Consider the following 57,671-nt stretch of genomic DNA (forward strand, 5'->3'; position numbering starts at 1 on the left):
TCTTTGTTCTTCCCGCATATCTTGGAGCTCCTTATGCAAGGCTTCACTTTTCCGCTTTTCTTCCTTAAGCAATTCCTCATAATGATTCTTCTGCTGTTCGGTCAATTTATCTATTTTTGTATGAGTTTTCTGAGAAAAATTCCCTACCCCTGAACTGATGACATGATGATCCTGTTGGAGACGAGCCACAGTGGTTTTCAACTGCTCCATATCCTGAGTCAATTGGACATTCATTTCCCTCGATGCGGCAAGCTCGTTGGCAATCACCTTTAAGAAATCGTGCAGTTGGGCAGGATCCTGGATTGAACCTGCATATGTATCAGGAATCGTCATATCCGTCGTGTCGGACTCTTCAAGCCTCTCCTTCTGCTGCCGGGCAAGATCTTCCGCCATCTCATCCTTTGGCCTTTCCGTATCTCGAAACGCTATAAGGGCTTCGATATCGGATCGTACAAAAATACGCCGCTCGCCATCTTTAAAGAACTCATAGCCATTCCGTTCTAAAATCTGGCCATACCTTCGGACAGTAGCTGAGGCAATGTTCATTTCTTCCGCTACTTCTTTCGAAGAGAAAGCTCGTTCATTTGGTTGTATATCGTGTCGCATATCGCGCCTCCTTTTCTAAAATAATGAAGGTTTTTGTCCTAATTTGCAAGATGAAGAAGCATCGAATTCAACCACAAAGCAAATGCTGATCTAAATGACACATAAGGAATTGGAATTATGGAAATGGAGAAGAATGTATAGTAAGGAGGAATGTTTATGTCTGACTTTGAAGAGATTTATAATGAGTATAAGCAAAAAGGCGCACAACAGTCTGCTCCGATTATGCATCAGGAAGGCAAAGAAGCCATTATTGCTGTTAGGAAAAATGATGATGGAGATATAATTGCCATTAAAACTGAAAGCGGCCGTGAGCTTGACTACGTCACAGCTCTGGAAGAAGCTAAACGGGGAAGTCTTGCCCATGTTGATGTGTTTCAGAAATATGGACGCGATATTTTACGAAGCGAGCCTGACGGTATTAAAAGCAATAACTTAGATAACCTTCCTACGTTCTAAATTTAAACCACCGAAGCTCGTTTCGGTGGTTTTTTTACTCTTAATTTTTTTATACGGCTATGAAGATTGTTGATTTCCTTGAAGAGGTTTCGAGACACTTAATTCAGCTCAGCATTATATAAAATTAAATAATTTGGGAACTTTTCCGAATTGACTCCGTATATAAATTAAGAGCTTTTTTAAATGTGGCTGTATACATTGCGTATATGTGCCATATGCTTAAATCACGGAATATGGGGGGATGAATTTGAAACGAACCGGGGAAAAAATCCTATCGATTATTGCGCTCTCACTTCAGTTTATAGTTCTCGTGCTTGGAGTCCTTTTGGCCATTTTTGTGGGAGCTCAATTCCCAGAACAATTACCACAGTACAGCGAGATGTGGTATGTATGGATTGTGTTTGCCGTGCACTTGCTTGGCTTTATTTTAGGGCTTGTGGCATTGATTATAATGCGAAGCCGTGCGAAAGCATCAGGGATTATTTTTATATGCACAGGTGTATTCATGGCATTTCTCACCCTGGGTGCAACCTTAATCCAATCTATTTTGTTTATCGTTGCCGGGATGATGTGTCTAGTTAGAAAACCATATGAAAGCTATAAGGAAATTGAGATAGTTGATTAATTGGATCAAACTAGAACATGATTATCGATAAGGTTCTTATTCAAGTGTTTCGAGAGACATGTATAGCGTGGGCCGAAAATGAGGAGAGACTCGTTAGCTGCTGAGCGCTATGGATTGAATACACGGTTGCAGGCAGGATGAGCTCTTGGGGATCATTCCATTCCAAAGTCAAGGGGACGTTCATTCCCTTTCGAAAAAAAAGGAAGGGAAACGATGAGACTCCCGCGGCAGAAGGGGCCAGGCGAGATCCCACCCAGGAAGCTTGCCAAATCCACCGCAAGAAAGCGAATTGTTTCCCAATCCCCCCCTACTTTACACGGTAGCGAACCCCATTATCTCGGAACCGAGTCTTGCATATAATTTTATTACTTTTTTTTACAATCATAATGCGTTTGGTTGAGAGTAGTTAAACCCCTTCTATTGATTAGTAATGATTCATCTACTTAGATACCACATATGAAAAGGAGTAATCGATGTGGAATATGATTTAAAGCAACTCATAAAAGAACGAGAGCAGACCCATTTGAACATGGACGTAAGAAAATCCAACGAAAAACTTGATGAAATTCTAGCTGACGAGTTTTGGGAAATCGGAAGCTCAGGAATTACGATCGATAAGAGAGAATGTCTTGAAAGCGGCGTTCACTTAATTGAAATGACCATGCATCATTTCGAGGCCGAGCAGTTAGCGGATGATGTGGTTTTAACTACATATCTTATAGAAACGAAACATCGAAATACACTTCGCAGTTCGATTTGGAAACGGATCGATGGGAGATGGCAATTATTCTTCCACCAAGGAACGATCACTTCACTCCAGCCCCACGAGGGCATATCCCGATCAGGGGATATCAGATGAAAATTCATCTAGTGAAGATCCTGATTTCCGTCCTGCTCTTTATCACGGGATGCCAGACTTTTTCAGGAAAAGAAGTGACTTTAGGGGACCAACTGGGAACACATCCCCCCATTAAAACCATCGACATGAGATGAAATAACCAGGACATCAATGTTCAGGAACAATCAAGACGATTATCGGTGACATAAAAATGCAGAAACTCAGTAAAAATGAAATTACTGAGTTAGATAAGGGTATGCTTCCCTATAGAATGGAGGGGGAATCTCTCATCATCCTTATAGATTATGAAGATTCAACGGACAGGTCGACGATAGAATTGACTAAAGATGATTCAGGTTTGTTTGCTGGATTTGAAGATCGTAAAGCTAATGATGTATACGAAGTAATCCACAGCGAAAGCTTTTCCTATTCAAGGCTTTATGCTTTTTATCAATCCATCTATGAAGAAGTTTCTTTCTAACGCACTTAAAAACGTTAAGAAGGCGAGCCCCTCAACTGGGACTCACCTTTTTTTCTAAGACACCCAAAGCTTCTTTGGCGACTTTTTCATATTCTTCTGAGCCTGCCAGCTTCTGCAAACTCCTCAACATCTATCGTAAACGTAGACGTGAGTTCGATGACATGCTCCTTCATGGCTTACAAGGCCAACCGGATTGTGTACGTAACTCATAATAAGGAAATGCTATGATATTGTTGTCACTCAGCTATCGCTTCACTTTCCTTAACTATGCACGCTGCTTTTTCTCTACCATTTCATTGTAAACACAACCTTGCAGGAAAATTCGTTCTAGTACAATTTCCACACAAAAAAAGAGCCCTAAAAAAAGGACTCTTCAACTTCATGCTTTATTAAGTTCTCCCATAGATTTCATTAATATCGTCCCATCACGGGAGATTCTATCAGCAGCAAGTGTGCCCTGATAAGAATTATCTTCAATATCGAATAATTGCAATCTGTGATTTTCCTGTGAATCCTCTGCTTCTGTAAATACTTCTGTATTTTTGACTTTAGATAGACTGACCGTCCAATTATCGGTCGGGCCTTTGTCATCGATAAGCAGTATCCCTTTAGAGAAATTAACTTCTTCGTTACTTTCGAGATGAAACACTTTTTTCAGTTTGACGGATTTCATGAGTGTCACTCTCCCTCCCTACTTACTATTCCATATGTGAAAAGAGTTTTCCTGAAAGGTCAGTCAGGTAATTCAGTTCTATTAAGGACTTCACCTTTCCGTACTGATTGACAAATTGTCTCTGCCACTTCAACGGTAACCACGATCTGTTCATCAGTCACCTCAGGCTCTCTAATCATTCAGTATACATTGAAACCGAAGCCTGGCTTTCCGGTCACTACCATTTTCATCTTTTCCGCTGCATTTACTATTCCCAGACAACCAATGATTTTGACGCTTAACATGGTCGATTGACTAACCTCCTGATTGATTTCACCTAAGTATAATTAATTTTTCAAAGGCTGTTTTCCTGTTCCTATATAGACCAGTATATCACTAGATGAATTGTAACAAATCCGTAATTTTAAAAAACCCTGCAGAAGATTTATCTGCAGGGTTCCATGATCATTGAAAAGATTATTCAGCTGGAGGACCAAACTTGCCGTTGCGGTAATCCTCATAGGCTTGTTTGATTTCTTCCATCGAATTCATTACGAAAGGGCCATGCTGAACGATGTCTTCGTTGATCGGCCGACCCGAATAGACGAGTACTTTCGTCTGGCGTTTATTCGACTTAATCGTAATCTGGCTTGCACCTTCGCCTTCCTCATTGAACGATAAGGTCGCGACGCCGTGCTTTTTTAAAATCACTTCGTTCTCACCAGCCTCGATTTCACCTGCAAGCACATATAAAAAAGCATTGTGATTTTCAGGCAGATCAAGCGTATATTCCGATCCCTCAGCCATCGTCCATTCACTGAGCGTAATCGGCACGATCGAATCGAGCGGCCCTTGAACACCTGCCAGGTCACCAGAGAAGACTTTGAGTGATCCACCTTCAAATGGCACGACAGGCGCTTGTTCTCCGTACACGTTTTGATAGATCGTCTCAGATTTCTTTTTGTCTTTTGGCAGGTTCAGCCACAACTGCAATGTATGAGCGACGTCATCTTCCACTCCGTCTTCGGCATGCCGGGCAGCCCATCCAGCATTCATATACTGAACATCACCCGGCTCGAGAATATCTCGTCCGCCGGCATTATCAATATGCTCCAAACGTCCATCAACGACATAGGTCACGGTCTGGAACCCGCGGTGAGGGTGGTCAGTAAAGGTCCCTTTTTTGAACCAGTCTTCTGCCATTAATATAAACGGATCAAACTCTTTCCAACGATCTGCTGGCAATACCCAGCCCTTCTGAATCGCCGGAAATCCCATTTCGTTATAATCCACATACCAGTGCTTCTTCACTTCTCGCTGAAATTTAGACATCTTCATCATCCTTTCGTCGTTTTAGTTGCTATATCAACTATTTCTCCATATTCTTCTGCATTTTTGTAAGAAGCCGATCAAACTGCTCCAGCTCTTCATCAGAAATACCCTCTGTCACTACATCATTGAACGCTTCAGCCACAGGAAGCACTTCTTCTTTTAAAGCCCTGCCACTAGCCGTAAGGTGCAATTCCAACGAACGTCGGTCATCTGAACAAAATCGACGGGTAATGAATCCCTTTTTCTCTAAACTCGAAGCCATTCGGGCAATATTCGTTTTGTCTTTATCCAATTGGTTCGCAAGCTGATTCTGCGTCCATCCATCTTTCTCCCAAAGCAGCATCATAATCAGATTCTGTTCTGGAGCGAGTCCGTAGGGAGCCAGCTGAGACTTAATATACCCTGTCAGCTTCAAGTCAGTCTGATGGAGTTTGATACTGATATAATCCTTAAACCGCAATTTCATAGTGTCCCTTCCTTTTGTCTTCTTAATAGTTGCTATAACAACTAAATTATTTGAACTTATTATAAAAAATATAAAACGGTTTGTCAATCTTACTGCAGTCTTGAAAGACAGTGGGGATAAAAATGACATACGGATATCTACTGAAGTCATTGAGCAGGGAAATGGGGGCTTTTTTTCTCCCGGGCGTTAGGGCTATCAAAAAAAGCTGCCGGAATATATGTTCTCGGCAGCTTGACTCTAACGACTATTTTTATTGCATTTCGGATCCTTCATTCTCAGTCAATATATCTTCAGGTACGAGACGCTTTGCCCCATGGTATTTCGGTCCCCAGAAGCCGCTCGTTTTAAAATTAGTCACGGTCACACCTTTCGATGGGGTAACATGAACTACTTGATCGTTTCCTGCGTAGATGGCTGGATTCAAGTAATTCGCCTGAAAGAATACGAGATCTCCTGGCTGCAGATCCTCTTTTGCTACTTCTTCCCCTACTTCCCACTGAGCCGCAGCGTTATTGGGAAGCTCTATTCCTTTCGCCTGCATGTAAATATATTGAATGAATCCTGTCGTATCAAAACCTTCTTCTGGTGTTGTTCCGCCGTTTTGATAAGGAACTTCACCGATAAATTGACTGGCTGCGGAAACAACAGCTTCTTCCTCTGGAAGGTGCAGATCATCAAACCGTTTCACCCCAGTGAATTTTTCTTCCCAGTAAGGGGAACTCAAGTAAGAAAGCGTCACTCCTTGTGTGCTGGAAGCGTGGATAAATCGTCCGTCCCCGATATAAATTCCGTTATGAGAAATACCTTCCCTATATGTATCACTGAAAAATACGACATCTCCAGGCTTTATATCCTCCATTTCCACATCTTGTCCGACTTGCCACTGCTGATCGGTAGTCCGGGGAAGATAGATTTCTTCAGCCTGATCAAATACAAGTCTGGTAAAGCCAGAGCAGTCTATTCCGTACGGGGTGTCGCCGCCAAACAAATAAGGAACACCGAGATAGTTGTAAGCCTCGTTAACCAGGCTATTATTTTTTGAAACTTCTGGAGGCTGAGGAATTTCGAATGTCACCGTCTCGCTGAATGTTTCTTGCTTATACTCAAACGTGCGTGTGTTTTCCCCGATGTCTAAAGGCTCCTCGAGATGAATAGATTCTGTGTCTCCATTTGAAAAATTGAGCTGTAATTGATAAGCGCTTGTCGCAATGGCCTCCTCAAGTTCAAGGAACATCCCTCCATGCTTATTCTCCGTATTATAAGATAATAAAGCGAAGTCTCCTCGTCTCATAAATGAATCCGGTTCAAACGTTGTAGTAGTAACACCAGAAATCAATTCATGAGAATATAATACCTCGAGATAGCTCATGTACCATTCGTCCTCATCGACATCCGTGAAGGGGAGTGAGTTTTCCTGCACCATTTGCAGCTCATATCCATTAACAATCATTTTCGATAGAGCGGCACGTGTAATGTTGCTGTATGTATCAAATTCATTTTCACTGACACCATTAATGATGCCTTTCTCATATAAGGCATTGATCGCTCCCGCATACCATTTTCCCTGGTCGACATCTTCAAAAGGAACGGCTGTAGCATTATCTGTATCAAGCTCAAGCAGTCTCGCCAGCATAACTGCCGCTTCCGCGCGGGTAATATAATCTCTAATTCCAAACGTTCCATCGGTATATCCATTAACAATATCTTTTCCAGACATAGCTTGGATGGGTTCATAATAGATTGTTCCTTTATTTACATCAGGGAATTTTTGCGTTGAGGCATCCACCGAGTGCAGCGGAATCATTAATGTGACGGGAATGACGAGGACAGCAGCGACTTTCTTAAAATACGTAGAGCTGAACATAGGGTTGTTTTTCCTCCTTGTTTTATACCAATATATGTTACATTTCTTTCTGTAAGGTATATCGACTCTGTTCAACAAGATTTTAGGAAATTTATCAATTTTCGCATATAAATCGTGAATTTAGTGAATGAGACCCATATAAAAAATCACACTAAAGGTCGAACTAAAATAGAGGTGAATGAAATGACAACTATCAAACTATCAATAGTAATAATCACGATTTCGGCTTCACTCATTGCGGCAGCCGGCTTATACAAAAAAACGAACGATGACAGCTGTTCAGACACGGACAGGTTTTGTACCTTCGAGGATTTAAGTCAGGAATATAGTGAAGGCGAGGATTGGAAGGTTGAAACACGACGTGCCTCAAGCGGATTGCTGGTGAGTGCCATCCATGGAGGAGGAATTGAGCCCGCCACTTCACAGATTGCTAGTGCTATCGCCGGTGAAAGCCATAATTTTTATACATTCAAAGGGATGCTTAGCTCCGGTAATTTTGAAAATCTACATATAGACTCCACCCATTTCGATGAACCTGAAGCTTTAGAGATGGTGGATGCCGTGAATGATCATATTACGATCCATGGAGCGGAAGGTGAAGAACCAAAGACACTTATCGGCGGGCTGAATCGTGAGTTAGCAGAAGAAATCTCCAATCAATTAAATTCCAGTGGGTTTTCAGTTAAAAAAGCCCCCGACCATTTAAACGGCGAGGACCCAGACAACTTCGTCAACCAACCGAAATCAGAACGAGGCGTTCAATTGGAAATCACCGAGGCTCAAAGAGAATCCTTTTACAAAAACGGTGATACCAGTTTCAGCTCAAGAAACGATGCTTCAAATCAAACGTCTGCTTTCGATGATTACGTGGGAGCTGTGAAGGCTGCGATTGAAGGTGAATCCTAGAATGCACGAGAAACTCTCTGAAACAATTTATCTACGAGCCGCATTTCTATCTTTGCTTCCAGACACTCACATACCACAGTAATCATTCGAAAAAGACGCGTTTTTTATCAACGCGTCCTGGCTTCAATATGTAATTCGATCTTCCGCTTTACTTCTAAGGTATGGAATTTCCTCGGATGATTTTAAGTGTTTATTAATTTTATACTATCATCAGTGGATAAGATTTTTTCAACTTACAGCAGACAATAATGTTAGAAAACCAACCCCCACCATGAAATATTGAGTCAAACCTTCATAATGATCAAGAAGGCCATATACAACGCCAAAAAATATAATAATGACGGCGAGCATCACAATTTCTTTCAAACAATCACCCACCACTTTTGTTTATAAGTAGCAATCAACTGTGGCATAGCGCTCTTCTCTTTCTACTACAATTTTTTTCATCCGCCCCTCCACCGCGTAACAGTTTGTAGGTGCTCTGAAAAACTCCCGTGCCCCATGGTAGGTCGTATACCATAGATTGTTAATGACGTGATAGTTTCTTTTTTCATCTTTCCAGACAACAGGGTGAAACGTAGAGCCAAAAACCTTCTCATCTAACTCTATAATCCCGATACGACCCTTATCGTCCTCCCACGCATTTTTGATCCCTCTCATAATTTCCCCTCCAATGGTTCATAAATATATGCAATATCCTGCTCTCCAGTTCGCTAACAATCTGTAACGGACAAGACAGCAATTCAACTAAGATTTCTGGTGTATATCAAGAGGCGAAATTACTGAATCATTTAATGTTATTGCGATAATGTATTTTAGATTGAATGATCTTTGAATAGTTGCTCTTTCATTGCATAGATGGCCGCTTGTGTACGATCATGGACCTGAAGCTTACTTAAAATATTGCTGACATGAGTCTTGACTGTTTTTTCAGATATGTAAAGGTCCGCTGCAATTTCTTTATTACTTTTTCCGAGTGTAACCTGATAGAGCACATCTTTTTCACGTGTCGTAAGCTTGTAGAGGACAGTTGCACTCGATTCCTTCTCCTGGTTGTTGTTCATTTCTGTTAAGAGAAGATGGGTCGCTTTCGGGTGCAGGTGCTTTTCTCCTGCATACGCAGCGCGGATTGTCTTCACAAGCTCATCAGGGTCAATATCCTTTAGCTGATAGCCCGCTGCTCCGGCTTGCAGGGCAGGAATGACATGATCTTGATCAGAATAGCTCGTCAACACGACTACTTTCACACCTGGATACAATTCGTTTAATTGTTTAGTCGCTTCAATACCATCCATAACGGGCATCATTAAATCCATCAGCACTACATCTGGACGCAGTTCTTCATATTTCTTTAAGACGAGCGACCCATTGTCTACTTCACCTACTACCTCGATGTCCGGCTGGGTATTTAAAAAGAATCGCAACCCTCGCAGCACAACGAGATGGTCATCTACTAGCATCACTTTAATTTTCATTGCTCACCACTCTTTTCCTGTTCTTCACACGGAAGGAAAACGTGCACTGTAGTCCCTACTCCGCGTTCGCTATTTACGTCTAATATGCCTCCAATCAATTCCGCCCGCTCCTTCATACTCGTCAGACCCAATGAACGTGTTCTTTTTTTCTGTAACTCGAATCCATCCCCACGATCTACTATCTCCATACCGGCACCCTCTGAACTTCCATACAGAAAGAGGGTCACTTCTTTGGTATTGGAATGTTTGTTTACATTATTTAACGCTTCCTGACTTATTCTCCATAGCGTCTCTTCTACAGATCGCGGCCAATTCGGAGCTGAATCGACCTTAAATACAATAGAAAGACCAAGGTGTTCTCCATATTTTTTTATCGCGGAAACCAGCCCTTCCTCTATCCCGATCGGACGAAGCTGCCAGATCAATGACCGCATTTCTTTTAATGATTCCTGCGACATGCCGAGCATTTCGTCCAGCAAATCCCTCAATGGCTGATCATGAGGTGAAATAACTTCCTTCGCTCCGCGGGCTGTAAGAGATAAAGAGAACAACTTTTGATTAACGGAATCGTGCAAATCACGGGCCAGTCTCTTCCTTTCTTCATATAGTAGCAATTCGCCTCGCTTCTCCTGGAGTCGCAGCGTTTCATATACTAAAGAAATATGCCTGGTGAGAGCCTGCAGAACTTCCACGTCACAATCACTTAATCGGTGTGAATCAGGAGCAGCCAAATACAAGACTCCAAGCTTTTCGTCTTTGATGTGGATGGGCAGGCTCACATATTCCTCTCGTGAAGCACAATCGGACTGAACGACCTCCTGAGACTGGAAAGCCCGTGCGATGGGATGATCCTCCAGCAAAGACAGAGAAACCGATTCATTAAAGGAGGAATCTTCATCCACAAATGATTTCAAGAATAAAGATTCCCCTTCTTGAAGGTAAAGACCGACTGTTTTCCACTGAAAAATTTCACTCGTTTTATGTACTACCTGGTCTGCAAGTCGCTCCACATTTTGAGATTTCCATATCAGTCGTACCAGTTCATTTAATTTCTCGTAATTTACGGCGCGCCTTTGCTGTTCTTCATACAACCTCGTCCGTTTTACTGCCGTTCCGATTTGAAAAGAGAGCGATTGAAGCAAAGTAAGCTCTTCCTCCGTGAAATGCTCCTTATTAGGAGAGGCTACATTCAAGATTCCAAACCGTTCTTCCCCGTCTGCTAAAGGGATCGTAGCATGATGGGTCACACTATTCGTATCTCCCCAGTCACACTTGATTGCATTTTCAATCCTTTTACATTCAATGATATTGATAGGCTCCTTCAACCTTCCGTTCCAATACCGATTCAAGCAGGAGCAGTCGCCTCCGCACATAGGCTCTTTATCATTTATGGTCAACGCCGGAGGTAATCGATGATCCGCTACAAATGTATAATTCGGTTTTTCATCGACAAGAAAAATCCATCCAGTCTCAAGCCCAGTTAATTCCAGCAGCTTTTCCAGTACCGTCTGCAGCATACCCTTCAAATCGTTTGTTCCATTCAGCGTTTCAGCTATCACCTTTAAAATTTGCATCTTTTCCATACTTTCATATCTTTCCAACGTTTCACCCCCGTACACCCAAGGTCGGAAGCAGTCCGGCATAATGGGTAAATTCGCGAAGCACTTGCGTTACTCTACTTTCTATGTCAGCCGTAAACGCCCCGTCTTCCTTAAAACTGTCAGGATCAAAGATCAACTGGTCAGGCACCACCATAGCATGCAGCCCGCGTCCTACAAGCCGCATTTGATTAATTGAATTGATCCCGCCTTTTCCACCGCCTGACACAGACATCAACAGAGTAGGCTTGTGACGAAAATGATCAATGTTCAAAAAATCGAGCGCATTCTTCAAAGCTCCGCTCATCCCGTTATGGTATTCGGGAGATAACCATATAAAGGCATCTGCCTCATTACTCAATTCCCGTAACCACTGGACCTCAGATACCCGATCCTGTTCACCTTCTCCATTGAATAAAGGCAGAGTCAGGTCGCTTAAGTCGATCACTTCTGCCGGTAGACGACTTGAAAGCGTATAGGCCACCTTTCTCGTTCTCCCTTTTTTCCTTGGTGTTCCGCTTATGATCAATATATTCATCGTGATCTCCTCCTTCTCCCTTAGAATACTTCTAAACAGGAGAAACTCCATCAAGAAAAGGTCGGAATATACCTCATACAAACGACCGAGAACATACGTTTCATTCCTGCGCCCTAAGTAGTAACCAAAAGCCCCTCCGAACGCATGAAAAAAGTTCCTGCTCAGGCACGTTATAAATTACCGCATACCTTCTTATGATTAAAGTATCAGCAAAGGAGGATGTCTAATGAACATATACGAAATCATTCTAGACGTAGAATCAAAGCGATTGAAATAAAAACAAATCCACGGACTGAGAGCAAGTTTTATGAAAATCTATTCACACTGCCTAATAATTGAAACCTAATGCCTCCTTCTCCGAGACATTAGGTTTCGTCAAACTCAGACCGGTATTTTGCACTATGAATAACAGCTTTATAGAAACTAGTCAGAAGTCACGCAAAGTAGGAGGAGGGCTTTCCAGCGTATTAGCAAGAATGATGTATACGATCAAGGAAGCTGGCATCGTCAAAGAAAATACCAGCCTGACTAATAAAGAATGAATAGAAAGAGCCTCCGCAATCCCCCCACAAACCCCATGGAGGGATTTATCTTTTGATGACTTTTTTAGCCTTTTCATTGGATGTCCTCCCTCTCTGTTTTTTAGTGTGAATTTATCATAACCTTTAAATATTGTCTCAAGAAGCATCGATTCTCCCAAAGAATTTAAATCGCCTCTTTCATTAAAGCCTGAATAACGGGCCATGAATCATAAGGCCCCTTCTTTAACGTTTTTCGGTTCATGCGCTGAGATCGTTCCCCCTAAGTATATACGTTTTTTCAGCAAAATCGTTTCAATCCTCCGCAATTAATTTCCATTTAAGGAAAAAAACGACATCATTTTAAATGAAATGGCTTTTATTGGATGCAGAAAATCGTCCGGTCAGCCTCCTGCTTCCAGCTTCCTTTTCTCCGCTAGCAACTGCTGAAATTCCTTTTCTAAATCGTCAGACGGTTCGATACTAAGTTTGCTTAGAACTTCAGATATTTTCGTTTGAAGAACGAGTAGACGATCTTCTTCGGTATTTCGTTTCGTTTGAGGTTGTCTGTTTTTGTATTGTTCGTACGTACCTTCAAACAGTTTTATTTCTTTATCCTCAATTGTCAAAATTCTTGTCGCTATATTTTCAATAAGCCGTCGGTCATGCGAAACAAAAATAACGGAGCCTGTGTACTCCATCAGCAAAGATTCTAGAGCGCGGGCTGCCTCAATATCAAGAAAGTTCGTAGGTTCATCCAAAACGAGCGTATTGATATCGCTTAAAAATAATTTGGCGAGCGCTACCTTCACCCGTTCCCCGCCACTTAAAATACCTACTAACTTATGGACATCATTTCTATAGAAATTCAAACGGGCAAGTACCGTCCGTATCAGGGTTTCATCCTGCTTTGAACCCGCACTGACATTTTCTAAAATTGACTGCTTTAGATCAACGATGTTCAAATTCTGACTGAAGTAGCCGATTTTCATAGAAGAAGAGACCTTCATTCCCTCCTCTTGATGGATGATTTTTTTCAAAAACGTGGACTTGCCGCTTCCATTTGCCCCGATGATCGCTAGTTTATCTCCACCCCGCACGTGAAAGCTCGTTGCTTTCCACAACACTCGCTCGCCGATCAAACCTTCAACGTCTTCGACACGAAGAATGATTCGATTCTTGAACGTTTCTTCATTCGGCACATTCATTCTGATAGGAGTTGCTTCTTTCACTTTTTCTACTTTCTCCAGCTTTTCCAGCCTAGTTTCTAACGCTTTCCCTGTTTTCTGAAGCTTCTTTTGTTTCTTTGCGAAATAAGGTTTCGCCTCTCTCGCTTCTGAACGACTGACATTTTTGGGGGTCTTGTCAGCTTTATCCGCTTTCCTTTCTTTTTCTTTCAAAGCTTCTTCCAACTGCTTTTTCTGCGATTCATATTTTTCATATGCGGCTTGCTGCTGACGGTGTTCTAACTCTTTCTGATCCTCATACTGACTATAATTACCTGGATACACTTTGACCTTTCCTTCTTCCAATTCCCATATAGCTGTGCAAACGGCATCAAGAAATGCCCGGTCGTGGGACACCAGTACAAAGGCGCCGTTCCATTGTAGAAGTTTCTTTTCAATCCATTCCATATGCGCCGTATCCAGATGAGTCGTCGGCTCATCTGCAAGTAAAAGTCCCGGCGCCTTAATCAGCGCCTGGTTAATATATTCCTGCGTTACTTCCCCGCCGCTTTTACTCGTATCCGTCCGTTTCAGCTGCGGCAGAATTTCCGTTTGCACATGCTGGATGACTTCTCCTTGATCGGGCTGTAATTTCCTAGCTAATACGTTCAATAACGTCGTTTTTCCACTTCCATTATGGCCCACTAAACCAATGCGATCATTTCTATCAATTTGTATGTGATCGATATCCAAAATCAAACGGTCTTTCACATAATGTTTTACATTCCGCGCTTCTAAAAAAAACATAACATCATCCCCTATTTTTCAATTTCCGGGGACACAAAAAGCCCCCTATCTCGTGTTTCAGAATAGGGGGCTTAGGTATAGGTGGACACCAAAAAGAGAGATGGCTCCCTTAAGGTTCAACTATAGAATTCCCAATCCTATTCTGAAAACTCCGAATGAAGGCAGTAAAAATAAAGCAGAAATGATCCTCTGCTGAACAACAAACCTTCAATTCTTTGCTTTCGTAAAATAGGATTAGTACTTCATGTAGTTGGGTCACCCTTCCGTTTTTTTATTTACAGTTACTTTATACGATTTGTAAAATGTGTCAAATGTGATTATAGAAAATGCAACGATGCACCTGAGCGCAATTTCCACCTATTTCATCGCTCAATATTCTTCGGTAAGCTTACCCATAAATGGCAGGATAGTTGTGAAAACCGCCGCTAATATAAGATGTTCAAGTAAGGGCAGGTGGGAGCTTGATGACCAGTAATGTAATCATAAGTTTATTTGCCATCATCTTAACGCTGATCGGCTTTTATCCATATATTAGAGACATATTGCGCGGGACGATCAAACCGCATGTATTTTCTTGGGTGATATGGTCAGTGGTTACGCTTGTAGTTTACTTCGCACAAGTGCAGGATGGTGGAGGAGCCGGGGCCTGGCCGATTGGAATATCAGGGGTACTGACGGTATATGTAGCGGTTCTCGCTTAAAAAATCGGAAGTGGTCATTGAAAGAGTGGACTGGCTCTTCTTTATTATGGCTCTAATTTCGCTGCCTTTTTGGTACTTGACCTCAGACCCGCTTTGTACCGTGCTGATTTTGAGTACGGTAGAAGTTCTAGGATTTGCGCCGACACTAAGGAAAGCCTATCGTCAGCCTTATCAGGAAAATGTGACCTTCTTTTTCTTATTCATGATGCGCAATGGGCTTTCCATAATAGCCTTAGAGCATTATTCAATAACGACGGTCTTGTTTCCTGCAGCAGGAGCCACAGCTTGTCTGCTGCTCATTACAACTGTCATCTATCGTAGAAAATCAATTTAAATTGTTAGTTACTATCAATGAATAAGGGCGTTCTCTCTCTACGCTCTATTTTATAAATAGCGGAGTAACTGCATTCATAAAATGATAAACCATCACCCCGCGAGTAAAGTCACAGCTAACAGCACGGCAAAATTGAGGAATAAGCACAAACCCGTAAGCGTTTGTTATTCTGAAAATTATTTTTGGGCAGTTTTTATGTAAAAAAGTCCTCTCGACTTACGAAAGGACGCTTTACGTATCAACTATCATGTCCCTCAGCTGCGATGGCATCAGCTTTCGTTTCATGTACCGTACCATAAGGGTGCTCAGGCGGCGCATAAATGGAGTAAAGCTTGAGCGGCTGATCCCCTGTATTGGTTAAATTGTGCCATTTACCAGCAGGAACCATGATAGCAAAGTCATCCGAAGCCTCTGCCTCGAAGTCTAACTGATCTCTCCGATCCCCCATCTGCACCAGCCCCTGCCCCTCTTCAATGCGCAGAAACTGATCAAGTGTCGCATGACGTTCCAAGCCTATATCATCCCCGACATCGATACTCATCAAGGTCACTTGTAAATGGTCACCTGTCCATAAAGCTGTTCGAAACGTATCGTTTTGTTTCGTAGCTTCATCAATGTTCACAACAAACGGTTCACCACCATAATCTTCCAAATCAATTCTTCCATCCTGATGAGAATATAACGAGCTGAAACGGTTTGCGTTCGTCATCTCTTCATTACAGGCGTGTATAAATACATCCTGCAAAGGCGAATGTTGAGTAAGTAAGCTGCTATTTCGATATTCTCCATAATCCTTAACAGCTATGTCATAAGCCTTTCGCAGCCCCTCTTGGTAGGTGTTGAACGTAATTTTTTCAGTATTGTATTGAGGCTGCCGTCCCGTAAGCGATACATACAAGTCCTTGAATTGCTGCAAACGATTTTTTTCATTGTGTAACACTCGATGGATTTCATTTTTATGATTTTGATCGGGAGCAAGTTTGGCCAGTCGCTTGTAGCATTCGACTGCCGTTGCTTCTCCTTTAATTCCAGCGAGTATTGCTTCGGCTGCTTGATCATTATTCCCTTGATAATTTCTCGACATGGAGTCAGAGCTATACACAGGCGCCCCGGCATAATAAGGATAGGAATACGTATAAGGTGCATAGTACATCCTCTTCATTCCCTTCTACAGATTTATAAAATCATCCTATGCAACAGCCCGAAGGAATGTACTTCAATAGGCTTGACAGTCAAGGCTGCTCATTCAAATATCGAGCCTTCACATGTCATTTATGCCGGTAACTAACACCCAGAGGCAGAGAATCGTTATAGATAAAGATATGATAATAGAATCTAAACCAATAAATTTTCAATTCATTATGTAGACAACGGAAATTAATATTCCCACAGCAGGAATGCCTATCCATAAGATATCCTGGAATATCTCACTTCTTGAACCCACAAATCCAAGAAAGTTAGTTAAAAACATAACAATCCATACTAACTGCAAAATAAAAACAACCTGAATTATCAATTTTGCAGTTTTCATCCCATACACTGCTTCACACCTTCAAAGAGCAATTCGTAATACTATCTTCCCCTTCCACTTTAATTCTTTAAAGCGTGTTTACATTAAAGAGGAACTGTATTACAATTTAAGGTGACCTATCACTTCACATTTCTAACCAATTTGGTGAAGTAATGTAGATAATGACTTCGTGTAGTAAAGGACTCCGCTTTTAAGCGGGGTCCTTTACTTTTCTCCCGATTAGTCATTTATAGATAGGGCGTCTATGATTCCATTTTTTTATAATCATATATGCCATCCCCACCAATACCATCCACAAAATGTAAGTGAAGAGGACTTTTGGCGTTAAAGAAAACGTAGTGAATAATTCTTCTTCGTTCATCCTAAGGTCGATTCTCAGACCTAACAAAGAATGATACACTCCTGTTTCACCTATTGAATATAAAGCGGTTAAATAATCAATTAAAAACAAAGTTAAATAAATTACAGTTCCGATCATCGCAAATTTAGTTAGTTTCATAGTTAAACCCTCCTTCACTATTATCTGACTCCCCTGCAAGTTCATTGAGATTTATGACTGCCGCTGTATCTTATCTAGTGTTTCGCAGTCAGCAACCGCTACGACCAATAGTCTTTAATAATTGCCTCTCTTAAACTTCCGAGTTGATATTCATATAAGCTCCTTTTAGTGGAAGACTCAAATACGAGATGTTAGGACTGTTTCCGATATGTTTGACAACGTTTAGAGCTCCGGGAAATTACTCGCTTTCCGTGGGAGCGCGCTGAGCCTCCTCGAGCTAACGCACTCCGGGGTCTCACCAAGCACTCTTTTCCCACAGGAGTCTCGCAATTTCCCGGAGCTGCTAGCGATGATTAGTAGAACGGAAACCCCTATGACAAGACGGTAGAATCTAAGAACCGTAAAAAAGCTTAACATTGAATATTTTCACTCAGAAAATGGCTAGCGGGAGACAGACACCATTTCCAACCATGTAGCTTGCCATACCTTCGTACGGAAGCTTCAGCTTGTTCTACGAGTACATCCTTAACGCTGAATCCTTTCATCTATAAAACATCCGCAGTTTACTATCATATGTAAATTATTTCAAATCACCTTCGTAAACTCAAGTTGTTTTGAAAAATTTAAAGGACAGAAAGGTTTCAAAAGCATGGAAATACGTCATTATTAATGAGCGGAGCAAATATAAATCTGATTGGCATCAGACCCTTTTTTTTTGAAATATATATAAGTATCAGGTAGGAGCTTTGCAACCAAGCACCTTCAATATCTACGTGGAAAACTATCCTACCCTCTATCACCTAAGTTAAAGCAAAAACTTTTTCATCGAACTAACGAACAGATGAATTTTATAAAGATATAACAATAATATAAGGAGGAATTGTATGGGGGTTGCCGCGTTTATAATCGGCCTGCTTATTTTGATCTTTGTTACAGAAAAAGTAACTCCGAGAATACTTGGGTTTGAAAAGAAAAAAATATCGGGTACACCTGCTCAAAATATAGATCGCTGGGGTAGAGTCATTATCTTTTTAACGTTTATAAGTACACAATGGTTTGTGATTACTAGTAACTCATTCATTCTATTTAAATTGCATTCCATGGCTTATCTATCACTATTATTAGGATTCCAGGCAGTCTTGGAATTTATTTATATAAAGGAATCAAAGCAGTATATCAATACAACGTTTATACTGATCATGGTACTTATTTTAGTGTATAATATGGATTATTTTATTTCTCAGGATTAAATTTTATGCTAAATTGACGCACCTGTTATTTTAGTAAAAATATGGTTCAAAAAAGAACTTCCGATAACCCGGAAGTTCTTTTTTTCTACCTAATCTCCACATTAACATTTATGAGAGCCTATAATTTAGAAAGAAACGGACGATGATTGTTCCAGCTCACCTCGACAGGCAGGCCGAAAAAGCGGGAAAGCTGAGAGCTTGTGATCATCTCAGAGGTCTGCCCTGAATCACAGACTTCTCCATCTTTAAGTAATAGCGTTTGATGGAAGACCGGTAAGATCTCTTCTACATGATGAGTGACGTAAATCATCGTCGGGGCGTCCGGTTTTTTTGCGATGTTTTCAATCGATTCGAGCAGCTTTTCACGTGCGATGAAGTCCAACCCATTGGTCGGCTCGTCGAGAATCAGCAGAGAAGGCTGCGCCATTAGTGCCCTGGCTATGAGAACTCTTTGCCTTTCGCCTTGAGAAAGGGTTTCATAATTGCGGTTGGCATACTCGATGCATCCCAGGTCCTCAAGTAAGGCAATCGCCCTTTCGCTCATTTCTTCGGTCGGGCGTTCGTAAAGACCGATAGAGGCAAAGGCACCGCTTAATACGACTTGAAACGCATTATCGTCTTGATGGATTTTTTGCTGTATTGCAGAGGAAACAAAACCGATCTGCTGGCGGAGACGTTCGGCAAGGTACGTCTTACCGAATTGCATCCCCAGTACATTAATTTCTCCTTTTGTAGCAAATGTGTAGGCATTCATCAAGTTCAGAAGGAATGTTTTTCCTGATCCATTCAGCCCGAGAAGCACCCAGTGCTGTCCTTTTTCAATCTGCCAGTTTATATTCTTAAGAATCCAGCGATCGCCTCTTCTAAGAGAAACGTTCTCCATGTTCAACACCATTATGAATGACTCCTTTTCACCAATATCATTCGTACTCTTGAGTTTGACTGTACTCTTCAATCCATTCCATATTCACAGGTCCGTTCACGACTTCATAATAATCTTCATTGTACATATGTATAACATTCTCCATTACCATTCCTGTCACCGGATTCGCATTGGAATGACGGATTGCAAATTCAAAACTTTCTTCTTTAGTAAGTCTCTCTTCAAATTTTTCATATTTAATTTTTTTCACACGGTACTGCCTTAAAAACTCTATCAGCTCATCCGCAGGTTCCTTGTCATAGCTCCACCATTCATATACTTGATCGCTGGAGACGTTTCCTCTGTCATTCGTAAATCCTAAAGACTGATAATCTCCCGGGTGATAACTGATCACATCAACTAAGCTTTTCTCTCTATAGTCGTTTAATATTTTTAGAGAAAAAAAGATGCCGAGGATAATAATAGCCATAATTACATACCTTCGTGTTCTACCTTGCATGGAAGCCTCCTTCACCCAGGGTTTTTAGCTCTTTTTCTATTACCCTTTCTTATTAACAATTAAGCTTTGGTTGCAGTCCAATGGGAAGATCAGTACAATCAGTGGATGGTTCCATCTTACCAAAGCTTCAAAATTATTTACATCCCCCGTTTTCACATTAAACTGAGTCTAGTAATAGATTTCGATTTTTTTCCGCAACTTTTCATAGACCAGTTTCCAGCATCATTTGCCTTGAGATTTCTTCATTGATTTCTGAGGTGAAACTCCATATCTTATACCACCTTTCAGCTTCATAACCGTCCGTACGTTTTGTACCTCCTCTTCTACTATTTGAAGTGATGACCTCATATTTTAGAAAAAACACTCATAATTTGTCGTTTAAATAATTTCAATTTGGTTATATAGTATTAGAATAATAAATCGTAAGTTGGACCAGAGGTGAACATGATGATTAAATCAACAAAGACTTTAGGATTGATTACAGCGCCGGGATACCCTGATAAGGTAGGGGAAAGGTTGCAGCATGAATTGCCCGATTTGCTCAGCTATTATGTCGAGGAAAGTTATCAATGGGAAGTCGAATATAGTGTGGACGCTCTTACAGGCGTGACGGAAAACTCCGAGGAAGTTCTGCAGGCAACTATGGATAAAAAAGCAGAAGAAGAGTGGGATTTTGCGATCTGCCTCACCGATCTGCCGCTATTCAAAGGAAAAAAACCTATTGTTGCTGAGGCATACGTTGAGGAAGATGTGGCATTGATCAGTCTTCCAGGTCTCGGCTCAACCCCTATGATTAAGCGAGTCCGGGAAGCGATCTTACAACTCGTTAGTGAAATGTATTATGGAAGCTCGGAAGAAGAGCGAAAGCAGGCAGAAGAAAGGCTGCAGGCCAAAGATGACGACGAGTATAAAAAGTTAAAAAATAAAAACTCCAAGCGACTGGTTGGAAAGCGAGGATTCGAGCGTTTTTCCCCTATAAAGAGGGAAACCCCCGATGAGGAAGAATCTAATATAGACGTACGATTCACAGTGAACTCACCCTTCAGCGGTGCAATACGTGTATTAACAGGGATGGTAAGATCCAACAGACCATGGTCGATGTTTCCTGCATTTATGAAAGTGATCATTTTTGCATTTACAACAGGCTCCTATGCTCTCGTCTTTCCGACATTATGGATGCTCAGTAATGATTACAGTATTTGGCGGATGTCTCTGCTTTCCATCGTATCCATTTCAGCGATGGTCGGGTGGATCATTCTTGCCCACCATTTGTGGGAAAAGCCGCATAATGGGCGGGCCGGTTATTTACGGAAGTTGTATAATACCGCTACCGTTCTCACTCTAAGTGTTACGGTCTGTTTGTATTATTTTTTGTTGTTCCTTCTCTTTGCTTTCGCAGTTATCCTGCTGATTCCGATGGGGATGCTGGAATCTCAGTTAAACGAAGATCCAGGATATATAAATTATTTCTACATTGCCTGGACCGCAACAAGCATTTCGACCATCATCGGTGCGCTCGGCTCGGCTCTTGAGAATGAAGATGTAGTCCTATCTGCAACTTATGGCTACCGACAGCGACAGCGTTATGAACAAATCAAAGAATCCGAGGAAGAGAAGAAGGAAGCGGAAGAAGAGAAAAAAGAGGCAGCCGAAGAGAAAAAAGAAGCGGCCCAGGAGAAAAAGAAAGCAGAAGAAGAGAAATAACCTGTCACCCTCTTTGACAAATTGTGTTGACCATTTTTACAACAAAAAGGCTCTTGATTAGAGCCTTTTTGTTGCGCATTCATTAGATTTATATAATTATGCCCCCACTATTATATATCAGACCTATTCGATAGTCTGTTAATCTTATATCTATTAGTTTGCATACATTTGAGGAATCATTGTATTTAACTCTATTAAATCATCGATCACCAGATCAGCTTGAGAAATTTCCTCCTCACGAGCAAAATCAAATCGGCATCCTATCGCTGTTAAAGAATTCTTTTTCGCAGCATTAATATCAGATAAGCGATCTCCGACAACGGCTGCATCATGAATATTATATTTTTCTAAAATGTGACTGACTAAATCCGCTTTATCCAGCGTTGGTATTTGTTGAATACTAAACGTTTCAGTAACCCAATGGTCCAGGTTGTAATGACGTACGATGGCTTTTAAGTACTCCGTTAATCCATTGCTTGCTATGTAAATAGAGCAGCCATTTTTCTTTAAGTATTCAAAAACTTCAACTACATTTGGATATAAAGCACCTTTCCCATTTCTAATGTTTTCAATTAAACTATTGAGAAAATATGTATTCATTTCTTCTCTTACCGCCTCTGAGTGATGAGGCAGTAATGTTTCCCAAACTTGTGGTAATGGAACTCCCATGATCTCCCGGTATGTATCTATCGGGGTCTCTGCATCCCATTTTTGGATGGACCTGAGCTGATTGAACGTATCTTCTAATGATAATTCCAGTATTCTGTCTGTCTGAAATAATGTTCCATCCATATCAAAAATTAATGATTGAGTCATTGGTTTCTCTCCTTGTGTAAAATTTTGATGTCCCTTAAAAGTTTATCAGAAGATTATACAAGAATATAAAATAAAAAATGAACCTGAAGATCGTATAATATATCCCCCTAATAAAGACGCCTAATTGAAACATAAGGTTTTTTTCTCAAATCCTAATCAAGCTCTTGTACAATTACATTCACTATTTTATTAAGTGGTAGTGTACCGTCTATAATGAGGTCGGAGTTCGGTTTTATTGTATTTATCATTTCTACATAAGCTTGTCTGCCTTTTTCCAAATAAAAACTTGCATCGTTATGGATGTCAGAAGCTGAGCTATTCTTGTGATCCCTTATCATTCTTCTCGCCATCGCTATGTCGAGTGGTGTGTCTATATAAACGGCTAAGTCAATAAAACTCTTCAAGATGCCGTTTTTATAGGCAAACGGATAATCCAGTATTATGTATGATGGGTTTTCTTTAGCAGTTAATAATGACTGGATATCTATCAATAGAGGTTCTACATTCCATTGATTGTAGTCAGGTCCTTGCTGTACCCACTCAACCAGGTCATCTGGTGAACCTTCAAAGCTGTAATCGTCAAAGAACAAGGCATTTGAAGAAGGTAGTTCCTTCTTTAATTCCTTAGTTACTGACGTTTTCCCGCCGCCTGACACAGCTCCGATGGCGATCACTTTTGTTTTTACTCCCATTGAGATGCTCCCTTCGATCAAACTATAAAGTTCTTCTTTGTTCCGATTGTTTCAAATTACAACTATTTACTCAACCTTAGCCCTGAAATGAAAGACGCAATTCCATCGCTAGGAATTGCGTTACGTTTGTTTAAGTTTTAATTTTATCTAGTTCGCAGGAAAACTTGGCTACAACCGCCATTCTGCGCCTCCCCACAGCTTACTCATATACTCTTCTGAATCCCCTGTATTCGCATTAATAAAGAATTCTTTCGTTAAATAACCAGAGTCTACGCTCACCTTCCAAAGCGGCAGATACGTAAGAAAAAGATCTTCCAGATGATAGCGGGGTTTCTTTAGTACATAACTGCGATTGATTTGCTTTTGCTGGACATCTACAACATAGATGTCCTCAACTTGCTGTTTCGTTAATTGGGCAGGGACGACTTCTCCACTTTCCACTTCGATTTCATTCATCGGCGGCACACTTGAAAAAAGGCCGCGATATCCAGACACAGCATCTACAAACGCCATGTTCGGCTTTTTTCTAGGTGGAAATGGTTTGCGGTCGGCGATGACAAGCAGCTTGGCAATCCACATGGGGTGATAGACCCGCTTCACGCTCGTCATATGTTTTTTAATATAGTCCGCATCGATGCTGCGATTCATTTTCTGCTGCACTCCGACGTTCTTATAGATCGTTTTAGGCAGGTCAGCTTCGGTTATCCCTCCACCTGTACCGATCAGGCGGAGGGATTTATTTTTCAATGTTTCCATTCGTTTCATCCTTTATGACTCGATATGAGTGTGATAGCGATCGACTTCACTTTGCATTTCTTCTGATGGCGGCAGGGTCATCAAGCTGACCACAATCGTCAGAATAGCGGACACGGGCGCCGCTACAATTGGTTCGGCCACGAGAGCAAATGGCAGAACGGCCATGATAATAAAGGCAATTGCACCGCCAATCATACCAGCAAGAGCACCTGCCATATTCGCTCGTTTCCACCAGATGCCGAGCACAAGTGGGAATCCAAAGGCAGAGAGCATCGCGCCGCTTACCCAGCCGACCATGATCGCAATAAGCTGTGGAGGATCGATGGCAAAAAATATACCGACAAGGCTGGCAAGCATCATGACGACAAAGCCGATCCTGGTGACAGATTTTTCTGAAGCGTTTTTATTAATGTGCCCTTTGTACAAGTCATGGGCAACTCCAGCGGACACCGCAAGCAGCATCGCGTCGGCTGAGGACATGATGGCAGCTAATAATCCAGCCAGCATGACTCCGGCAAGAATCGGAGGCATGTAGTGCTCAATGACAGAAATAAAAATCATATCCTGATTATCGAGTGATCCAATAATGCCGAGGCTCGCTCCTGCAGATGCAATGATTGCGCCAAAGATAAAGACACATAAATACAATATACAAGCCCCCAGTGCTGAGCGGCGGGCCGTTTTCGCATTACGTGAAGCAAAGTTACGCATAACAGCGGAAGGAGATACGACACCAAACCATAGGAAAGCGACGAATAAGCCGAAGTATGACATCCATGGCTGAGTAATATCTCCAAAGGCGGGATCGACAGCAAGAGCGTCCTGAATTAAAGTGCCCACGCCTTCATGGTCAACCAAAATAATGATGGATAGCACGAACATTCCGATGACCATAACAGCGCCCTGAATCAGGTCGGTATAAGTAATCGCCCACATACCGCCAAGCGCCGCATACAGAGTAAATCCGATCCCAAGGAAAATGACGGCCGTCGTGTATTCAATACCAAGCACGTAGGAACCAATTAAACCAGACGCTGTCAGCTGCGGTACCATATAGAACGTCATAGTAAGTACGACTATGACGGCCGCAACAATTTGAACCGGTTTTCCAAAGCGGATTTTGAAAAATTCCGGCATCGTATTTACACCGGAGCGGCGGATTTGCCCGGCAATGAGAAAGAGGGCGAAAGAGGGAATTGCTACAGCTCCGAATCCGTACGCAAACAAGAACGGAAGCCCGAGGGCAACACCAGATCCCACGGCCCCCATTAAGGAGCTGGAGCTTGCGACAGCCGCAAATAAAGCAAAGGAACCTACAAAGCTGTTGATATTACGTCCTGCCGTCCAGTAATCATCTTCGGAGGAGTGGGCTCTCTTGGCAAAATAAATACCGATGATCGTCATGATGATCAAATAGAATGCTAATATGGAAGTTTCCATTCCTTTCATCGTCTACAGCTCCTTTATGATCGTTTTTCTATTTTTTCAATCCAAATCACATAAATGATAGTTAACAACAGCCAAATAAAAAAGCAGAAAAACATGAGCCACCCGGCCAGGGATATCCCCATCCAATATACTTCCGCCGGCCACCAGATCCACACGATTCCTGCAATGATGACGAGAGCGATAACCATGATGATGCCGGGGTCTTTCCATTTTGATTTCGTCATTTGCTTCACTCTGATTCATCCTTTCTTAGCGGATTTTTTCATATAAGGCTTTGGTAACGACTAAGTCAAAAATTGCTGCACCAACTGATTTGAAGATGATCGACTGATCTTCCGGATTCTTTGGACGATGATTACGTTCAATGATTTCTTTGAGGGAAAGCGTTTGTTCGGGGTCGATCCCTAGCTCCTTCGCACGAAGCATATCTCCTGACTCGCGGAAAGCACTCGGTGCATCCACATACACTTCATCTGCATTCTTTAAGACGTTGTCAGGAATTTCCTGCATCGATGGACGAAAGGATCCGACACCGACAACTTGTTTGCCTTTATAGCTGGAAGCATCCAGCTCAGGGAGGACAGGCTTCTCAGAGGTGGTAGTCGTAACGATCAAGTCTGATTCGTGAACTAAATCTTCCAATGAGGCTTGTTCAATATGTAAGCTTGGAAAAGCGTCCCTCGCCTTTTCTATGAATGCCGAAAGCTTATCCTGACTGCGGTTGAACACTTTCACGTGTTGAATAGGTCGAACCGCACAAGCAGACTGCAGATGGCTCCATCCTTGAGTCCCAGTACCTATAATTCCAAGAGATGAAGCACCTTCTTTCGATAAATACTTCATTCCAAGACCGCCAAGCGCTCCCGTACGCAGTGCCGTAATCGGCATGGCATCACACATTAAGAGCGGCTCCATCGTCTTGCGGCTGTACAGTACCATCAATCCATGAATCGTCGGCTTGCCTATCGATGAATTGTGTGGCGCTACGCCGACGAGTTTCGTTGCATAATAATCACCGTAATATGATGGCATTAATAAGCTCGTATTGTCCCCATCCTCGATATGCATCCGATCGGGCATAATGATATCACCGTTGCTGTCGTCTAAGTAAAATTGTTCAATGGAACGGATGGTTTCGTCCATCGTAAATCGTTCATTGACTTGTTCGGCTGTCAGAAAGTTCATGCAAGCCCTCCTTTTATAATATTAAAGCCATACTACCATAATTTTCTGATTTGTTGAAATTTTCGTTTAAATGTAAAAAAACAGCACATTTTAGATGATGTGCTGCTTTCACATATCATAATATTAATGCAAATTCCGGTAATAAGCTTTACGGCTTAGAAGCTGCTCCTGTGCATCGTTATAATTTACAGATGAGTGTTTATCCCGCTTTTTTCTCGTAATATGGATTGTAAATATGAGAAATTGAATCGTCATTCTGCCCCTTCCTTTCTATATGAAGATAAGCACGGTCACAACATCAACTCACCCAAATTGCCTAAACTTGAACCAATTCCCTTTTTATGATCATCTTCGATCACTCCAGTATTTACCCGTATCAGCTGCTGCAGGCTGCCTTTTAGTGCTGCGTTCTCTACGACTACTGCACCAAATATATCTAACGTTTTCACTTTTGATAAATGGACCTCCGACGATACATCGCTTCCTAACGTCAACATCCCTTCTACAATAAACGCCGTCGGGTGCTGCAAAGCTTCCAGCTGCTCATTCGTCCATCGTTCTTCTCCTTCTATAAAGAGAAAACGGTCTTCATAAGATAATACTTCAGTATCCAAAGATGGGCACGCTTCGTAAACGAGATCCTCAATCTCCTCAGGACAAACTACAATGGACGTAGAATGAATGGCCGCGATCGAAAAAGCTTCCCGCGTAACATCCGCTTCGATTATGACCGGCTTTTTCGTGTAGAGCTTTTTGCCGTAGAATCGTTTAATGGATCGGCTGTTAAGACGCACTTGTTTCGTCAGTTGTAGATACCCTTCAGGAATAACCTCCACTTTAGCTGAAGTCAGCGATCCTGTTTTTTTATAAAAAGCCGTTTCTTGTAAGGCGTAAAGTATGACCACACCATTGACTTCGATCTGGTGGATCTTCTGCTGGAATAAATCCAAGTCTAAATCAGCATGCAATTTGAGCTTCCCATTTACAGTTAAACGAATAGCTGTTTCAGCTGAATGTAAATAAGCGTTTGTAAGCTCAAAATCTCCATTTTCAAAACGCAGCTCTTCTCCCTCATAGGATTCCACATCCATCACTCCATGGGAGATCAAGTGGAAAAGCGAACCTGTAAGCCGGCCTGGTGAATAAATCTTCCCATTTACTTTCAGCTCGAGTAAACTTTCTTTTAACTCTTCTGACTGCACATCGTGCTCAATAATCAAGTTACCATTTACAAATAATCGCAGCCCTTCTGTCAAAGAGCGAAGATACGCTTGATCCACATGCACGTCACTGTTCACTACTTGATACCCTTCCGGTAATTCCACACAGTGTCCAATGTTGCCGGCGTTCAACTTCGGTAAAAGGTGAGCTTTTTCTTTCGGATACAGCACCATACCGATATTATTAATCCTCTCAATGTCCTGTAAGCTCTCTTCCGTTGCGTTCATTAAGTTTAATAACCCTACATTTCCAATTCGCTGCCCCATCATTTATCCTCCTCTAAATATCTCCGTAATTGTTTCACTGCCGTTTGAAGCTTGAAGCGAACAGTAGAAGCAGGGAAACCCATCTGCTCGCCGATTTCTTTACTCGATAATTCCAACCAATACCGTTTAAACACAATATCGCTCAACTCAGGTGACAGGCGGGAGAGCAGCTCCGTCATTTCCATTCGACCCAGCGTCAGCTCGTGAACGGGAAAATCCGCTTCATCGTCATCCCATTCAGTTAACCGCTGGTCTTTTCTCCGTTCGTCGATCAGTTTATTTTTCATGACGCGATAGAACCAGGCTTTTTGTTTATGGCGCGGCAAGCTGAGAAGCTGCTCTTCCCTTAAGGATTTGATCCACGCATCCTGCACCAGATCCTTCCCTTCCTGTTCGTGACGAGCAATCGAAAAAGCAAAACGGAACAGATCGCTTTTCAGCTCCTCATATAGATCACTCACTTCCATACGACCACTCACTTTGTTTAATTATTGGCTCCTTCACTTAGATAACGATTGAGACCTATAAAGTGATGGAGATTTTTAAAATATGTAAAAAAATTTTGATTCCTTATATATATTGATCGAATCACACAAAAAAAGGAACGAAATCATATACGATTCCGCTCCCTCCTCAGCTGACTTATTCAAATTTTTGCTGCTCTTGTGCTCCCAATAAGCCTATCGTGATTCAGGGAACACACCAAATAAATGAAATGACATCATTTATTAGGCAGCAAAACTATTTTTCCTAATTTCCCTGACTTTTTAAAATAACTTTGAGCTTCCCTGGCTTCAGCCAACGAGAAGGTACGGTCAAGAACCGGCTTAATCTTACCTTCTGATATAGCTGCTAACATCTGTTTGAACTCGTCTCGCGTTCCGAGAACTGATCCATATAACGTGATGTGCTTTAAGTAGAGACTCCGAAAGTCGAGCTCAGTTTTTTGTCCACCCGCTGAACCGGACGTACAAAACTTCCCGCCTTTTTTCAAGACATGCAATGAGGTGGAAAATAGTGCGTCCCCTACGACATCAAGAACCGCATCTATCGGACCATCATTCGCTTCAAGAATTTCTTGAGCCAGGTTATCTGACTTATAAGATAATACATGAGTCGCCCCGAGTTCTTTCATTTGCGCTTCTAAAGCTGTATCTCCGACAATTGCGATAACCTTCGCTCCAAAAACATGGGCGGCTATTTGCACATTCAACGAACCGACGCCTCCGTTCGAACCTGTGACCATCACAGTTTCTCCCGGTTGAGGTGCGATTTGCTCCACCATATGCCAAGCCGTCATCCCACTCACTGAAAAAACACAGCTATCTGTGTAATCATCGAGAGGCATGTCGTAACAAAGCTCAGCCGGCCAAACGACATACTCAGCATAGCCTCCGTCATATTCCGAACCGATGAACGACATGTCCTCAGAAATATGCTCTTCCCCTTCTTTACCACTCGAGGTAAAAGGAAAAAGGACGACATTTCTTCCTACCATCGTCTCATCCACATTCGACCCTGCCTGTACGACTTTCCCCGTAATATCAGAACCTGGTATCCGTGGAAACTGAACTCCTTCTGGACGCCAGCCCGATTTCCCACCTGTTCCATAGGCCCCTTCTCTCATCCAGATTTCCGTATTATTAATTGCACAAGCTTCGACTTTAACCAATACTTCATGTTCTTTTGGCTCCGGAATAGGCAAATCTGCCATTTCCAGACGATCGATATCGCCATAACCAGTTACTTGAACAGCTTTCATCATGATATCCCTCCGTTGATTGTTCCGTTCTAGGTTGGTATGTTTTCATTGTTATTATCCCTCAGAATAGGACAAAATGCATCTATTAGATATGTTCATTAATATTGAAGGGGTACTGATAAAGAAGCTCCCATGAAAAACGAACACGGGTATACAACAGGATTGAGAATATTAAACGCCAGTGATTACTCTTGTACCGGCAACCCAATCATACACATTTTTCTTTTGTTTATTTGTGAGTGGAAAAATTAGATAAAGGATTATTGCAGCATTCACGGCATTCAAAATTATAAAAATCGTAATGTCCGAGAATTCTGTTGGAAGCATTAACCTCCAAATTCCGAAGTGAGCCACTTCCCATGGCAAAAATTTAATAGCTGTCCTAATAATCGAGCGGCCTACCCCTATGCGGGCACCCTCCAAATTTACGACACGCAGGCCCAGCTTCCTTTTCCCCCACGTGCCCTGCCATTTAGATTGTTCACATAATATGAAGTAAAGAGAGACAGGCAGCGTCATCATTAAAAATCCTATCAACTCAGCTGTGACCGGAGAGTGTGAAAATAAAGGCTGAATATACGGATTGAAAACAAATGAAATCGTGCCTGCAACGCAAATACCGTACACAACTATGACGAGATAATCTAATAAGAAAGCGTAAATACGTAACCTGAATGGCGCGTAGGACATATAGCAGCTCTCCCCATTTGTTTATGCTATTTTCTTAATAAGCTTATCCAAGATACAAAATACGATTGCTCTATAAACTGAATAACGTTATTTTTCCACACAATAATGCAGCTCCACAAACTGATTAAAATTTCTAGTACCTTTCAGGGATAAATCTAATTGATAGTCGCCTTCTTTAAACAAAGGTATCCCATTTCCGATTATAGTTGGAGCAACAGTTAGTATCATTTCGTCAACTAACTTTTCTTTTAGAAAAGAATGCAGCAAACCACCTCCACCAACAATCCATATATTTTTCCCTTCTTGTTCTTTTAGCTGGTTTGTGAAGGTTGTGACATCATCATTTATAAAAGTCACATCTTCCGTCCCCTGAATCTGAGACCGTGTAAAAACGAAACATTCTTTGTTTTTATAAGGGAATTCTTCTAATTCGTGATTCATGAGCCAATCATATGTTTTTTTGCCCATTAAAACAGTATCCACCGTATCATAAAACTCTGAATACCCATTATCCCCTTCGCCTTCCACTTTAAATAGCCATTCTAAGGATTCATCTTTCGCAGCTATGTATCCGTCCAGACTTGCAGCAATAAATAAAACGACTTTTCTTTTTCCAGTCATAAAACCCCTCCTCTGTTCTCTAATTTTAATACTATCTTCAAGGTTGTTGATTTTTATGAGAGTTATTTAACCATATGTCAGGATTATTGAATACTTGGTTTCGAGACAACCGAGATTCGGTGCCGTATTAGGAGTCAGGGGTGGTTGGGAAGCTACTCGATTTCCTGTGGGGGAACTGGCGAGCTTCCTCGGGCTAAAGCCCTGTGGGATCTCGCCTACCTCCTTCTCCCACGGGAGTCTCGCAGATTCCCAACCACCCCATTCGATAGAGTTGAGAAACGAACCCCTTTACCAAGAAAGTGGGTCCTCTATATGCCTGTCAGGTGAGAAGATAGCGCCTTACATCAAGGTTTTAACATAGTACACTTGTTATGGCAATCAGCATACTAACATAAATGTTTGCTTTTGCGTGAAGCGGTTTCGAGAGACTTATATGGAAAGGGGCAGAGGGAAGCGGTGAGACTCCTGTGGGATTAGCGGGACAGGTGAGACCCCACAGAGCGAAACTCGAGGAGGCTCAGCGCCCGCCCACGGAAAGCGAATCGTTTCCTGTAGCCCCTAAATCCCCACTACATCTCGAAACTAAGTCTTCAAGAATAAGTAGCTTATATGAATATCAACACGGAAATTTAACTGAGCCAAATTAATTAAACTGGTCATTCTATACATATCCAAACATCCCCGTTGGTCAATTCCGCGTACACATCAAAATCACAGCCATTTATGACATGATCCACTTCTTTTTCTTCCTCTTTTGAATTCGTTCCTACAATAATAGATTCTTCGCCCTTTCGTTCCTTGATCTCGCCATAATTTTCAACATAATAGCCTCGCTCACTAGTCCATCCTTTTATAGCATTGTTGTTTTTGGTTTCATTAATAGAAGTGTTAAATAGAGTTATAACTGCACCTACTCCTCCTAGTAAAATGAATCCCCATACCACATAAATGAATTTGTCCTTTTTATTTACGGGTAACTTTAATACCCCCTTTGAAATTGCGATCACCATCGCTATTCCCACCAGAATAACGAATAGAGATAGGGTGAGGATCCCCCATTGATCTTCTGAAGTTCCATACTCTAACAAAATTTCTCCCATCTGAAACCCTCCTTCAATACATTTGAAAAAGTCTTTTCAACCTTATTCCTAAAAAATGGCTCAATTCAAAAATAGAAATTGCGCCTTGATGACTAACTAATAAATCCTGTCACTCTTTTTGCATAAGTAGTCTGAAAAAAGTCTTAGAAAGACCCTAAAAATAAGGTCGCAAGCTCTGTCTCTTTAACTCCCTTATCGTAATCGACTCGATAGGCTTTAGCATCAGGTCTTGAACTTACGATTTTATGAACGTCCTGGTCCACGTAGTGAATGGCCACCCCATCGTCCGCTGCAATCCCTGGTTTAATTTTGTTCGCTTTAATGAATCCCTGGTAAGAAGGTCTTCTGTCAGCCTCCCCGTCGTAATGAGGACAATTGCTTCCTTTTAGAAAACCTAAACACTTTAATGGTTCTAGTCGATCACCATAAGAATCGGTGAGACCTTCTTCGAACCAGCATATCGATCCTGCGCTTATTCCAGCTAATACTATCCCTTGTTCCCAGGCCTTTCTCAAAACTTGATCCAGCCCCCACTCTTTCCATAAGACTAATAAGTTTTTCGTGTTCCCACCACCAACATATACAATATCCTGTTCTAATATAAAACTTTCTAAATCTCTAGTCGGCGGTTTGAATAATGATAGGTGTGTAGGCTCGCAACGTTGTTTTTCAAAGAAGTCATAGTAGCGTGAGGTATAGTCATCGGAGTCGCCGCTTGCTGTAGGGATAAAACAAATTCGAGGGTTCGTTTTCGCAGACTGTTTCAGGATGTAACGATCTAACAAGGGGTTATCCGGCTCCATAGAAAAGCCGCCTCCACCAAGAGAAATTATTTGTTTCATTTAAATTACCCCACTCCGATTTTATAGTAGTCTTTATCTCATTCTCTCTAACGTTAAATAGTCTTTTGTTTTTAAAACCTTAATATCATGATTTTCAGCAAACTCCATTAAATGGTCATACGCTGTTTTAGGGGTGAGAACCGCTAATCTAACGTTCAACGCTTTGTCCGTTTTAATAATCGCAGCCTTCTTCGCCCAGCCGACTCGTGTAAATTTCAGCTGATTGATTTGGGGTGGGTAAATTTCTTTTTTAATTATGGATTTATTTAATAAAAATGTCCGGTATACTAAATGATTCTCGTGAATTTCGAATGAAAACCGTAATGAGGTTAACCCTGTACCAAATAGTAATACGATAAGAAACAGAAGAATAGAACTTCCTAAATAATCGGCCAATACATTCCACAGCATGACCACAAAGAAAATGCTGAAAAAAGATAGCTCTTTAGGTTTTATTTTGTATTCCATGTACGTTACCCCTTTTTTAACTGCACACATATCGAATTAACCTATACTCACATATACGAATGAATAGTAAAATGGTTTCCTCATTAAATGAATTGTTCGATATGCTCAATCACCTTTCACCTTAAAAAAACGCTAAGAATTAAAAGAGACTGAATGCCAGGTAAATACAGCTTACAGATGATATAAAACTAATAAGAGCTATTATAATTTTTTTATCGTTATGTACGGCTTCAAATCCTTGCAGGGCCATGTGAACGGCACATAGGATTAAACAAATTGCAATAAAACGTTCATCCCCGCTTATGACGATGTAGAGCACTAAAGCTAGTACTATTATTGGTGTTATCGTTATTAATCGTTTCAAGAAAACCTCCTGTTCATTTGAGATTTAATCTACGTATGAAATGGCAATGTAAAATGCATTGTAAAAGACCAACAACTTCCGATTAATAGTAATATCCATATAGATTTAATACTTAAGATTTTCTTTCTCATATTTCTCCCTTTTTAGCTGCCTCTTCTTCACTCCTTCTCCCCGGCTCTTTTGCCCAAAAATGACTAGCCCAGTTATTTAAAATGATTTACTCTATTTTTTATATAAACTCAAACCTATTTTAAAAAGCAAGATTAAAAAAGCAAAAGTAATTAAAAACCTTATTTCTTCCCAATTTATTTCTCCATTTCTAATTACACTCACAATCATGATCCCTACAAGTAATCCCGCAATTCCAGAAAGGAAACTCTCTAACCTATTAATCAAACCACCTTCATTTCCCACAAACATCGGCAGTAATAATCAGCCAGCTCAGTAATGTTTGTTGATTCTTTTACACATACGATTTGGTATCTATTAACGTTTCACATGCCTTTTAAGATCTCGGCACTAAGTTTCTCTTACTACTTATAATTATAAAACTATCCATTTATATAAAGTGCCTTTTAATCAGCTGATCTCAAAATCGGATAGGCGAAATACAATACCATGACACTAAGAATTAACGGAATGGAACTCCAAGCCATAATGTTTTGAATGGGCACCCCCACCCCCAAAAAGAAAGACGTCACAGCATATGAAAGTGGGATCAATCCTAACGACCCTGTTCGGATCAGACTCATGACACGCCCGACTTTTGAAGGCTCCGCAAAAGATTGGACCATAGAAATAAGCGGGATATTAACAGCAGGGTTAAGCATCCCTATTAAAACAATAATCCCTACAGCTATGACAATAGAAGCTGCCTGGCTAAAAAGCAGCATCCCAAGCCCTTGAAGAGCAATTAAGTATAAAGCATACGCGCCTCTCTTTCGTTGAATGTTCATCATTCCTATAACCACTGAACCAAGGATCATACCGAATGTGAAACCTCCCTGTACGATACTGAAGTCTACAGAGCTTCCGTTCAGTACGGATTCTACGAATATCGGAAGTCCCATCAGTAAAGGGCCAGATAAGAAAAGGTTCACGATAATTGTAATGATAAATAATGCCCTTAATAAGGGAGACTGCCACGTATAGGTGAACCCTTCCCTCAGTTGAAATTTAAAAGACTCCTCCGCCTTCTTCTCCTGTGCCTCGCTCCTCTTTTTTATAAATAAAACACTTACGCCCGAAAAGCATAGAAGAAGACCGATCATAAATAAAACGAAGCTATAGCTGAAGAAATTTATTAATACCCCGGTGAGCAGCGGGCCAGTAAATAGCGCAATCTGGATAGATCCTTGAAGAACAGAGTTTGCCCGGGTAAGCTGTTCGACTTGAACGACTTTCGGTAAAAGGGCATCCCTGGCTGGTTCAAATAATCCGCCGCATCCTCCAAAAAAAGCGGCATTTACAGCTAAAACCCAAATCGGAACCTCTGACATGTACATAAAAAATCCGGCTAGCAAGATGATTAAAAAGGACAGCGACAAATCAGAAAAGGACATGATTTTTATTTGGCTGCTTCGATCTGCGACGACTCCTCCAATCACCATGGAAACCATTCGCATGCTCGTTAAGCAAACCAGCACTAAGCCGAGAGCTGCCTTCATTCCGAGCCCCTCGACCACATACCAGGACTGAATGAACATAAACATAGACAGACTTAAGCTGGATACGACGGTCGTAAACAATAACAAAACAAATGATTTGGACTTTGATAAAGGAACAGGTGTCAGTGTCTCAGCTTGGTTTAAAGTATCCATAACAACACCCCTAATAATTATTTTACACGGTAAAAATATTCTTACCGTGTATGTAAAAAAAAAGAGAATTCGCTTACGATTCTCCTTTTTCCTTTTCAAACAAGCTTTCCTCCACTTGCAGACCGAGGATATGGAAATAATAAAGCTTTGCATCTGGAGATGGCTCAGGCCGCTGTATTTCCGCAAGCTCATCCATCAAATCTGAAAATTTTTGCTGCCAAGCCGCAAAATCTTCTTCTTTGGCATGGATTTCATAAGCGCTCGACCTGTACTTCCACTCAGCAGGATCTTTAGAGCCAGACAAATCTTTCAACGACTCCTCCGGTGCAGCAAGGATTCTTCTTTTCGATTGTTCTAACATACTCACCATCATTTGTCTGACCGTTTCTGTCATATCAGAATAAGGAATGAGCGACTGATCAGGTACAAATCCACCCGCAACGGCTTGATAAAACTTTTGCACAATCCCATTCTTTTCTTCCTTGTGTACGATCTCAACAAGGTCATTCTTCTCTAATTCCTTTAAGTGATAATGAATACGTGCTCTCGAAAGATTAAATACCTCCGACAGCTGCTGCCCGGTCTTTGGTTTTTCCATCAATCGCAGAAGCAATTCACATCGAAAGGGATCTCCTATAGCTTTCAGCTGTTCATGCGTCGTCAATACTTTGATGTCTTTCATCAGTTCACTCCATTTACTCGGTAAAATTAATTTAACAATAGTATGGTATACATCCTTCAGAATGTCAATCTCAAAAACTATTAGGCAGACTGTTCAATTGTATTAGGATATGTAAATGGTGGTTGTTAAATATAGAGTTATTAAACAAATTGGCAGGATACTTTAAGACTCAGTTTCGAGATAACCAGGGTTCGTGGCCGCAATGAGAGTTTGGTGTGGTTGGGAAGCTACTCGCTTTCCTGTGGGGGAAGTGGCGAGCTTCCTCGGGCTTTGTAGCCCTGTGGGATCTCGCCTACATCCTTCTCCCACTTCTTACACTTATATTAGTCTAGGGCGTGGTTCCAATCATAAACCTTATGGGGGACTATCCAGCTCCAGCGCTTAGCGGCTACTGAGACTTCCTTCACTTCTGTACGATAAGTCAACATCGAATCTCTTCGTTCTTCGTGTTTCCTTTATCTCCGCCATCTCAGTCCAGTCCATACACCGCTGAACGAAGTGCTTCCGCTTTCAAAGGTAGGAGCCTCGCACATTCCTAAAACCCCTAACTTATATTACGGGACGGAACTATGAAATGAGAAGCAGAAACTCTCTTGTACCAACGTTTGCAGAATAATTAAACCGGTTGTTTTAGAAAAACTAACTATCCAATAGACTTTTCATTTCCGTGAAAGCAAGCTAGAAATGAACCCTTTTTGCAAGAAGGTGCGTCTTCTTTATCCATGTTCATTTTTTGGTGAGCGTTTGTTTATAGGGATAAACCGCTCAATATCAAGTTTTTATCATAACGGTAGCGCACATCTGACATCCTGAAATCGGTGTTTCCGTACCACCTAATCATCGCAAAGAGCTCCGGGAAATTGCGAGACTCCTGTGGGAAAAGAGTGCTTGGTGAGACCCCGGAGAGCGTTAGCTCGAGGAGGCTCACTGCGCTCCCACGGAAAGCGAGTGATTTCCCGGAGCTCTAAACGCTGTCACTCATAACGGAAACAGCCCGAATATCTCGAATCTGAGTCTTCCACTAAAGGGAGCTTATATAAAAGAGCATTCTACCCTTCCTCAAGTAGTAACGTGTTTTTAGGGACCTCGGCTGATAACTTTTCTTATCAATAATTATTAGCAGCATCAGAAAGGTTAAAGCTCCAAAAAAATGAGACCAAATCTATACGATTTGGTCTCATTCTTACCTACGCTATTTAAATTTATCTTCACAGAAGCAGAACAACTTATTCAAATTTCGAGTTCCTTTTTGGTCCGGTTTATTTTTTTCTGTTGAAGGCTTTATCTTTAATGGATTTAAAAGCTTTTGACGAATTGTCGACGGTCTTACCTATGACATCCGAACCTTTTTCTGATACTTTTTTAATGATGTTACCAGATGAGTCAACTGTTTTCCCAACCAATCCGCCCTCGCCCGTAACCGACTTAATAATTTTCCCGGAAGTATCGACCGTATGATCGACCACGTTTTTGGCTTCTTTCGATACCCCTTTAACAAATCCATCTTCGTTCTTATCAGGTTGTTCATTTGCCTTAGAGTAGTTGTTTTTGTTGTCGCTCATGCTGTCATCTCCTCTTTAGGAATTAATGGCTTACAATCCATATCTATGTAGGAAACGATCGCCTATGAATAAATTTTTATGGCTACCATCCAGATGGGCTGATGCCACGAGAGGCAGGCGCCAACTAAAAAAAGAGAGAAAAGCATCAACGGCTTTCCTCTCCTGGAAAAATCTTAAATTATGCGATGGAGTTTACTTAAGAAACAGTAAAACCTTCCTGTTCTTTTACTCCATCTTTCTCTGTAAACTCATCAAGCAGCGCGCGTACTTCGTCGGTGGAATGTGTACTCATCAACTCGTTCCTCAATTCACTCGCTCCCCTGAATCCGCGGACGTAAATCTTAAAGAAGCGGCGTAGCGGCTTGAATATGCGCGGCTCAAGTTCTTCGGAATACTTATCATGAAGATCGAGCTGCAGTCTCAGAAGATCGAGCAATTCCTCACTGGTATGCTCTTTCTTTTCCTTTTCAAAAGCGAACGGGTTATGGAAGATTCCACGCCCGATCATGACTCCATCTACACCATATTTCTCAACGAGCTCAAGTCCCTTTTGACGGTCAGGAATATCCCCGTTAATCGTTAGAAGCGTATGAGGGGCAACTTCATCACGAAGTTTCTTGATCTCCGGAATCAGCTCCCAGTGAGCATCAACATTACTCATTTCCTTTTTTGTACGGAGATGAATGGAGAGGTTGGCAATATCCTGTTCAAAAAGGTGCTTGAGCCAGTCATGCCATTCTTTTACTTCCGTATAACCAAGACGAGTCTTCACGCTCACGGGCAGTCCTCCGGCTTTGGCTGCCTGGATGATTTCTGCTGCCACCTCCGGACGGCGGGTCAGCCCGGATCCTTTTCCATTCGCTGCAACGTTCTGCACAGGACAACCCATATTAATATCTACACCGCGAAAGCCCATTTCAGCCATGCCAATACTCATTTGGCGGAAGTGTTCAGGCTTGTCTCCCCAAATATGAGCGACAATCGGCTGTTCATCTTCCGTAAACGTCAGCCGTCCTTTTACACTGTCTTTTCCTTTAGGATGACAGTAACTTTCCGAATTCGTAAACTCTGTAAAAAACACGTCAGGCCTTGCTGCTTCCGTCACAACATGACGAAAAACGACATCCGTCACAGCTTCCATCGGTGCCAAAACAAAGAACGGACGCGGCAGCTCGTGCCAAAAGTTATCTTTCATAATATATCTGAACCCTTTCCTTAAGGGAAACCAAGTTCCCAAAATTAAAAAGTGAAAATGTTTCGGTTTTTTATCCATTTCCAATGACGCTGGATTTCAACCAGTATATTTTAACTGTTTTAGACGAAAAGTGCAATGGAACGAGTTGTCATGTTCAATGTAAAATCCAGGGAATACATAGATAAAGAAGACAAAACCTTATTGTTAAAGATTCCCTCCATACTTGATCACTTGATAAACCAAAAGCTAATTCATAGTTTCCACCTTAGAACTGATGGGTCATAGATATGAAATGAACTCAGTAACAAAGCACTATCTATTTAGTTATATATATATCATATTTCTTTAATAAGTCCTGGAAAGCAGGTCTCTCATTACCATCTCTTCCGATAACATGTGTAGCAGTCACTAATGAGTTCAAAACAGCCTCTTCTGTAGCCTCTCCAATAGCTCGGAATGCAATATCTATATCTTCTTCATGAATCACTGGAACTGACATACAATCTAATGTTCTATCATGATTTATTTTTTTGGCTGTTGAAAAACCAATTACTACCTCCCCACTTCCATTTGTAATAATTGAACCCGTACGAGAAAGCCCAGTTACCGTTCTTTTAATAATTCTATTTAATTGTCTCTCTGATACTGGAAGATCTGTCCCAACTATAATAATAATAGAACCTTTATCTTTCTCTTCCTCACGTGACTGGAGGATGAGATCTCTCAATTCTTCCCCTACAGCCTTTCCATTCACTTTCAAATCACTTAATATCCCAAAGTTAGATAACACTAATACACCCATTGTATATGTACCATGCTCCATTTCCATCAGCCGTGAAGAAGTACCAATACCGCCTTTTAATGAATAACAAAGCATTCCTGTCCCTGCCCCGACTGTGCCTTCCTCAACTTCTTTTGAGGTATTCTTCAAGGCTTGATTGACATGCTTCTTAGTGATAAATCTTGACCGAATATCATTTAACAGCATGTCATTACATTCGCATACAACTGGATTAATTGTTCCAGTAGTTCTTCCTATTTCAGGATTATGCTCTAGCATATAACCAATCAACGCATCTGCAGCTGTTCCAATACTCAAAGTATTTGTTAAAATAATTGGAGATTCTAAAGTACCAAGCTCATTGATTTGTATCGTCCCCATTGTTTTACCAAAGCCGTTAATTACATGGCTTGAAGCAATCAGCTTTTCTTTAAATACATTACCTTTGTGAGGTAAAATAGCTGTAACACCTGTTTGAGCATCATGATCACTAAGAGTTACATGTCCGACAGTTACTCCTTCCACATCTGTAATTGAGTTGTAATTCCCTGTTTCTAATTTACCTATCTTAACTCCATAATCTCTAATTCTTTTTTGACCAGACATAGTTACCCCCCTTTTATATCTGTACCGTACTAATTAAATACAAAGATATGAGTACCTAATCTTCCACTTCTGTACTATTAAGAATAGAATCAACAGCTTTCTTTATAACTTCAGGCTTTTCAAGGTGAACACTATGCCCAGACCCTTCGGCCATAATATATGTAGTTTTATAGTTCAACTTAGTTTGATTTAGAATCAATGTTTGCCATATAAGTTCTATCTCCTCGGCCTCTGACCTATGTAAACCTTCACTTTCTACCATTTCTGTAATTGATGCTTTTGGGTCTCTCCCTATAACTATAGTAGAAGTGTTCGGGAAGGATTTATGCTGATTAGTCTCCCCGCAGGTCAATAGGTCATGTTCAAGCTCTTCACTAAGAGATTCGAACATGACTGGGTTACTCATAAACTCTTCTACTTCTAAGTGTTGGCTGCTTGATAAATTTTTTTTCATTTCAGTAATCCATTCTGCCATCTCTACTTGAAGTACTTCTTTTGAAAGGCTGGAATATATTTTGCATTTCTCTACCCAAGCTTCAGTACTACTTCCATCCTCTTCTTCAATTTCTACTTCATCTAACTTATGAGCACCGTATGAGGTAGAGTCTACTAAAATAATTTCACTTGCTTCATTTGGATATTTCATAACAAACTCCTGTAGAATAAGTCCTCCGTAAGAGTGACCTATGATAATAGGAGAAGTTATACGAAGCTTCTTCATCAAAGCATATAGATCTTTTGCGTTTTCTGTACAATTTCTTGGTATTTTTCCTTTATCACTTTTACCATAACCAGCTCTATAGTAAATAATTACTCTTGCCTCTTTGGAAAGCTCTTCGTACAAAAGTTCCCACTCGGCTAAAGAACTCATCATACCAGGTAGAATAATTATTGTTCTCCCTTTTCCACTCTTCCATACTTCGAGTTCTTTGTCACCAATGTCCACGATTTTCTTAATATTACTCACCCCTTTTACTTTACGTGTATCTATTAAGCATTTAGTTGAAACAAAAGCTTCCCCTTTATTAGAATAAACTCCTATTTATTGAAGATTTGAGATCGAAATATCTTAGATTATAAATAAAGAACCCTTTTAAAAAGGGTTCTTTATTTGATACTAACTTAAGATGCTACTTGGCATTTTCATCCGGTTGATGAATACCAAAAATATTGCCTTCAGTATCCGTGTAGTATCCCTGCCAGGCCATACCGGGCAGTGCATACTTTGGCAAAGCCACCTTGCCGCCATTAGTAATAATCTTAAGTTCGATGGCATCATAATCATCAACACTCATCGTACAAGCAAAACCATTCAAAGGCTGGTTTAATTCTGGAGGAGCACTTTGGCGCTGCATTAATGCACCGTTGATACCTAGTTCTTTATCATCGCCCGTCACAGCACCAAAATAAGGCATTCCAGTATACTCGCTCCAATCTTCAAAGGTCCATCCAAATACTTCTCCGTAAAACTCCTTTGCCCGATTCATATCATCTACATGAATTTCGAAATGAACTAACCTACCCATGAAGACCTCCTGTTTTACGTTTTTAATTGAGATTTACTCATTAATATCTATATTCTATCAATAGTTTAATACTCCTTCTTTGTTTTTCGTTAGAACCTTGCCATTAATATGGGTGTACATATGACTAAGGAGGTATTAGCTTAATTATCTGCTCTTTAAATCATCTAAGATTGTTTGATTATTAAGAGTCATTTGCGGTAGAGAGTTCAGATCAAAAAACTGCAACCTCTTAGTTTCAACTCGGCCTGATATAGGGGTACCTTCATATTTTTCACATATGTAAATAACATTAACAAAAAAAGACTTCATCACCATTGGGATAAGTATAATGCTGTGATTCTCCTGAATAGATATTAAAAAACTCCACTTCCTTCACTCGTAAACCTGTCTCCTCCAATACTTCTCTTTTCACAGTATCTTCTACAGATTCTCCGGCTTCTACTGCTCCCCCTGGGTGAGACCAATGAAGGTTGTCCGTTCTATGCTGCAATAAAACCCGGTTCTGATCATCTAATATTAGACAACCAGCCACACTTTCATTATTACAGTGAGCTTATCCATTTTATTTCACTTCTAAATAATCTTCTTGTTCACTATCGTATTCCTGGTAAAATCTCTTCTTATTAGGATTTAAAACTGAAATTGAAAATATAAACGAAACCAAAAGCATCACCAGGGCTAAAGTGACAATGGTAAGTCGTAAAGATACAAGATCTGCTGCAATCCCAATCACTAAAATGAAAATGACTTGCAGAGCACTTTGGATTAAATCATAAATGCTTGTAACTCTTCCCATGATATCTACAGTAACGTTATTTTGGTAAAAGGTTATAATTCCAGCACTTAGAAAAACATTGAAGAATCCTAAGACTATAAATCCAACAACGATAGAGGTAAACGACCACGAAAATGCATAGATGACATAGCCAATCGTCATCATTATTAATCCCACCGTAATCATATATCTTAGTGATATTTTATTGGAAAACACCGATAATAAAAAGGCTCCTAATACAGAACCTAGTCCAGTTATACTAATCAACAAACTATAATCAAATTCAGAGAGTCCGACGACATGCTGGGTAAAAACAACCTCTTGAGCATCCATTGCAAAAGCGAAAATCATAATCATAATGAAACCGAGGTATACAAAGGATATGTATCTATTGTTGACCATAAAATTCTTAACGACGGTAAAGTCACTCATCACTTGAGCAATAGTCAATGTGGGTATTGTCTCTTTATCAATCTGTTCTATTTCAGGAAGAAATAATAATAACGCTGATGATATTAAAAAGAATAGGGCATTCAACCATAACGTCACTTCTACAGAGGTTAATAATATAATGGAACCACCAATAGCAGGTCCCACTATAAAGGCTCCAGAACTGGTAAATGAACGCATTGAATTAAATCGCTTCCTTTTTTCTTTAGGAACCAGCATAGCCACATACGTCATGGATGAAGGGTTAAAAAATGCTTTTGCCACACTCAGGATAACCAGTATTCCATAAATCACTGCCATGTTCGGTGCAAATGGAATAAGAAAAATGAAAACCGCTCTGCTTATGTATGTTCCTATCATTACTTTTCTTTTACTCCGATAGTCAATGAAACTGCCAGTCCAGAACTTGGTTGCAATATTCGTTAATGGCCCAATGATCCATAGACCAGCAACAGCGGCTGCTGAACCTGTAAGTTGATATACGATAATATTAATCGCGACTAAATATATGAAGTCACCAATACTTGAAATTCCAATCGAGGACAATAATAATAGTGGATCTTTCCATTCTCTTGTTTTTATTTTCATACGCAGCCCCTTACATTAAATAAAAATAGATTAACCAGAGCTATACTCTATAGCAAACGACGGTCTCTCCTTAATTTAAGTTCTTCTTTTATCTGACTCTTCAAGGATTCAACTTAGGATTTCTCCCCCGGGTCAATACTGATAGAATTCTTACTTAAATATAAAATAAGCGAGAAGATTCGTTCTGAATAATTTTCATATCCATCCTCCTCGTTAAAAATATCTAAGAATCGTAATGTTATAAAAACAATTACGCCCCTTGAAAGAAACTTCAAACAAAAATAAAAATGAACATCTATGTCAGATAACAACCCGATTCTTAAAGAACCAACTTCTCAAAAATCAAAAATATCCCAAAAGCACTTCTTCAATCAATGTTAGCCTTTAAACAAGTGGGGGTTGAGTTTTTAATAACTTCTATCTTGTCTTTATGAATATCAAACGTCTTAAAAAAATTAGCTTTTCCTATATTTTCAAAATATCGGTTCCATTTAAACATTTTTAAAAATATTCTCAAGGTTGGTATGTAATTTGATTCCTCTAAACGAAGTTTCTGTTTGATAAATCTCTTTGTTATCCGATAGATTCGTGTTGCATAAGGCGGATCTAAAAAAATGATTAAATCAGCTGTCTGAAAGCAGTCCTTTACCCACTCCTCGTTGTGTACGCCTTCAATGACCCAGCTTTCCGATTTTATTATACGATTTAAGTACTCTTCTCTCTCTCGTTCAGTTCTCCTTATATCGCCTGAACTTTGTCTTATCCAAACTACGTTGTCCAGTTCGTAATGAGGCATTCCTAACTTTGAAGATAATTCTTTCGCCAAAGTTGTTTTACCGCTTCCCACAGATCCTATAATATGTATTTTTTTCGGATTTAACTTTTTCAATAGATCACCTAATCCTATAAACTATTTAGCATACACATTCTTTCTAAATGTATGATATTCCTGTTATACATTATTTTTTTATCTTTTAGTTCAGTTTGCACTTTATGGTATGGACCAAAATCGATGTCCACTTCCACCTGTTTCGTGACTTTTTATTCACAGGGTAGACTTTTAAAGAACTTCAGAAGTGATTTTTAAAGTTATCTTGCATCATTTATAGACTCACTTTATTTTTATTGCTTCCTATATATAGTATTAAGATAACATAATATCCCAATTTTAAAATGGGATAAAGTCACATATGTTTTATGAAAGATCTTGGAGAACAATTAGGTTCATGGGACGGTCACTACTTTTAGTACATAAAAAAGCTTGCAGGGAAAATGATTGTTTTCCTGCAAGCTTTCGCTTTTTTAATATGGTTGTTAACAAATACAGCTTTCTCCTAACCTGTTATCCTTCCACCATACTCTATCATTCAGACTCCCAGCTGCCTTGTCTTCTAGGGTCGCTGGCGCCGTGGATGTTGTCATTTTCGTAGTCGATGACGAGACCTTGGACGCTTCCGAAGTAGGTGGTTCGGTCAGAGTATTTGACGTTTACGTCTGAATCTTCTTCCGGGTCTTCTAAGAACACGTAATCGCTCTCGACCTGCAGCGTATCTTCATCCAATTCAAGGAATGTCCGTGGTTCCTCTACTGCGGCTTGGATCGGCTCATTGAACTTCACCGTTCGGACTAATTGCTGGGCGACGACCGATGTGATTCTCCGGCCTCCTGAGGCCCCAATGCCGATCACGGGGTTATCGTTTTTTGCTAAGATGGCCGGGGTCGTATAACTGAATGGACGTTTACCAGGCTCAGGTTTGTTTGGTGAGTTTTCGTTGTTGCTGAAATTCTTCAATTGATTGTTTAAGAAAAATCCTTCGACGTATTCGCCGGATCCGAAAAAGTTACTGAGCGTATTTGTAGCGGACACCATCATGCCGTCTTTATCGACCACGACGAAATGGGTCGTGTTTTCGTGATCCTCTAAGTCGGCGTCTGAATCTAAGTTCGATCGGTATTCGTCCGACAGATCTGATCCTTTAATATCGGACGTGAGTTCCTTAATATAATCTTCTGAAAGCATCTCTCTCGTTGGAACGTCGGTAAAGCTTGGGTCTCCGACTTCTTCCAACCGATCTTTGTAGCTGACACGATTAATCATGCCCATCATCATGGCAAAATCGACCGGCTTATCTTTCGTATCTTCGATCTGCACTTTATCAGCCATTTCTAACGATTGCAGCAGCATAATGCCGCCGGATGGCGGGGGCGGTGCCAGGACATCGTAGTCGCCGAACTGCCCTTCAATCGGTTCTGACACTTCGACTTTATAGGATTCTAGATCGTCATTTCTGATTTTATTTTCTGAATCTGTAATTTCGTTTGCTAGATGGCCTTTATAGAAAGCGTCTGGTCCTTCATCCTTTATGGATCTTAACGTATCAGCGAGCTGCTGCTGCTTTAAGATTTCGCCCGCTTCAATTGGTTCGCCGTCCGGATACATGTGGTCTAAATCCGGCATGCGGTATTGTGCATCACTTAATCGATTGTGCAGCGTTTCGGAAACCGTTACACCATTACTGGCAACATTTATGGAAGGTTCAATGAGCTGTTCCATATCAACGCTTCCAAGGTCATCATGGACGTCATACATGCCCTGTACAAACCCTGGAACTCCTGTGCCGCTTTCCGGAACATCCTCTGAATCGGGGGCGACTTCACGATAGTCATAAACGACCGGCGACTCATCGCTCCCTTTTTCCGGATGAATCAGCATCGTGCCGCCTCCGCCGATGCCGGATCCATAGGGCTCTCCGACACCTAATACAAAGCTTACGGCTATTGCTGCATCAACAGCGTTTCCGCCTTGATCCAATACTTTCATGCCTACTTCTGTTGCCATCGTGCTATCCGATGTTACACCATAAGAGCCAACCTCTTCTTCGTCGGGAGTTGCATCGTTCAACTTATAATCATCGTCCTCTGTCTTTTGTTCACTCTGCCTGAAATTTAATAAAATCAGGATGAGGATAAATAAGCCGATGATCATAATGTTGAACGTTTTACTTCTACTCATTTGTTTATACCAAATTGATGACTATAATGGCTGCTGTAACGATTAGTCCCAACGTGGCATCTGCGGTTGTTCTTTTCTTATGGCGTTTGATTGTTTTTAATACCCACTGACTGAACGTTAATTTTGATTCTTTCTTGGCTTGTCTCTTTTTTCTGTAATTTATAGTTGCTTCCATTTTAAATTCCTCCTCCGATTAAACTTGATAATGTTACGATTCCAAACGTTACCCCGCTAAGCAGCAATGTACTTGCTGTTGTCGGCAGTACGCCTTGTTTTTGAATAGTATTGGCGATCAAACCAGGGATTATAACTCCAATCGCCATCATGCCGCTGACAATATCAGGCGTAGACATTCCTGGAACCACCATGTCAAAGGTGATTTTGAGGACAATGCCCACGGTTAACATCGCCGTGAATTTTCTTCGGCCATATAAAATCGTGAATTTCGCAATCCCCTTCATGACAATTAAATAGGTTAAGAAACTTATCATAAAAATAACCGCGATGCTCACAGGAAACGTAAACAGCATGGCGATGTACCCTGGTACGACTAATCCAGCCGGCAGGACGCCTGTTTTCTCGGTATAAAATAAACTAAGAACAATTCCAGCAACTAACGCTAAATAAACATCTCCAGTATCAAATACAAACATAAGTAATTCCTTTCTATGCCGTTCCTTTTATTATTTTCTTTTGTTCTAATCGTTTAACTAACTCTTCAGCTCCGCCGTGAATATTGCCAATTCCGTAAATCGTCTTTCCAGTCAGGAATGGCTGAAGCACGCGGACAATCTCTTCCGTTTCATAGCCTTCCAGATCCAATAGGTTTCGAACAGGCAGGGCGCCCTTTTTATAGGCATCAACAATCGGCCCTGTCGTCTCTCCCATCAAAATTAACGTTTCACACGGAAGATCAGGCAGCACTTGCTTCGCAAACTGCTCGGTTCGATCGACGCGGTCCTCCCTGCAATTCATAATAATTACAGGAGCTTCTGTCGGATAGCTCAGTTGCTTGACGCGCTCCCAAATGTTCAAGGTTGAAGTAGGGTCATTGGCTGAGAATCCATTGACCAGGTAGCTCGGGTTGTGGCGGTCACCAATCGGAAGAATCTGCATCGCTCCCGGATCGGGCCACGCTTCTAACATCCCCTGCTTCGCCGTTTCATGATCGATCCCTAAAATATCCGCAACAGCCAGGGCTAATGCGGCGTTTTCCGGGAACACCATGTATTCGAATTTTTTCAGAAAGTTTTCAGAAACGAGAGATGTATCACATACGTGAACCTTCGTATTACGCTGCGCCGCAATTTCTTTAAAATGAGGCACAAACGAGCTTTCGTTGACAATCAAGTCGCCATCATAAGGGATCGCTGCCCCAAATGAATCGGCCACCTCTTCAAGCGTCGGACCTAATACGTCCATATGATCCTCTAATACGTTCACAATCAGTCCTATATTCGCCTTCAGGAGCTCCTCCTGGAAAATAACCTGATAATCCGGTTTTACCGCCATGCACTCACTCACGAGCGCATCCGCATCTAACTCCACCGTTTTGTTCAGAACCTTCCGCTGCTCTCCGATATTTGGACCTTCCATCCTTCGCTGGATCGGCTCCTCCTGCGCATCAAACCAGTACAGCATACGCGCATCCGTGCCTGTCGTTTTACCGACGGTCTTATATCCAGCCTTCTGCAGGACTCCGGTGATTAATCGCGTCACCGTCGACTTCCCGCGAATACCGTTAACGTTGACCCGCACAGGAATACTTTCTATGTTTCTGTTATTCTTAAACTTTTCTTTGGCTCCAAGAAAAAAAGCGATCAAACCCAGTAATAAAATAATGCTTAGTTCAACTACCATATTTACCTCCATGCCATTGTTTAACTTTATTTGGATGACAGCCTGTCAAAGTATAAACATTCATTAATCCGCAGACCAATATACTAGAAGATAATTACCCCAGCGTTACACATAAATTAAATTATGTATCATACTTGTTACACAAAAAGACGGAATTTTTCGAGGTAAATGCCCCATCCAATTGAACAGGTATGGAGTTCGCTTCCTTTTTTTCCATTTAAATTACATTTATATATGAAATGAATCCTAATTTTACAGTTTAATCTACTAAACCTCCCTTTCTTATGGAGGATCACGCCTGCTCCAAAAATCCCCGTAAGTGCAGGAAAATAATTATTAGATTTTTTGGTGTTTTGAAATAATCAAGGAACATTTTGGCTATGAAACTACTAATTGGAACTACTCTCGTAGGGGTTATGGGTGAAAATGCAGATGAAATTCAAAACCCCACGCTCAGTAAATTACTGAGCATGGGGTTACGTACGATTTTATTCAATATAATTGGTGGGTGACCTTATCTTTGAAATTAAATGCAACAAAATCAAAATAACAAGAAACGAACTTGCACAGCTACCCAGATAGAAAACATATGATAAGTGGATGGGATGGAATGGAGGAAGATCATGTATTCAAATCAATATGGTTTAAATTATTATGATTATTATCGGATGCCTATTGATAATCACCTTATAAATGATATTCAGAAAGCCATTAATGCCGAGTATAGTGCTGTTATTTGTTATAAGAAATTGGCCAATATGGCACCTACAGAGGACGAAAAGAATAGAATTCTCGAAATACAAAAAGATAAAAAACGTCATCTTAAAGAATTCAACAGAATTTATAAACATCTAACGGGAAAAGATGCAGCTTTCCAAATTATCGAAGAATGTCCAGTCAAGTATAAAGCAGGAATTGAATTTGCTTTTAAAGATGAACAAGAAGCTGTTGATTTTTATTTAGATATTGCAGATAAAGCGCAAGAGCCCATTATTAAAGAAAGATTCCAACGTGCAGCTGCAGACGAACAAAACCATGCTGTTTGGTTTTTGTACTTTCTAAATCAACCACAGGTAACACACAACAATCGGCAAGTTAACAATTATGGTGCTGAAGGGGCATTAAGTGTATCCGCATTAACATTACCTCAAATGTTGACATATGCTCTTCAAGACGAATATCTGGCTCAAGCAAGATATGATAATATTCTAAGGAATTTAGGATATATTCGTACTTTCGAACAAATAAAAGAAGCTGAAATGAGGCATATAAATGCTTTATTACCTCTATTTGAACGATATCAGGTACCTTTGCCTGAAGATAACTCACAGTCATTTGTTACAACTCCAGAAAGCATTAAAGCTGCATATGCTGCTGGCGTTCAGGGGGAAATAGACAATATTGCTATGTACGAAAAGTTCTTATCATTTAATATTCCTACTGATATTCAAATCGTTTTTTCTCAACTACGTAGTGCCTCTTTAAATCATCTTTCAGCGTTTGAAAGAGGTCTTGCAAGAATTTAGCCAATTGTACATTAACATTTAAAAAGCTTCGTGAGTACAAAAAGCGATAGCTACTGTGCAGCTATCGCCCCTAATACATAAAGCACTTGAAATCAAAACAATTTGATGATTACAAGAGTTTTGCCATGTAGTACTCATCAAGCCATTTACCGTCTATTAAAAGTGAGTGTCTTTTCGTTCCTTCAATTTCAAATCCCATTTTTTTATATAGTGATAAACCTGCTTCATTCTTTGTTACTGTTGTCAGTTCCAGCCTATGCATATTGTGATCAGCAGCCCACTCCTCCAACTTTCTAAATAGTTCAGCACCTATTCCCTGGCCCCTGTATTCACTTAAAATCCCAATAACTATGTAAGCTGAATGATTATTCCTTTTAGCATTTCCACCAAAAGCTAACAAGTATCCCACAAGTTCCCCACGGTTTTCAGCAAGAAGTATCGTTGAATTTTCTTTTTCTTGAACACTTCTAATCATGTTAAATTGATTTTCAGGAGTAAGAATTCTTTCTTCTGGTTCCCAAAGCATATAATATGAACTACCTTCAACTTGTTTAGTTAGAACAGAAAATTCTTTTGCATCTGTTGCTTTTATTTCTCTAACTATCATAACCTCTCTCCTATTTCACTCATAATATTGTAGAAGTATCCCTTCTTCTTTCTGCAAAGTCTTAAGGTGTTTATTTATCCTGGTTCATTAGTGAAAAAGAGATTACACGGGAAGATTTAAGATATCCCTATTTATCCTCGAGTAAATATGTTCTCGACGGAAGATAATAACTCCACACATGAAATGGTATGGAGTTCATTCGTTTACTCGTGTTTTCTTGCTTCCTTTTCCTCAGAAGTTTGTACGACCGGTTCATCCCACGGATGGTTCGGGTAGATCCCTTCTTCAATTACCTTCCTCAATAGCGCTTCATCCCTAGGAATAGAAAATTCTATACGAATTGAAGTGACTGTCGTTTTAGCTCCTGCCGCTCCCTCTGTAGGAACTGCCTCACCTGAAGGGACAAACTGCTCCATTCCATCTTTGGACTGCCACATGACGTTTCTGTAATTCCCGACTTTTAAGTCATCAATGGACAGAATACCCTGTACTACTGCATCCAAATATTCTGGAATGACAAATGTTTTGACGCGGTAAATATCAACCAATTTCAATCACATAACCTCCCTTTCCTTCATTTAAACACTAGTATAATCCACGACGATGAAAATTAGTAATTATTTTAAAAGCCTTGTCTCTTTTCCCGACTTAAAGTGTTTCATTGTCATTTACTATTCTTCTCTGCCCTTTAATAACTCCTAACCGTAAACTATGTTAAAGAATTACCTGCAATAAATCTTCTTCTATGTATGCTTGAGACCAATGATACGGATGGCTTCTTTCAAAGTTAAAGCCTTTAGAGTAGGCAGGAAAACTAAACAACGTATAAACACTTGGTTGCCGCCTAGTGATCCCATGGTTATTTCATGGTAATTTTCGAGTCTTTCAGAGCTATATAATTTTCTTAATCAATCAGAGGGACTATAGATTTTTCTGCACCAATGATCAGGTACATAGGTTTACTAACCCCATTGTAAAGTACCACAACCTTGTTCGTTCAGGTCCTATGATAATTATCTTATTTTTCTAATAATTAATGAAGGACTGTTCACTTTGTGCTATTATAATAAATGGAAACTATTTCAATTGGAGGTAAAATATGAATAAAAAATTTTTAGTGAATTCCACGCTTGCTGGTATCATGACTTTCTCTTTATTTACACCCACGGCTTTTGCTCACGATATGTTAGATGATGTTGGGGTTGAAAAAGGCGCACATGAAGCGGACCTAAATGAAATCCCTAAAATTGAAGGAGACAAGAGTCTTTCGAATTGGAAAGAAGTTGCAGCGACGCCTCTAAAAGAATATGACGGGGTCGAAAATAATACAGCAGACGTTTATTCTCACAAGGGCTATGCTTATTTAGGCACACATACGAAGAACGGCGGAGAAGGCGGAGTTCGAATCTTTGATATGAAGGATCCTAAGAACCCTGAAGAAATCGCTAAGTTTGCAGACGACATTCCTGGCACGTGGCAAGAAAAAGTGATTGTTAAATCTGTAAACACACCTGAATTCAAGGGAGAATTAGCTGCTGTCAGTGTTCAGCAGTTAAATAGAAATAACCCCGATTCTAAAGGCGGCTTCCTTTTATATGATGTATCTGACCCACATAACCCCGAAAAACTTGGCTTCTGGGAAATGGACAAGCGTGTTCCAGGAACCCATGAACTATACTTAACGGTACAAAATGGCAAACCATTTGTACTATCAGCGAACCCTTACGCCGACTACTATACCCATGGGGAGAATAAAGATTTTGCGTTAGTAGACGTCTCGGATCCAAAGCAGCCTGAAACCATTTATGAATTTGATCCCCGTACACTCCCGGAAGTATCAGATGACTTTAATGGCTATCACTGGGATTCCCCCGATGGGAAAACAAGACCTGTTTTCAACCATAGCGCCATGGCCGATACCAATGGGGACACGGCCCTCTTATCCTTCTGGGATTTAGGAACGATCATTCTCGATATTTCTGATCCTTATAACGTAAAATATGAAGGCCGTACAGATTACGCGCCAGATGTACAAGGCTCTGCTCACTCTGCAGCTCTAGCTAAGGGTGGAAACGTGTTGATTGAGACAAGAGAAGTCTACAACCCTGTTAAAGAGGGATACGAAGAATCGTACGGATACACTAGAATTTTTGACATTAAGGACCCTGCTAATCCAAAAGAACTAAGTACATTTAAGACGGATTTAGTTGATAACGTTGAAGATGGCATCACATTTGCCAACACGGTTCACGACCCTAAAGTACATGGCAACACCTTATACCTATCTCACTATGCAGGCGGTCTTATTGCAGCCGACATTACAGATCCTGCAAATCCGGTTCAAACGGGACAATACCTTCCTGAAGGAGCTTATTTCTGGGGCGTTGATGTAGATCGAAACTATATCCTCGCTTCTGATATGGATAACGGATTAAAGGTCTTACAGAAAAACAACGGCAAATAAACAAAAATTGCTTAGGCAAGGCAGTTCTCAGGCCGTAGAGACTTTCTCTACGGCCTGAGCTGTTTTCCCAACTTAAATGATAATTGGAGTTGTCGTTGTGATGACAACTCCTTATTCTGTTCTTGCCCCTTTAGCAGAAGACTAAAAATAGAGATAGTTAGAGTGGCTTTAATTTCACTGGAAATACAATTAACAATAAGGACGATATACATAACCAAGAAAAATGTTTCATATTCATCCCCTCTCAATATTACCTATTCTGCTCGTAAAAATGACCATCTTTATTGAACAAATGCCCACTGCATCTAAAAGAAGATAATGGGCATGTTTATTTCCACTTTTATGACCCAGATGGTAATAAACTTCAAGTACACTGGTAACCTTATAATAAATTTACTTACTTGATAAGGAATTGAAAGATTTTCTGATCTACCATGTGCACATATTAAGCTTTATTGGAGATAGATATCGAATAACTCACGCTTTATCAAGTCATCAATAATCATGCCGGTCTGGTAAATTTCTAAAATTAAATAAATCTATTTTCTCTTTATTTACCTTCTTATTATCTTGCCATTCAATAATTATATAAATATCACTAATGTTTTCAAGAGACATAGGTTCCACCTTTTGTTGCCCCCGTTGTAGTTTGAGTAATATCTGATTCACATCCCTTAATGGATTTCCCCTGAATGACCCTATTCCCATTATCTATTACAGCATGAACTCTAAGACTAAAGAAATCAGTATTAAACTCTGTTTTCTTTTTCATAGTTAGGTTTCCATTTCCTGCTTTTAAAGTGTCAGGTTTAAGCAAAATTTTATAGGAATCCACTTCCCAACTTTCACTTTCTCCGGATAATGATAAGTAATAATTATTTACCCTCTCTTTCTCACAACCTACAAGAAAAAATATAACTAATATTATACTTAAGAATATTACTATTCCTTTTTTTCGTAACGAAACACGTTCACCTCTTGATGCTATCATATCATTTGATACTTCTTTCTTAACTGTCAGGTTAGGGAAAAACGATTATCTCTATTGAACAGTTTCTCCCGTTTAAGCAAGACTCGGTTTCAAGGTTTCGTGCTTTATTCTTCAAGTAACCAGATTCCCTAGGATGTTAATTCTTTCTCAGTTCATCAAGAATTTCCTTTAAGTATTCATTTCTTTCTTGTGTTGTACGTAAAATAGTGTTCAAAAAATATATGGCGAAGCCTATTATTCCTATGTAAAAAAGCATATTTAAAAGCCAAAAATCAAAAAATGCTCCATTTAAATCCCCCTATTTCTTGATTTCTTTTTTATTATTTTCTCTTTGTTTCATAAAAGCTTCCATTAATTTAAAACTAGAATTCAAAATTATAACTTAAATGTTTCAGCTTCTGTTTCGGTTAACTATTTATCAATTGCTTTAACAGGAAAGTAGTACCCATAGCCAATTTTTATGCAGGGAATTTTACTTTCAATAACATCGCCATCTTTTTTAGGTAATATCTTTTCTAATTATTCGTTGCTTACTTTAGTTTAATATTCGAAATCAAGACTTGTTAAGCATTATGTTCCTGGCCCGTAGCCCTTAGAAGTAACTACTAAAATATTTAAAGCAATTCTACTATCTCAATATGAAGTTCAACTCTTTGTTAATCTCCTCTTTAGTCCAATTCATCAGTTTTCAACTTTTTCTGCCAAACGCACAGACCACTACACGCTTTTTCCATATGATAAACAGAATACTAAATGAAGGAGATGTTAATATGGCAAATGGTTTTTTGAGAGATTTTGTTCAAATCATCGGAATTGCTGATCCATCACAATTCCCAGTCATTGGCGAAGACACACGTTACACGCAGTTTTCAGTTCTAGAGAGGTTGATGATCCCAGAAGTTAAACCGGATGTGGAACAAATCAACACACTGCTTATTGAAGCAGAAATTACAGGCACACGAAATATTTTCACACCAGTGGGAGTGAAAGTAGTAGTTGAAGGTATTCTCCGTCAGAAGGTGATTTACACAGCTTTAGTCGAAGAACAATCTGTTCACTCGGCTCACTTCGAACACCCTTTCTGTACGTTCATTGATATCCCGCTGGATATTCCTGAGGGAGTAACCGTACCAGCTTATCTCGCTTCTTTAGGACTTTCGATCAACGATATTCTGGCTTCAGAAGTAAACATCCTAATTGAAGATGTTGAAATCAATCTTCTTGACCCACGAACCGTAAGTAAATGTGTGATATTGTTTGTTTATGCAGACCTTAACCCTGATTTATTCCCATTAACATGTGATTGCTCATTCAGTGCTACAGGACTTACCGCGGACGTTACAGCACCTGTATTAGGAGATGTAACAGCTACTTTAGATGTAGGCATTTGTCCTGACTGTGATCCAGACGGAAGCTTTATCGACCTCACTTTAACTCCTTTAGTCGGTCTACCATTGAACATTGCAGTCGGTTCAGACTTGATTACAGAAATTACTTGCAGCCCTGACGATACCACTCTAACAGTTTTGGCAGCCGGTGTAGATGCAGGTTTACTAGGCACCAACGTCGACTTATCACTAGTCATTGATGAGACAGCTAACACAGCTACACTTGTCCTTTCATCAGGTGCTGTAGAGATCTTAACAATCCCGATCACGGACCTACTTGGTAACACAATTACGCCATGCCCATAAAATTTAAAAAGGAAGGATGAAATAACATGGCAGATGGAGTTTTAAGAGATTTTGTTCAAATCATCGGCATTGCCGATCCAAATGAGTTCCCAGTTATCAACGATGATAATCCAAGCACCCAAATGGCGATCCAAGAGAGGTTAACTATTCCCGATGTTAAACCAGACGTGGAGCAAATTAACACACTATTAATTGAAGCTGTGGTAACCGGCACAAGAACGATTTTCACGCCTACAGGAGTTAAAGTAGTCATTGATGGTTTTCTTCGACAAAAAGTAATTTATACCGCTCTCGTTGAACAACAGTCCGTTCACTCAGCTCATTTCGAACACCCTTTCTGTACGTTCATTGATATTCCATTGAATATTCCTCAAGGACAGACGGTAGAAAGCTTCCTTGCAAGTTTAGGTCTCTCTTTAAACGATGTACTTGCAGGCCCGGTAAATGTTTTGATTGAAGATGTTGAAATAAACCTTTTGGATCCACGAACAATTAGTAAATGTGTAATTATCTTCGCATATACAACGGTCAATGAGGCTTTAGTGCCTTTTCTGACTTAAGAAGAATGGGCGCCTCTTTTCTTTGGGCGCCCATTTTCTTTATGAGGACACACCGGAGAACATTAATTCCATATACTGTTTTTAGTAACCGTTAAAGGAGTTTTTATATGTCCTCCCTCAAACCGAATGAAATGATTTCATATGCAGGTATTGCAACCAATAATGAATTTCCCGAATACCCACTTGCGTATAAACAGTTTACAATTATCGAAAATGCCTTTGTTCCTAAACCCAAACCAAATATTGAGGAAATAAACAAAGTAAGCGCTTCGGTCCTCATTATTGAAACAAAGGTAATTGAATCTCCATACGATACAAAGCTATTAGTAAGTGGAGTGGTTAAACAGAAAATAACATATACAGCAGAAAAACCCGATCAACCCGTTCACAGCTTCCATTTCGATATCCCATTCTGTGAGCTCGTTATTTTAGAGAAAAAGAAAAAAACCCCTCCTCACATCGATGTGAAAGCTTTTATTGAGGATATTCATGTTTTTTCGACTTTGAAAAGGAAAATTAAAATTTGTAAAGTCCTATGCCTGTGTGTCATTAACGATCCACCTTATCACCCGGAACCTAAACACCCTTGTGATTACCATAATAAAAGATAAAAAAACACTAAATATATGATTGATACTCACAATAACTCTAACCTTCTAATATATTATAAATAACCACATATATTTCTCTACCTACCGTTCAGTTCATTACTGATCGGTAGGAATAAAATGACGCATAAGCTTCCTTATGCGTCTTAAGAATAAATATCTCTATTTAAAACCTTCCACAATCCGACCCTTAACTTGAAGACTCAGCTTCTAGATAACCGTCTATTATAAAACAAATCGTCAATCTTCCTAACAAATATTTTTGTTAAAGATTGTCTATAGCTAAACCTGCTTTTTTGAAAAAGTCGTATGTTCCTCTCCTCACATTGGTCTTTATAAACAGAACCATATTCACCCATATACAACCAACCGAAGATAAAAGTCAGACTTTTCAGTGTTTTT

64 protein-coding genes (1 of these 64 cut by a window edge) are annotated in these 57,671 nt (G+C 40.4%); 15 read left to right on the plus strand and 49 right to left on the minus strand.

Features of this window, described 5'->3' with window-relative positions; all coding sequences use genetic code 11:
- A protein-coding gene (locus O2Q26_RS14600) for a hypothetical protein (protein WP_289216602.1) crosses the window boundary here: on the minus strand, positions 1-606 show its 5' portion. The gene continues 102 nt to the left of window position 1, outside the view; the window shows 606 of its 708 coding nt (coding positions 1-606); the start codon lies at positions 604-606; the stop codon falls past the left edge of the window.
- A 150-nt stretch (positions 607-756) separates the two neighbouring features.
- On the opposite strand from O2Q26_RS14600, the gene O2Q26_RS14605 reads away from it, so the two are divergent.
- From O2Q26_RS14605 to O2Q26_RS14620, 4 genes are all read left to right on the plus strand, one after another.
- The gene (locus tag O2Q26_RS14605; RefSeq protein WP_289216603.1) at positions 757-1,062 is read left to right on the plus strand and encodes a DUF3892 domain-containing protein; all 306 of its coding nucleotides are present in this window, start codon (positions 757-759) and stop codon (positions 1,060-1,062) included.
- A 247-nt stretch (positions 1,063-1,309) separates the two neighbouring features.
- Entirely contained in the window at positions 1,310-1,687 is a 378-nt protein-coding gene (locus O2Q26_RS14610; RefSeq protein WP_289216604.1) for a DUF4064 domain-containing protein, read from the plus strand.
- Positions 1,688-2,162: 475 nt separating this feature from the next.
- A complete protein-coding gene (locus tag O2Q26_RS14615) occupies positions 2,163-2,546 on the plus strand; it encodes a nuclear transport factor 2 family protein (protein ID WP_289216605.1) in 384 nt (127 codons plus the stop codon).
- Between the two features lie 190 nt (positions 2,547-2,736).
- Complete coding sequence (locus O2Q26_RS14620; RefSeq protein ID WP_289216606.1) at positions 2,737-3,006, plus strand: hypothetical protein; 270 nt, start codon at positions 2,737-2,739, stop codon at positions 3,004-3,006.
- A 379-nt stretch (positions 3,007-3,385) separates the two neighbouring features.
- Here the strand turns inward: O2Q26_RS14620 and O2Q26_RS14625 are convergent, their stop codons facing one another.
- From O2Q26_RS14625 to O2Q26_RS14640, 4 genes are all read right to left on the minus strand, one after another.
- Complete coding sequence (locus tag O2Q26_RS14625) at positions 3,386-3,679, minus strand: hypothetical protein (RefSeq protein ID WP_289216607.1); 294 nt, start codon at positions 3,677-3,679, stop codon at positions 3,386-3,388.
- A gap of 456 nt (positions 3,680-4,135) precedes the next feature.
- Positions 4,136-4,999 carry a pirin family protein gene (locus O2Q26_RS14630; RefSeq protein WP_390216755.1) on the minus strand — a complete coding sequence of 288 codons (864 nt, stop codon included), beginning with the start codon at positions 4,997-4,999 and terminating at the stop codon, positions 4,136-4,138.
- Between the two features lie 28 nt (positions 5,000-5,027).
- On the minus strand, positions 5,028-5,456 hold the full coding sequence (locus O2Q26_RS14635) for a MarR family winged helix-turn-helix transcriptional regulator (RefSeq protein ID WP_289216609.1): 429 nt from the start codon (positions 5,454-5,456) through the stop codon (positions 5,028-5,030).
- A gap of 250 nt (positions 5,457-5,706) precedes the next feature.
- Positions 5,707-7,320 carry an NlpC/P60 family protein gene (locus O2Q26_RS14640; RefSeq protein ID WP_289216610.1) on the minus strand — a complete coding sequence of 538 codons (1,614 nt, stop codon included), beginning with the start codon at positions 7,318-7,320 and terminating at the stop codon, positions 5,707-5,709.
- 183 nt (positions 7,321-7,503) lie between these two features.
- On the opposite strand from O2Q26_RS14640, the gene O2Q26_RS14645 reads away from it, so the two are divergent.
- On the plus strand, positions 7,504-8,226 hold the full coding sequence (locus O2Q26_RS14645; protein WP_289216611.1) for a poly-gamma-glutamate hydrolase family protein: 723 nt from the start codon (positions 7,504-7,506) through the stop codon (positions 8,224-8,226).
- Between the two features lie 228 nt (positions 8,227-8,454).
- Here O2Q26_RS14645 and O2Q26_RS14650 read toward each other — a convergent pair whose 3' ends face one another.
- From O2Q26_RS14650 to O2Q26_RS14680, 7 genes are all read right to left on the minus strand, one after another.
- Positions 8,455-8,592, minus strand: a complete 138-nt coding sequence (locus O2Q26_RS14650; protein ID WP_289216612.1) for a hypothetical protein — start codon at positions 8,590-8,592, stop codon at positions 8,455-8,457.
- 21 nt (positions 8,593-8,613) lie between these two features.
- On the minus strand, positions 8,614-8,886 hold the full coding sequence (locus O2Q26_RS14655; protein ID WP_289216613.1) for a hypothetical protein: 273 nt from the start codon (positions 8,884-8,886) through the stop codon (positions 8,614-8,616).
- 155 nt (positions 8,887-9,041) lie between these two features.
- Positions 9,042-9,701: a response regulator gene (locus tag O2Q26_RS14660; RefSeq protein ID WP_289216614.1), complete on the minus strand. Its 660-nt coding sequence runs from the start codon at positions 9,699-9,701 to the stop codon at positions 9,042-9,044.
- The gene (locus O2Q26_RS14665) at positions 9,698-11,302 is read right to left on the minus strand and encodes a GAF domain-containing sensor histidine kinase (RefSeq protein ID WP_289216615.1); all 1,605 of its coding nucleotides are present in this window, start codon (positions 11,300-11,302) and stop codon (positions 9,698-9,700) included. The genes O2Q26_RS14660 and O2Q26_RS14665 overlap by 4 nt, the downstream gene beginning before the upstream one ends.
- Before the next feature lie 4 nt (positions 11,303-11,306).
- The gene (locus O2Q26_RS14670; RefSeq protein ID WP_289216616.1) at positions 11,307-11,837 is read right to left on the minus strand and encodes an NADPH-dependent FMN reductase; all 531 of its coding nucleotides are present in this window, start codon (positions 11,835-11,837) and stop codon (positions 11,307-11,309) included.
- Between the two features lie 427 nt (positions 11,838-12,264).
- The gene (locus O2Q26_RS14675) at positions 12,265-12,456 is read right to left on the minus strand and encodes a PspC domain-containing protein (RefSeq protein WP_289216617.1); all 192 of its coding nucleotides are present in this window, start codon (positions 12,454-12,456) and stop codon (positions 12,265-12,267) included.
- A 303-nt stretch (positions 12,457-12,759) separates the two neighbouring features.
- A complete protein-coding gene (locus O2Q26_RS14680) occupies positions 12,760-14,328 on the minus strand; it encodes a Vga family ABC-F type ribosomal protection protein (RefSeq protein ID WP_289216618.1) in 1,569 nt (522 codons plus the stop codon).
- 464 nt (positions 14,329-14,792) lie between these two features.
- Between O2Q26_RS14680 and O2Q26_RS14685 the strand changes: the two genes are divergently transcribed.
- Positions 14,793-15,029, plus strand: a complete 237-nt coding sequence (locus tag O2Q26_RS14685; RefSeq protein ID WP_289216619.1) for a hypothetical protein — start codon at positions 14,793-14,795, stop codon at positions 15,027-15,029.
- Between the two features lie 25 nt (positions 15,030-15,054).
- Entirely contained in the window at positions 15,055-15,363 is a 309-nt protein-coding gene (locus O2Q26_RS14690; RefSeq protein WP_289216620.1) for a hypothetical protein, read from the plus strand.
- Positions 15,364-15,601: 238 nt separating this feature from the next.
- Here the strand turns inward: O2Q26_RS14690 and O2Q26_RS14695 are convergent, their stop codons facing one another.
- Together O2Q26_RS14695 and O2Q26_RS14700 are read right to left on the minus strand one after the other, a co-directional pair.
- A complete protein-coding gene (locus tag O2Q26_RS14695) occupies positions 15,602-16,516 on the minus strand; it encodes a cupin domain-containing protein (protein ID WP_289216621.1) in 915 nt (304 codons plus the stop codon).
- Positions 16,517-17,117: 601 nt separating this feature from the next.
- Positions 17,118-17,393 carry a hypothetical protein gene (locus tag O2Q26_RS14700; protein WP_289216622.1) on the minus strand — a complete coding sequence of 92 codons (276 nt, stop codon included), beginning with the start codon at positions 17,391-17,393 and terminating at the stop codon, positions 17,118-17,120.
- Between the two features lie 884 nt (positions 17,394-18,277).
- On the opposite strand from O2Q26_RS14700, the gene O2Q26_RS14705 reads away from it, so the two are divergent.
- Complete coding sequence (locus O2Q26_RS14705) at positions 18,278-18,643, plus strand: DUF4181 domain-containing protein (RefSeq protein ID WP_289216623.1); 366 nt, start codon at positions 18,278-18,280, stop codon at positions 18,641-18,643.
- Between the two features lie 118 nt (positions 18,644-18,761).
- On the opposite strand, the gene O2Q26_RS14710 is transcribed toward O2Q26_RS14705, so the two are convergent.
- Both O2Q26_RS14710 and O2Q26_RS14715 read right to left on the minus strand, forming a co-directional pair.
- Entirely contained in the window at positions 18,762-19,538 is a 777-nt protein-coding gene (locus O2Q26_RS14710; RefSeq protein ID WP_289216624.1) for an ABC transporter ATP-binding protein, read from the minus strand.
- A 25-nt stretch (positions 19,539-19,563) separates the two neighbouring features.
- On the minus strand, positions 19,564-20,025 hold the full coding sequence (locus O2Q26_RS14715) for a hypothetical protein (RefSeq protein WP_289216625.1): 462 nt from the start codon (positions 20,023-20,025) through the stop codon (positions 19,564-19,566).
- A gap of 447 nt (positions 20,026-20,472) precedes the next feature.
- Here O2Q26_RS14715 and O2Q26_RS14720 point away from each other — a divergent pair, with 447 nt between their 5' ends.
- Positions 20,473-21,729, plus strand: a complete 1,257-nt coding sequence (locus O2Q26_RS14720; protein WP_352232256.1) for a hypothetical protein — start codon at positions 20,473-20,475, stop codon at positions 21,727-21,729.
- 153 nt (positions 21,730-21,882) lie between these two features.
- On the opposite strand, the gene O2Q26_RS14725 is transcribed toward O2Q26_RS14720, so the two are convergent.
- The 30 genes from O2Q26_RS14725 to pgsB form a co-directional block, all read right to left on the minus strand.
- Positions 21,883-22,545: an HAD family hydrolase gene (locus tag O2Q26_RS14725; protein ID WP_289216627.1), complete on the minus strand. Its 663-nt coding sequence runs from the start codon at positions 22,543-22,545 to the stop codon at positions 21,883-21,885.
- Positions 22,546-22,697: 152 nt separating this feature from the next.
- Complete coding sequence (locus O2Q26_RS14730; RefSeq protein WP_289216628.1) at positions 22,698-23,237, minus strand: nucleoside/nucleotide kinase family protein; 540 nt, start codon at positions 23,235-23,237, stop codon at positions 22,698-22,700.
- Between the two features lie 168 nt (positions 23,238-23,405).
- Positions 23,406-23,993 (minus strand): hypothetical protein, encoded by a 588-nt coding sequence (locus tag O2Q26_RS14735; RefSeq protein WP_289216629.1) that lies wholly within the window; start codon positions 23,991-23,993, stop codon positions 23,406-23,408.
- 12 nt (positions 23,994-24,005) lie between these two features.
- Positions 24,006-25,442 (minus strand): sodium:solute symporter family protein, encoded by a 1,437-nt coding sequence (locus O2Q26_RS14740; RefSeq protein ID WP_289216630.1) that lies wholly within the window; start codon positions 25,440-25,442, stop codon positions 24,006-24,008.
- A 14-nt stretch (positions 25,443-25,456) separates the two neighbouring features.
- Entirely contained in the window at positions 25,457-25,666 is a 210-nt protein-coding gene (locus tag O2Q26_RS14745; RefSeq protein WP_289216723.1) for a hypothetical protein, read from the minus strand.
- Positions 25,667-25,691: 25 nt separating this feature from the next.
- Complete coding sequence (locus O2Q26_RS14750) at positions 25,692-26,627, minus strand: ornithine cyclodeaminase family protein (RefSeq protein ID WP_289216631.1); 936 nt, start codon at positions 26,625-26,627, stop codon at positions 25,692-25,694.
- A gap of 123 nt (positions 26,628-26,750) precedes the next feature.
- Complete coding sequence (locus tag O2Q26_RS14755; protein WP_289216632.1) at positions 26,751-26,882, minus strand: hypothetical protein; 132 nt, start codon at positions 26,880-26,882, stop codon at positions 26,751-26,753.
- 35 nt (positions 26,883-26,917) lie between these two features.
- Entirely contained in the window at positions 26,918-28,114 is a 1,197-nt protein-coding gene (locus tag O2Q26_RS14760) for a hypothetical protein (RefSeq protein WP_289216633.1), read from the minus strand.
- Positions 28,114-28,581 carry an RNA polymerase sigma factor gene (locus O2Q26_RS14765; protein WP_289216634.1) on the minus strand — a complete coding sequence of 156 codons (468 nt, stop codon included), beginning with the start codon at positions 28,579-28,581 and terminating at the stop codon, positions 28,114-28,116. Before O2Q26_RS14765 ends, O2Q26_RS14760 begins: the two co-directional genes overlap by 1 nt.
- 254 nt (positions 28,582-28,835) lie before the next feature.
- Positions 28,836-29,876 (minus strand): zinc-binding dehydrogenase, encoded by a 1,041-nt coding sequence (locus O2Q26_RS14770; RefSeq protein WP_289216724.1) that lies wholly within the window; start codon positions 29,874-29,876, stop codon positions 28,836-28,838.
- Between the two features lie 171 nt (positions 29,877-30,047).
- Positions 30,048-30,566, minus strand: coding sequence for an RDD family protein (locus O2Q26_RS14775; RefSeq protein ID WP_289216635.1), 519 nt, complete (start codon positions 30,564-30,566; stop codon positions 30,048-30,050).
- A gap of 87 nt (positions 30,567-30,653) precedes the next feature.
- Complete coding sequence (locus O2Q26_RS14780; RefSeq protein ID WP_289216636.1) at positions 30,654-31,187, minus strand: dihydrofolate reductase family protein; 534 nt, start codon at positions 31,185-31,187, stop codon at positions 30,654-30,656.
- 656 nt (positions 31,188-31,843) lie between these two features.
- Complete coding sequence (locus tag O2Q26_RS14785; protein ID WP_289216637.1) at positions 31,844-32,287, minus strand: hypothetical protein; 444 nt, start codon at positions 32,285-32,287, stop codon at positions 31,844-31,846.
- A 143-nt stretch (positions 32,288-32,430) separates the two neighbouring features.
- Complete coding sequence (locus O2Q26_RS14790; RefSeq protein ID WP_289216638.1) at positions 32,431-33,129, minus strand: Type 1 glutamine amidotransferase-like domain-containing protein; 699 nt, start codon at positions 33,127-33,129, stop codon at positions 32,431-32,433.
- 33 nt (positions 33,130-33,162) lie between these two features.
- Positions 33,163-33,597, minus strand: a complete 435-nt coding sequence (locus O2Q26_RS14795) for a hypothetical protein (RefSeq protein ID WP_289216639.1) — start codon at positions 33,595-33,597, stop codon at positions 33,163-33,165.
- A 139-nt stretch (positions 33,598-33,736) separates the two neighbouring features.
- A complete protein-coding gene (locus tag O2Q26_RS14800) occupies positions 33,737-33,961 on the minus strand; it encodes a hypothetical protein (protein WP_289216640.1) in 225 nt (74 codons plus the stop codon).
- Between the two features lie 575 nt (positions 33,962-34,536).
- Complete coding sequence (locus O2Q26_RS14805; protein ID WP_289216641.1) at positions 34,537-35,781, minus strand: MFS transporter; 1,245 nt, start codon at positions 35,779-35,781, stop codon at positions 34,537-34,539.
- Between the two features lie 73 nt (positions 35,782-35,854).
- Positions 35,855-36,463, minus strand: coding sequence for an ArsR/SmtB family transcription factor (locus O2Q26_RS14810; protein WP_289216642.1), 609 nt, complete (start codon positions 36,461-36,463; stop codon positions 35,855-35,857).
- A 1,259-nt stretch (positions 36,464-37,722) separates the two neighbouring features.
- A complete protein-coding gene (locus O2Q26_RS14815; RefSeq protein WP_289216643.1) occupies positions 37,723-38,025 on the minus strand; it encodes a hypothetical protein in 303 nt (100 codons plus the stop codon).
- Positions 38,026-38,221: 196 nt separating this feature from the next.
- The gene (locus tag O2Q26_RS14820; protein WP_289216644.1) at positions 38,222-39,220 is read right to left on the minus strand and encodes a tRNA dihydrouridine synthase; all 999 of its coding nucleotides are present in this window, start codon (positions 39,218-39,220) and stop codon (positions 38,222-38,224) included.
- A gap of 316 nt (positions 39,221-39,536) precedes the next feature.
- A complete protein-coding gene (locus O2Q26_RS14825) occupies positions 39,537-40,607 on the minus strand; it encodes a DmpA family aminopeptidase (protein ID WP_289216645.1) in 1,071 nt (356 codons plus the stop codon).
- A 55-nt stretch (positions 40,608-40,662) separates the two neighbouring features.
- Positions 40,663-41,574 carry an alpha/beta fold hydrolase gene (locus O2Q26_RS14830; protein WP_289216646.1) on the minus strand — a complete coding sequence of 304 codons (912 nt, stop codon included), beginning with the start codon at positions 41,572-41,574 and terminating at the stop codon, positions 40,663-40,665.
- Positions 41,575-41,737: 163 nt separating this feature from the next.
- The gene (locus O2Q26_RS14835) at positions 41,738-42,133 is read right to left on the minus strand and encodes a VOC family protein (protein WP_289216647.1); all 396 of its coding nucleotides are present in this window, start codon (positions 42,131-42,133) and stop codon (positions 41,738-41,740) included.
- Positions 42,134-42,422: 289 nt separating this feature from the next.
- Complete coding sequence (locus O2Q26_RS14840) at positions 42,423-42,623, minus strand: NUDIX domain-containing protein (RefSeq protein WP_289216648.1); 201 nt, start codon at positions 42,621-42,623, stop codon at positions 42,423-42,425.
- 72 nt (positions 42,624-42,695) lie between these two features.
- Positions 42,696-43,946, minus strand: a complete 1,251-nt coding sequence (locus O2Q26_RS14845) for an MFS transporter (protein WP_289216649.1) — start codon at positions 43,944-43,946, stop codon at positions 42,696-42,698.
- Positions 43,947-44,313: 367 nt separating this feature from the next.
- Positions 44,314-44,835, minus strand: coding sequence for an AAA family ATPase (locus O2Q26_RS14850; protein ID WP_289216650.1), 522 nt, complete (start codon positions 44,833-44,835; stop codon positions 44,314-44,316).
- A gap of 474 nt (positions 44,836-45,309) precedes the next feature.
- Positions 45,310-46,959 carry a gamma-glutamyltransferase gene (gene ggt / locus O2Q26_RS14855; RefSeq protein WP_289216651.1) on the minus strand — a complete coding sequence of 550 codons (1,650 nt, stop codon included), beginning with the start codon at positions 46,957-46,959 and terminating at the stop codon, positions 45,310-45,312.
- 4 nt (positions 46,960-46,963) lie between these two features.
- On the minus strand, positions 46,964-47,134 hold the full coding sequence (locus tag O2Q26_RS14860; RefSeq protein WP_289216652.1) for a hypothetical protein: 171 nt from the start codon (positions 47,132-47,134) through the stop codon (positions 46,964-46,966).
- A gap of 1 nt (position 47,135) precedes the next feature.
- On the minus strand, positions 47,136-47,612 hold the full coding sequence (gene pgsC, locus O2Q26_RS14865; protein WP_289216653.1) for a poly-gamma-glutamate biosynthesis protein PgsC: 477 nt from the start codon (positions 47,610-47,612) through the stop codon (positions 47,136-47,138).
- A gap of 13 nt (positions 47,613-47,625) precedes the next feature.
- Positions 47,626-48,819, minus strand: coding sequence for a poly-gamma-glutamate synthase PgsB (pgsB, locus tag O2Q26_RS14870; protein WP_289216654.1), 1,194 nt, complete (start codon positions 48,817-48,819; stop codon positions 47,626-47,628).
- A 380-nt stretch (positions 48,820-49,199) separates the two neighbouring features.
- Here pgsB and O2Q26_RS14875 point away from each other — a divergent pair, with 380 nt between their 5' ends.
- Together O2Q26_RS14875 and O2Q26_RS14880 are read left to right on the plus strand one after the other, a co-directional pair.
- The gene (locus O2Q26_RS14875) at positions 49,200-49,331 is read left to right on the plus strand and encodes a hypothetical protein (protein ID WP_289216655.1); all 132 of its coding nucleotides are present in this window, start codon (positions 49,200-49,202) and stop codon (positions 49,329-49,331) included.
- A gap of 111 nt (positions 49,332-49,442) precedes the next feature.
- Positions 49,443-50,345 (plus strand): ferritin family protein, encoded by a 903-nt coding sequence (locus O2Q26_RS14880; protein ID WP_289216656.1) that lies wholly within the window; start codon positions 49,443-49,445, stop codon positions 50,343-50,345.
- A gap of 109 nt (positions 50,346-50,454) precedes the next feature.
- On the opposite strand, the gene O2Q26_RS14885 is transcribed toward O2Q26_RS14880, so the two are convergent.
- Together O2Q26_RS14885 and O2Q26_RS14890 are read right to left on the minus strand one after the other, a co-directional pair.
- Entirely contained in the window at positions 50,455-50,952 is a 498-nt protein-coding gene (locus O2Q26_RS14885; protein WP_289216657.1) for a GNAT family N-acetyltransferase, read from the minus strand.
- 203 nt (positions 50,953-51,155) lie between these two features.
- Positions 51,156-51,506 (minus strand): YqfO family protein, encoded by a 351-nt coding sequence (locus O2Q26_RS14890; RefSeq protein ID WP_289216658.1) that lies wholly within the window; start codon positions 51,504-51,506, stop codon positions 51,156-51,158.
- 545 nt (positions 51,507-52,051) lie between these two features.
- On the opposite strand from O2Q26_RS14890, the gene O2Q26_RS14895 reads away from it, so the two are divergent.
- Positions 52,052-53,416: an LVIVD repeat-containing protein gene (locus tag O2Q26_RS14895; protein ID WP_289216659.1), complete on the plus strand. Its 1,365-nt coding sequence runs from the start codon at positions 52,052-52,054 to the stop codon at positions 53,414-53,416.
- Positions 53,417-54,023: 607 nt separating this feature from the next.
- On the opposite strand, the gene O2Q26_RS14900 is transcribed toward O2Q26_RS14895, so the two are convergent.
- Positions 54,024-54,407, minus strand: a complete 384-nt coding sequence (locus O2Q26_RS14900; RefSeq protein ID WP_289216660.1) for a hypothetical protein — start codon at positions 54,405-54,407, stop codon at positions 54,024-54,026.
- 770 nt (positions 54,408-55,177) lie between these two features.
- Between O2Q26_RS14900 and O2Q26_RS14905 the strand changes: the two genes are divergently transcribed.
- The 3 genes from O2Q26_RS14905 to O2Q26_RS14915 all read left to right on the plus strand — a co-directional run bounded on the left by O2Q26_RS14905 (position 55,178) and on the right by O2Q26_RS14915 (position 57,272).
- Positions 55,178-56,101, plus strand: a complete 924-nt coding sequence (locus O2Q26_RS14905) for a DUF3794 domain-containing protein (RefSeq protein ID WP_289216661.1) — start codon at positions 55,178-55,180, stop codon at positions 56,099-56,101.
- A gap of 26 nt (positions 56,102-56,127) precedes the next feature.
- Positions 56,128-56,661 carry a DUF3794 domain-containing protein gene (locus O2Q26_RS14910; RefSeq protein ID WP_289216662.1) on the plus strand — a complete coding sequence of 178 codons (534 nt, stop codon included), beginning with the start codon at positions 56,128-56,130 and terminating at the stop codon, positions 56,659-56,661.
- A 107-nt stretch (positions 56,662-56,768) separates the two neighbouring features.
- The gene (locus O2Q26_RS14915) at positions 56,769-57,272 is read left to right on the plus strand and encodes a DUF3794 domain-containing protein (RefSeq protein WP_289216663.1); all 504 of its coding nucleotides are present in this window, start codon (positions 56,769-56,771) and stop codon (positions 57,270-57,272) included.
- Positions 57,273-57,671 lie beyond the last annotated feature (399 nt).

Origin of the sequence: Halobacillus campisalis (genome assembly GCF_030345335.1) — a bacterium.
Taxonomy (GTDB): Bacteria; Bacillota; Bacilli; order Bacillales; family Halobacillaceae; genus Halobacillus_A; species Halobacillus_A campisalis.

Bases quoted from the DNA above. Each gene is read 5' to 3' on its own strand.
- O2Q26_RS14605 (WP_289216603.1), top strand. From the start codon at position 757: ATGTTTATGTCTGACTTTGAAGAGATTTATAATGAGTATAAGCAAAAA.
- O2Q26_RS14620 (WP_289216606.1), top strand. From the start codon at position 2,737: ATGCAGAAACTCAGTAAAAATGAAATTACTGAGTTAGATAAGGGTATG.
- O2Q26_RS14625 (WP_289216607.1), bottom strand. From the start codon at position 3,679: ATGAAATCCGTCAAACTGAAAAAAGTGTTTCATCTCGAAAGTAACGAA.
- O2Q26_RS14630 (WP_390216755.1), bottom strand. From the start codon at position 4,999: ATGATGAAGATGTCTAAATTTCAGCGAGAAGTGAAGAAGCACTGGTAT.
- O2Q26_RS14635 (WP_289216609.1), bottom strand. From the start codon at position 5,456: ATGAAATTGCGGTTTAAGGATTATATCAGTATCAAACTCCATCAGACT.
- O2Q26_RS14640 (WP_289216610.1), bottom strand. From the start codon at position 7,320: ATGTTCAGCTCTACGTATTTTAAGAAAGTCGCTGCTGTCCTCGTCATT.
- O2Q26_RS14645 (WP_289216611.1), top strand. From the start codon at position 7,504: ATGACAACTATCAAACTATCAATAGTAATAATCACGATTTCGGCTTCA.
- O2Q26_RS14655 (WP_289216613.1), bottom strand. From the start codon at position 8,886: ATGAGAGGGATCAAAAATGCGTGGGAGGACGATAAGGGTCGTATCGGG.
- O2Q26_RS14660 (WP_289216614.1), bottom strand. From the start codon at position 9,701: ATGAAAATTAAAGTGATGCTAGTAGATGACCATCTCGTTGTGCTGCGA.
- O2Q26_RS14670 (WP_289216616.1), bottom strand. From the start codon at position 11,837: ATGAATATATTGATCATAAGCGGAACACCAAGGAAAAAAGGGAGAACG.
- O2Q26_RS14675 (WP_289216617.1), bottom strand. From the start codon at position 12,456: ATGAAAAGGCTAAAAAAGTCATCAAAAGATAAATCCCTCCATGGGGTT.
- O2Q26_RS14680 (WP_289216618.1), bottom strand. From the start codon at position 14,328: ATGTTTTTTTTAGAAGCGCGGAATGTAAAACATTATGTGAAAGACCGT.
- O2Q26_RS14685 (WP_289216619.1), top strand. From the start codon at position 14,793: ATGACCAGTAATGTAATCATAAGTTTATTTGCCATCATCTTAACGCTG.
- O2Q26_RS14695 (WP_289216621.1), bottom strand. From the start codon at position 16,516: ATGTACTATGCACCTTATACGTATTCCTATCCTTATTATGCCGGGGCG.
- O2Q26_RS14700 (WP_289216622.1), bottom strand. From the start codon at position 17,393: ATGAAACTAACTAAATTTGCGATGATCGGAACTGTAATTTATTTAACT.
- O2Q26_RS14705 (WP_289216623.1), top strand. From the start codon at position 18,278: ATGGGGGTTGCCGCGTTTATAATCGGCCTGCTTATTTTGATCTTTGTT.
- O2Q26_RS14710 (WP_289216624.1), bottom strand. From the start codon at position 19,538: ATGGTGTTGAACATGGAGAACGTTTCTCTTAGAAGAGGCGATCGCTGG.
- O2Q26_RS14715 (WP_289216625.1), bottom strand. From the start codon at position 20,025: ATGCAAGGTAGAACACGAAGGTATGTAATTATGGCTATTATTATCCTC.
- O2Q26_RS14720 (WP_352232256.1), top strand. From the start codon at position 20,473: ATGATTAAATCAACAAAGACTTTAGGATTGATTACAGCGCCGGGATAC.
- O2Q26_RS14725 (WP_289216627.1), bottom strand. From the start codon at position 22,545: ATGACTCAATCATTAATTTTTGATATGGATGGAACATTATTTCAGACA.
- O2Q26_RS14730 (WP_289216628.1), bottom strand. From the start codon at position 23,237: ATGGGAGTAAAAACAAAAGTGATCGCCATCGGAGCTGTGTCAGGCGGC.
- O2Q26_RS14735 (WP_289216629.1), bottom strand. From the start codon at position 23,993: ATGGAAACATTGAAAAATAAATCCCTCCGCCTGATCGGTACAGGTGGA.
- O2Q26_RS14740 (WP_289216630.1), bottom strand. From the start codon at position 25,442: ATGAAAGGAATGGAAACTTCCATATTAGCATTCTATTTGATCATCATG.
- O2Q26_RS14745 (WP_289216723.1), bottom strand. From the start codon at position 25,666: ATGACGAAATCAAAATGGAAAGACCCCGGCATCATCATGGTTATCGCT.
- O2Q26_RS14750 (WP_289216631.1), bottom strand. From the start codon at position 26,627: ATGAACTTTCTGACAGCCGAACAAGTCAATGAACGATTTACGATGGAC.
- O2Q26_RS14755 (WP_289216632.1), bottom strand. From the start codon at position 26,882: ATGACGATTCAATTTCTCATATTTACAATCCATATTACGAGAAAAAAG.
- O2Q26_RS14760 (WP_289216633.1), bottom strand. From the start codon at position 28,114: ATGGGGCAGCGAATTGGAAATGTAGGGTTATTAAACTTAATGAACGCA.
- O2Q26_RS14765 (WP_289216634.1), bottom strand. From the start codon at position 28,581: ATGGAAGTGAGTGATCTATATGAGGAGCTGAAAAGCGATCTGTTCCGT.
- O2Q26_RS14770 (WP_289216724.1), bottom strand. From the start codon at position 29,876: ATGAAAGCTGTTCAAGTAACTGGTTATGGCGATATCGATCGTCTGGAA.
- O2Q26_RS14775 (WP_289216635.1), bottom strand. From the start codon at position 30,566: ATGTCCTACGCGCCATTCAGGTTACGTATTTACGCTTTCTTATTAGAT.
- O2Q26_RS14780 (WP_289216636.1), bottom strand. From the start codon at position 31,187: ATGACTGGAAAAAGAAAAGTCGTTTTATTTATTGCTGCAAGTCTGGAC.
- O2Q26_RS14785 (WP_289216637.1), bottom strand. From the start codon at position 32,287: ATGGGAGAAATTTTGTTAGAGTATGGAACTTCAGAAGATCAATGGGGG.
- O2Q26_RS14790 (WP_289216638.1), bottom strand. From the start codon at position 33,129: ATGAAACAAATAATTTCTCTTGGTGGAGGCGGCTTTTCTATGGAGCCG.
- O2Q26_RS14795 (WP_289216639.1), bottom strand. From the start codon at position 33,597: ATGGAATACAAAATAAAACCTAAAGAGCTATCTTTTTTCAGCATTTTC.
- O2Q26_RS14805 (WP_289216641.1), bottom strand. From the start codon at position 35,781: ATGGATACTTTAAACCAAGCTGAGACACTGACACCTGTTCCTTTATCA.
- O2Q26_RS14810 (WP_289216642.1), bottom strand. From the start codon at position 36,463: ATGAAAGACATCAAAGTATTGACGACGCATGAACAGCTGAAAGCTATA.
- O2Q26_RS14815 (WP_289216643.1), bottom strand. From the start codon at position 38,025: ATGAGCGACAACAAAAACAACTACTCTAAGGCAAATGAACAACCTGAT.
- O2Q26_RS14820 (WP_289216644.1), bottom strand. From the start codon at position 39,220: ATGAAAGATAACTTTTGGCACGAGCTGCCGCGTCCGTTCTTTGTTTTG.
- O2Q26_RS14825 (WP_289216645.1), bottom strand. From the start codon at position 40,607: ATGTCTGGTCAAAAAAGAATTAGAGATTATGGAGTTAAGATAGGTAAA.
- O2Q26_RS14835 (WP_289216647.1), bottom strand. From the start codon at position 42,133: ATGGGTAGGTTAGTTCATTTCGAAATTCATGTAGATGATATGAATCGG.
- O2Q26_RS14845 (WP_289216649.1), bottom strand. From the start codon at position 43,946: ATGAAAATAAAAACAAGAGAATGGAAAGATCCACTATTATTATTGTCC.
- ggt (WP_289216651.1), bottom strand. From the start codon at position 46,959: ATGAGTAGAAGTAAAACGTTCAACATTATGATCATCGGCTTATTTATC.
- O2Q26_RS14860 (WP_289216652.1), bottom strand. From the start codon at position 47,134: ATGGAAGCAACTATAAATTACAGAAAAAAGAGACAAGCCAAGAAAGAA.
- pgsC (WP_289216653.1), bottom strand. From the start codon at position 47,612: ATGTTTGTATTTGATACTGGAGATGTTTATTTAGCGTTAGTTGCTGGA.
- pgsB (WP_289216654.1), bottom strand. From the start codon at position 48,819: ATGGTAGTTGAACTAAGCATTATTTTATTACTGGGTTTGATCGCTTTT.
- O2Q26_RS14875 (WP_289216655.1), top strand. From the start codon at position 49,200: ATGAAACTACTAATTGGAACTACTCTCGTAGGGGTTATGGGTGAAAAT.
- O2Q26_RS14880 (WP_289216656.1), top strand. From the start codon at position 49,443: ATGTATTCAAATCAATATGGTTTAAATTATTATGATTATTATCGGATG.
- O2Q26_RS14885 (WP_289216657.1), bottom strand. From the start codon at position 50,952: ATGATAGTTAGAGAAATAAAAGCAACAGATGCAAAAGAATTTTCTGTT.
- O2Q26_RS14895 (WP_289216659.1), top strand. From the start codon at position 52,052: ATGAATAAAAAATTTTTAGTGAATTCCACGCTTGCTGGTATCATGACT.
- O2Q26_RS14900 (WP_289216660.1), bottom strand. From the start codon at position 54,407: ATGATAGCATCAAGAGGTGAACGTGTTTCGTTACGAAAAAAAGGAATA.
- O2Q26_RS14905 (WP_289216661.1), top strand. From the start codon at position 55,178: ATGGCAAATGGTTTTTTGAGAGATTTTGTTCAAATCATCGGAATTGCT.
- O2Q26_RS14910 (WP_289216662.1), top strand. From the start codon at position 56,128: ATGGCAGATGGAGTTTTAAGAGATTTTGTTCAAATCATCGGCATTGCC.
- O2Q26_RS14915 (WP_289216663.1), top strand. From the start codon at position 56,769: ATGTCCTCCCTCAAACCGAATGAAATGATTTCATATGCAGGTATTGCA.